Annotated in this window: 55 protein-coding genes and 1 riboswitch (1 of these 56 only partly in view); of the genes, 30 read left to right on the forward strand and 25 right to left on the reverse strand. The window is 54.2% G+C overall.

All coding sequences use genetic code 11. The features are described from left to right. The 3 genes from HALA3H3_RS23550 to HALA3H3_RS23560 form a co-directional block, all read right to left on the reverse strand. Positions 1-833, reverse strand: an 833-nt coding sequence (locus HALA3H3_RS23550) for a hypothetical protein (protein WP_238326106.1), incomplete at its 3' end; no start/stop codon positions are given. A 34-nt stretch (positions 834-867) separates the two neighbouring features. Then, positions 868-2,574 carry a 2-isopropylmalate synthase gene (gene leuA, locus HALA3H3_RS23555; protein WP_022523994.1) on the reverse strand — a complete coding sequence of 569 codons (1,707 nt, stop codon included), beginning with the start codon at positions 2,572-2,574 and terminating at the stop codon, positions 868-870. Positions 2,575-2,590: 16 nt separating this feature from the next. After that, a complete protein-coding gene (locus HALA3H3_RS23560) occupies positions 2,591-3,481 on the reverse strand; it encodes an ion transporter (protein ID WP_022523995.1) in 891 nt (296 codons plus the stop codon). Positions 3,482-3,656: 175 nt separating this feature from the next. On the opposite strand from HALA3H3_RS23560, the gene HALA3H3_RS23565 reads away from it, so the two are divergent. From HALA3H3_RS23565 to HALA3H3_RS23590, 6 genes are all read left to right on the forward strand, one after another. Continuing rightward, positions 3,657-6,497 (forward strand): monovalent cation/H+ antiporter subunit A, encoded by a 2,841-nt coding sequence (locus tag HALA3H3_RS23565; RefSeq protein WP_022523996.1) that lies wholly within the window; start codon positions 3,657-3,659, stop codon positions 6,495-6,497. Next, a complete protein-coding gene (locus HALA3H3_RS23570) occupies positions 6,497-6,829 on the forward strand; it encodes a Na+/H+ antiporter subunit C (RefSeq protein WP_022523997.1) in 333 nt (110 codons plus the stop codon). The genes HALA3H3_RS23565 and HALA3H3_RS23570 overlap by 1 nt, the downstream gene beginning before the upstream one ends. Further along, complete coding sequence (locus HALA3H3_RS23575; RefSeq protein ID WP_022523998.1) at positions 6,826-8,337, forward strand: monovalent cation/H+ antiporter subunit D; 1,512 nt, start codon at positions 6,826-6,828, stop codon at positions 8,335-8,337. The genes HALA3H3_RS23570 and HALA3H3_RS23575 overlap by 4 nt, the downstream gene beginning before the upstream one ends. After that, entirely contained in the window at positions 8,334-8,831 is a 498-nt protein-coding gene (locus HALA3H3_RS23580) for a Na+/H+ antiporter subunit E (RefSeq protein WP_022523999.1), read from the forward strand. The genes HALA3H3_RS23575 and HALA3H3_RS23580 overlap by 4 nt, the downstream gene beginning before the upstream one ends. Next, entirely contained in the window at positions 8,825-9,094 is a 270-nt protein-coding gene (locus tag HALA3H3_RS23585; RefSeq protein ID WP_008958594.1) for a K+/H+ antiporter subunit F, read from the forward strand. Before HALA3H3_RS23580 ends, HALA3H3_RS23585 begins: the two co-directional genes overlap by 7 nt. A 67-nt stretch (positions 9,095-9,161) precedes the next feature. Then, positions 9,162-9,548 (forward strand): Na+/H+ antiporter subunit G, encoded by a 387-nt coding sequence (locus HALA3H3_RS23590; protein WP_027959043.1) that lies wholly within the window; start codon positions 9,162-9,164, stop codon positions 9,546-9,548. 169 nt (positions 9,549-9,717) lie between these two features. On the opposite strand, the gene serB is transcribed toward HALA3H3_RS23590, so the two are convergent. The 5 genes from serB to pgi form a co-directional block, all read right to left on the reverse strand. After that, positions 9,718-10,644: a phosphoserine phosphatase SerB gene (serB, locus tag HALA3H3_RS23595; RefSeq protein ID WP_022524001.1), complete on the reverse strand. Its 927-nt coding sequence runs from the start codon at positions 10,642-10,644 to the stop codon at positions 9,718-9,720. A gap of 20 nt (positions 10,645-10,664) precedes the next feature. Beyond that, complete coding sequence (gene parC, locus HALA3H3_RS23600; protein WP_238326107.1) at positions 10,665-12,920, reverse strand: DNA topoisomerase IV subunit A; 2,256 nt, start codon at positions 12,918-12,920, stop codon at positions 10,665-10,667. 74 nt (positions 12,921-12,994) lie between these two features. Next, positions 12,995-14,962 (reverse strand): methyl-accepting chemotaxis protein, encoded by a 1,968-nt coding sequence (locus tag HALA3H3_RS23605; RefSeq protein WP_022524003.1) that lies wholly within the window; start codon positions 14,960-14,962, stop codon positions 12,995-12,997. A gap of 125 nt (positions 14,963-15,087) precedes the next feature. Next, entirely contained in the window at positions 15,088-16,983 is a 1,896-nt protein-coding gene (gene parE, locus HALA3H3_RS23610) for a DNA topoisomerase IV subunit B (RefSeq protein WP_022524004.1), read from the reverse strand. Positions 16,984-17,328: 345 nt separating this feature from the next. Continuing rightward, positions 17,329-19,011, reverse strand: coding sequence for a glucose-6-phosphate isomerase (gene pgi, locus HALA3H3_RS23615; protein ID WP_009287734.1), 1,683 nt, complete (start codon positions 19,009-19,011; stop codon positions 17,329-17,331). Positions 19,012-19,170: 159 nt separating this feature from the next. Here pgi and cmoA point away from each other — a divergent pair, with 159 nt between their 5' ends. The 5 genes from cmoA (at position 19,171) to HALA3H3_RS23640 (ending at position 23,579) form a co-directional block, all read left to right on the forward strand. Further along, positions 19,171-19,914, forward strand: a complete 744-nt coding sequence (gene cmoA, locus HALA3H3_RS23620) for a carboxy-S-adenosyl-L-methionine synthase CmoA (RefSeq protein WP_022524005.1) — start codon at positions 19,171-19,173, stop codon at positions 19,912-19,914. Positions 19,915-19,916: 2 nt separating this feature from the next. Then, on the forward strand, positions 19,917-20,927 hold the full coding sequence (gene cmoB / locus HALA3H3_RS23625; RefSeq protein WP_022524006.1) for a tRNA 5-methoxyuridine(34)/uridine 5-oxyacetic acid(34) synthase CmoB: 1,011 nt from the start codon (positions 19,917-19,919) through the stop codon (positions 20,925-20,927). Positions 20,928-21,041: 114 nt separating this feature from the next. Then, a riboswitch (TPP riboswitch) is annotated at positions 21,042-21,145 on the forward strand. A 57-nt stretch (positions 21,146-21,202) separates the two neighbouring features. After that, positions 21,203-21,766 carry an NUDIX hydrolase gene (locus HALA3H3_RS23630; protein ID WP_022524007.1) on the forward strand — a complete coding sequence of 188 codons (564 nt, stop codon included), beginning with the start codon at positions 21,203-21,205 and terminating at the stop codon, positions 21,764-21,766. Positions 21,767-21,829: 63 nt separating this feature from the next. After that, positions 21,830-22,801, forward strand: a complete 972-nt coding sequence (locus HALA3H3_RS23635; RefSeq protein WP_022524008.1) for a thymidylate synthase — start codon at positions 21,830-21,832, stop codon at positions 22,799-22,801. 43 nt (positions 22,802-22,844) lie between these two features. Then, a complete protein-coding gene (locus HALA3H3_RS23640) occupies positions 22,845-23,579 on the forward strand; it encodes a class I SAM-dependent methyltransferase (RefSeq protein WP_022524009.1) in 735 nt (244 codons plus the stop codon). A 149-nt stretch (positions 23,580-23,728) separates the two neighbouring features. On the opposite strand, the gene HALA3H3_RS23645 is transcribed toward HALA3H3_RS23640, so the two are convergent. From HALA3H3_RS23645 to HALA3H3_RS23660, 4 genes are all read right to left on the reverse strand, one after another. Then, on the reverse strand, positions 23,729-24,403 hold the full coding sequence (locus tag HALA3H3_RS23645; protein ID WP_022524010.1) for a zinc metallopeptidase: 675 nt from the start codon (positions 24,401-24,403) through the stop codon (positions 23,729-23,731). 84 nt (positions 24,404-24,487) lie between these two features. Next, the gene (locus tag HALA3H3_RS23650; protein WP_238326108.1) at positions 24,488-25,516 is read right to left on the reverse strand and encodes an App1 family protein; all 1,029 of its coding nucleotides are present in this window, start codon (positions 25,514-25,516) and stop codon (positions 24,488-24,490) included. A gap of 89 nt (positions 25,517-25,605) precedes the next feature. Then, entirely contained in the window at positions 25,606-26,169 is a 564-nt protein-coding gene (locus tag HALA3H3_RS23655; protein ID WP_022524012.1) for a type 1 glutamine amidotransferase domain-containing protein, read from the reverse strand. A 109-nt stretch (positions 26,170-26,278) separates the two neighbouring features. Further along, positions 26,279-27,166 carry a helix-turn-helix transcriptional regulator gene (locus HALA3H3_RS23660; protein ID WP_022524013.1) on the reverse strand — a complete coding sequence of 296 codons (888 nt, stop codon included), beginning with the start codon at positions 27,164-27,166 and terminating at the stop codon, positions 26,279-26,281. A 171-nt stretch (positions 27,167-27,337) separates the two neighbouring features. Here HALA3H3_RS23660 and HALA3H3_RS23665 point away from each other — a divergent pair, with 171 nt between their 5' ends. The 3 genes from HALA3H3_RS23665 to HALA3H3_RS23675 all read left to right on the forward strand — a co-directional run bounded on the left by HALA3H3_RS23665 (position 27,338) and on the right by HALA3H3_RS23675 (position 29,645). Continuing rightward, positions 27,338-28,042, forward strand: a complete 705-nt coding sequence (locus tag HALA3H3_RS23665) for an ABC transporter permease (RefSeq protein ID WP_022524014.1) — start codon at positions 27,338-27,340, stop codon at positions 28,040-28,042. Further along, entirely contained in the window at positions 28,039-28,770 is a 732-nt protein-coding gene (locus tag HALA3H3_RS23670) for an ATP-binding cassette domain-containing protein (RefSeq protein WP_022524015.1), read from the forward strand. Before HALA3H3_RS23665 ends, HALA3H3_RS23670 begins: the two co-directional genes overlap by 4 nt. Positions 28,771-28,835: 65 nt before the next feature. Further along, positions 28,836-29,645 carry an ABC transporter substrate-binding protein gene (locus HALA3H3_RS23675; protein WP_022524016.1) on the forward strand — a complete coding sequence of 270 codons (810 nt, stop codon included), beginning with the start codon at positions 28,836-28,838 and terminating at the stop codon, positions 29,643-29,645. Between the two features lie 195 nt (positions 29,646-29,840). Here the strand turns inward: HALA3H3_RS23675 and cysN are convergent, their stop codons facing one another. From cysN to HALA3H3_RS23705, 6 genes are all read right to left on the reverse strand, one after another. Beyond that, positions 29,841-31,283 carry a sulfate adenylyltransferase subunit CysN gene (cysN, locus tag HALA3H3_RS23680; protein ID WP_022524017.1) on the reverse strand — a complete coding sequence of 481 codons (1,443 nt, stop codon included), beginning with the start codon at positions 31,281-31,283 and terminating at the stop codon, positions 29,841-29,843. 14 nt (positions 31,284-31,297) lie between these two features. Further along, complete coding sequence (gene cysD, locus HALA3H3_RS23685) at positions 31,298-32,296, reverse strand: sulfate adenylyltransferase subunit CysD (protein ID WP_009287723.1); 999 nt, start codon at positions 32,294-32,296, stop codon at positions 31,298-31,300. A 187-nt stretch (positions 32,297-32,483) separates the two neighbouring features. Beyond that, a complete protein-coding gene (locus tag HALA3H3_RS23690) occupies positions 32,484-33,248 on the reverse strand; it encodes a phosphodiesterase (RefSeq protein WP_022524018.1) in 765 nt (254 codons plus the stop codon). Further along, positions 33,248-33,694, reverse strand: a complete 447-nt coding sequence (locus tag HALA3H3_RS23695; RefSeq protein ID WP_022524019.1) for a DUF1249 domain-containing protein — start codon at positions 33,692-33,694, stop codon at positions 33,248-33,250. The genes HALA3H3_RS23690 and HALA3H3_RS23695 overlap by 1 nt, the downstream gene beginning before the upstream one ends. A 2-nt stretch (positions 33,695-33,696) precedes the next feature. Then, positions 33,697-34,416 carry an NUDIX domain-containing protein gene (locus HALA3H3_RS23700; RefSeq protein ID WP_022524020.1) on the reverse strand — a complete coding sequence of 240 codons (720 nt, stop codon included), beginning with the start codon at positions 34,414-34,416 and terminating at the stop codon, positions 33,697-33,699. 72 nt (positions 34,417-34,488) lie between these two features. Continuing rightward, entirely contained in the window at positions 34,489-35,148 is a 660-nt protein-coding gene (locus HALA3H3_RS23705) for a tetratricopeptide repeat protein (protein ID WP_022524021.1), read from the reverse strand. A gap of 173 nt (positions 35,149-35,321) precedes the next feature. Between HALA3H3_RS23705 and greB the strand changes: the two genes are divergently transcribed. Continuing rightward, positions 35,322-35,852 (forward strand): transcription elongation factor GreB, encoded by a 531-nt coding sequence (gene greB, locus HALA3H3_RS23710; RefSeq protein WP_009287719.1) that lies wholly within the window; start codon positions 35,322-35,324, stop codon positions 35,850-35,852. Positions 35,853-35,880: 28 nt separating this feature from the next. Here the strand turns inward: greB and HALA3H3_RS23715 are convergent, their stop codons facing one another. The 4 genes from HALA3H3_RS23715 to HALA3H3_RS23730 form a co-directional block, all read right to left on the reverse strand. Further along, positions 35,881-36,609 carry an SIMPL domain-containing protein gene (locus HALA3H3_RS23715; protein WP_022524022.1) on the reverse strand — a complete coding sequence of 243 codons (729 nt, stop codon included), beginning with the start codon at positions 36,607-36,609 and terminating at the stop codon, positions 35,881-35,883. Positions 36,610-36,739: 130 nt separating this feature from the next. Then, positions 36,740-37,762 (reverse strand): zinc-binding alcohol dehydrogenase family protein, encoded by a 1,023-nt coding sequence (locus HALA3H3_RS23720; protein ID WP_022524023.1) that lies wholly within the window; start codon positions 37,760-37,762, stop codon positions 36,740-36,742. Between the two features lie 23 nt (positions 37,763-37,785). Beyond that, positions 37,786-38,628: a fumarylacetoacetate hydrolase family protein gene (locus HALA3H3_RS23725; RefSeq protein WP_022524024.1), complete on the reverse strand. Its 843-nt coding sequence runs from the start codon at positions 38,626-38,628 to the stop codon at positions 37,786-37,788. A 22-nt stretch (positions 38,629-38,650) separates the two neighbouring features. Continuing rightward, on the reverse strand, positions 38,651-39,391 hold the full coding sequence (locus HALA3H3_RS23730; protein ID WP_022524025.1) for an SDR family oxidoreductase: 741 nt from the start codon (positions 39,389-39,391) through the stop codon (positions 38,651-38,653). Positions 39,392-39,639: 248 nt separating this feature from the next. Here HALA3H3_RS23730 and HALA3H3_RS23735 point away from each other — a divergent pair, with 248 nt between their 5' ends. Further along, positions 39,640-40,395 carry a FadR/GntR family transcriptional regulator gene (locus HALA3H3_RS23735; RefSeq protein ID WP_022524026.1) on the forward strand — a complete coding sequence of 252 codons (756 nt, stop codon included), beginning with the start codon at positions 39,640-39,642 and terminating at the stop codon, positions 40,393-40,395. Positions 40,396-40,418: 23 nt separating this feature from the next. Here the strand turns inward: HALA3H3_RS23735 and HALA3H3_RS23740 are convergent, their stop codons facing one another. Then, a complete protein-coding gene (locus HALA3H3_RS23740) occupies positions 40,419-41,423 on the reverse strand; it encodes a methyltransferase (protein WP_022524027.1) in 1,005 nt (334 codons plus the stop codon). Continuing rightward, complete coding sequence (locus HALA3H3_RS23745; RefSeq protein WP_022524028.1) at positions 41,420-42,259, reverse strand: methyltransferase domain-containing protein; 840 nt, start codon at positions 42,257-42,259, stop codon at positions 41,420-41,422. Before HALA3H3_RS23745 ends, HALA3H3_RS23740 begins: the two co-directional genes overlap by 4 nt. Positions 42,260-42,538: 279 nt before the next feature. On the opposite strand from HALA3H3_RS23745, the gene HALA3H3_RS23750 reads away from it, so the two are divergent. The 12 genes from HALA3H3_RS23750 to HALA3H3_RS23800 all read left to right on the forward strand — a co-directional run bounded on the left by HALA3H3_RS23750 (position 42,539) and on the right by HALA3H3_RS23800 (position 53,797). Then, entirely contained in the window at positions 42,539-43,918 is a 1,380-nt protein-coding gene (locus HALA3H3_RS23750) for a PilZ domain-containing protein (RefSeq protein WP_022524029.1), read from the forward strand. After that, entirely contained in the window at positions 43,812-44,279 is a 468-nt protein-coding gene (locus tag HALA3H3_RS27550) for an HD domain-containing phosphohydrolase (RefSeq protein ID WP_022524030.1), read from the forward strand. The genes HALA3H3_RS23750 and HALA3H3_RS27550 overlap by 107 nt, the downstream gene beginning before the upstream one ends. Before the next feature lie 134 nt (positions 44,280-44,413). After that, a complete protein-coding gene (locus HALA3H3_RS23755; RefSeq protein WP_022524031.1) occupies positions 44,414-45,430 on the forward strand; it encodes a LacI family DNA-binding transcriptional regulator in 1,017 nt (338 codons plus the stop codon). An 86-nt stretch (positions 45,431-45,516) separates the two neighbouring features. After that, a complete protein-coding gene (locus tag HALA3H3_RS23760; protein WP_022524032.1) occupies positions 45,517-46,500 on the forward strand; it encodes a sugar kinase in 984 nt (327 codons plus the stop codon). Positions 46,501-46,578: 78 nt separating this feature from the next. Next, the gene (locus HALA3H3_RS23765; protein ID WP_022524033.1) at positions 46,579-47,553 is read left to right on the forward strand and encodes a 2-hydroxyacid dehydrogenase; all 975 of its coding nucleotides are present in this window, start codon (positions 46,579-46,581) and stop codon (positions 47,551-47,553) included. Further along, positions 47,550-48,215, forward strand: a complete 666-nt coding sequence (locus HALA3H3_RS23770; protein WP_022524034.1) for an HAD family hydrolase — start codon at positions 47,550-47,552, stop codon at positions 48,213-48,215. Before HALA3H3_RS23765 ends, HALA3H3_RS23770 begins: the two co-directional genes overlap by 4 nt. A 273-nt stretch (positions 48,216-48,488) precedes the next feature. Beyond that, positions 48,489-49,487, forward strand: coding sequence for a TRAP transporter substrate-binding protein (locus HALA3H3_RS23775; RefSeq protein ID WP_022524035.1), 999 nt, complete (start codon positions 48,489-48,491; stop codon positions 49,485-49,487). After that, positions 49,487-50,029, forward strand: coding sequence for a TRAP transporter small permease (locus tag HALA3H3_RS23780; protein WP_022524036.1), 543 nt, complete (start codon positions 49,487-49,489; stop codon positions 50,027-50,029). Before HALA3H3_RS23775 ends, HALA3H3_RS23780 begins: the two co-directional genes overlap by 1 nt. Further along, complete coding sequence (locus tag HALA3H3_RS23785; protein ID WP_022524037.1) at positions 50,026-51,300, forward strand: TRAP transporter large permease; 1,275 nt, start codon at positions 50,026-50,028, stop codon at positions 51,298-51,300. The genes HALA3H3_RS23780 and HALA3H3_RS23785 overlap by 4 nt, the downstream gene beginning before the upstream one ends. A 33-nt stretch (positions 51,301-51,333) precedes the next feature. Further along, the gene (gene kduI / locus HALA3H3_RS23790; RefSeq protein WP_022524038.1) at positions 51,334-52,164 is read left to right on the forward strand and encodes a 5-dehydro-4-deoxy-D-glucuronate isomerase; all 831 of its coding nucleotides are present in this window, start codon (positions 51,334-51,336) and stop codon (positions 52,162-52,164) included. Positions 52,165-52,188: 24 nt separating this feature from the next. Then, positions 52,189-52,941 carry a 2-dehydro-3-deoxy-D-gluconate 5-dehydrogenase KduD gene (gene kduD, locus HALA3H3_RS23795; protein WP_022524039.1) on the forward strand — a complete coding sequence of 251 codons (753 nt, stop codon included), beginning with the start codon at positions 52,189-52,191 and terminating at the stop codon, positions 52,939-52,941. 61 nt (positions 52,942-53,002) lie between these two features. Continuing rightward, positions 53,003-53,797 carry an IclR family transcriptional regulator gene (locus tag HALA3H3_RS23800; protein ID WP_022524040.1) on the forward strand — a complete coding sequence of 265 codons (795 nt, stop codon included), beginning with the start codon at positions 53,003-53,005 and terminating at the stop codon, positions 53,795-53,797. 38 nt (positions 53,798-53,835) lie between these two features. Here the strand turns inward: HALA3H3_RS23800 and HALA3H3_RS23805 are convergent, their stop codons facing one another. Continuing rightward, entirely contained in the window at positions 53,836-55,044 is a 1,209-nt protein-coding gene (locus HALA3H3_RS23805) for an amino acid deaminase (RefSeq protein WP_022524041.1), read from the reverse strand. Positions 55,045-55,157: 113 nt separating this feature from the next. Between HALA3H3_RS23805 and HALA3H3_RS23810 the strand changes: the two genes are divergently transcribed. Next, positions 55,158-56,021, forward strand: coding sequence for a MurR/RpiR family transcriptional regulator (locus HALA3H3_RS23810; protein WP_009287708.1), 864 nt, complete (start codon positions 55,158-55,160; stop codon positions 56,019-56,021). Position 56,022: 1 nt separating this feature from the next. Then, positions 56,023-57,007, forward strand: partial view of an N-acyl-D-amino-acid deacylase family protein gene (locus HALA3H3_RS23815; protein WP_022524042.1) — the 5' portion only. Its footprint extends 503 nt past the window's final position; 985 of the gene's 1,488 nt are visible here — the first part of the coding sequence; it begins with the start codon at positions 56,023-56,025; its stop codon lies off the right edge, out of view.

Raw genomic sequence — 57,007 nt, forward strand, 5'->3', positions numbered from 1 at the left:
GCCATACGTGGCAACGCCGCAAAACGCCCGCCACCACTCATTAACGCGCCTTGGCGCAAACCAGCACGAGTCCCCTGGGCTTCCACACTGCCCACCCGGGCAGCACGAGCGGCCTTGCCTGCCCGCAGCACCTTCACGGTGCTGGCCATCACGAGTAGATCGACACCGGCCCAGCCTAGATCGGCGGCGCCAATGTCGTCACCCCGCCGCCACTGGCTTTCCAAATCGCGTAGCCCGCTGGTGAAGAAATCGCCTAGGCCCGCAACCAGACGCTCACCCTGTAGCCACTCCACGTCGCTTTGTTCACTAACCACAAACTGGTTGAGCAGCGCGTGGCCATTGGCATCCAGCAGCGCAATACCCATCTGCCCGCGGCGGTAAGGGGTGAACGCTGAATCCGCTTCTCCCTCCTCATCGCTCCACCAGCGGCTGAATTGCTGATAACGCTCACCGACCCAGTACTGCGCCTTTAGCGTGGTCACATCGTGGCTGCGAAAGTAGCTAATGGGAAGTACGGCATCAGCCCCATAGCGCACCAGTACTCGCTGAAAATTGGGCAGTAAGCCGTACTCCACTAATACATCGCGGGCCATATCACCGTGGCGCAAAATCGCCAAAGAGGCGCTCATCCACAGCGCCTGATCGTCAGCATAACTGAGAAACAGCGCATTGAGCTCCGCTGTTTCCTGCTGAAGCGCCGCCTCTAGCGAGGGCAATGCCCGCTGAGCTTCCAATCTTACCAGTTTGGACTCAAACGGCTCATGAGAGGCCAATGTTGATGCTAGCCCGGCGATCACTATCGCGGTTACTACCATTATCTGCCAGGGCCGCATTGCAATTCACCTCGCTCAACTGGTAACTGCAGTATTACCCCAACGTCTCTGCCGTTACGTTGGCCGCCGCAGGCTGGGTCGAATAGTGGCGATTGATCGCACTCAATACCCCCTTCATCGACGCGCTGGTAATGCTTTCATCGTTACCTACACCGAATACCGCTTTGCCGTCGATACGCACTTCCACATAGGCGATCGCTTCAGCGTCGGCGCCCTGGCCACGGGAGTGCTCGTGGTAGTCAATAATCTCTACATCGTGCCCTGCGGCTGCCAGTGCTTTAACAAAGGCCGCTAACGGGCCGTTGCCCTCGCCCTTTAACGTTTGCCGTGTGCCGCTCTCCTCAATCACGGCGTCCAGCGTGACTTTGGGGCTGTCGGGTTCAGACGACAAACGGTGGTTAACTAATGCAAAGGGCACTCGCTGCTCTAAATACTCATCCGAGAACGCCTGATAGATCATCTGCGAGGTGATCTCACGCCCGGTGCGCTCTGCCACTTCCTGAACGACCTGACTAAACTCGATGGAAAGCCGGCGCGGTAGCTCAATACCGTGTTCCTGCTCAAGCAGGTAGGAAACACCGCCTTTACCCGATTGGCTGTTAACCCGAATCACCGCTTCGTAGCTACGGCCCACGTCCAGCGGATCGATAGGCAAATAAGGCACATCCCAAACGGCATCAGGGTTGGCGCGACGATCCGCCATGCCTTTTTTGATCGCATCCTGGTGAGAGCCGGAGAAGGCGGTAAACACCAAATCGCCCACGTAGGGGTGGCGTGGATGCACCGGCAGTTGGTTGCAGTACTCCACTTCGCGCATGATGGGCGTGATATTGGAAAAATCGAGCTGGGGGTTAACGCCCTGGGTATACATATTCATCGCCAGAGTGACGATATCAACGTTGCCGGTGCGCTCGCCGTTCCCAAACAGCGTGCCCTCAACGCGATCAGCCCCGGCCATCAACGTCAGCTCTGCCGCCGCTACGCCGGTACCGCGGTCGTTATGGGGGTGAACGCTGACAATCAAGTGGTCGCGGTTTTTGACGTGGCGACAGAACCACTCGATCTGGTCGGCGTAGTTGTTGGGCGTGGCGACTTCTACCGTGGCAGGCAGGTTCACGATCATGGGCTTATCGGCGCGGGTGCCGTAAGCGTCCATGACCGCTTCGACGATCTCAACGGCAAAGTCCATCTCGGTGGTAGTGAAGAGTTCCGGCGAGTACTGGAACGTCCAGTTGGTTTCTGGTGCGGCGTCCATCTGCGCGCGAATCTGCTGGGTTGCTTCGACGGCGATTTGCACGCATTCAGCTTTATCGACATTGAACACTACCCGGCGAAACATGGGATCGGTAGCGTTATAGACGTGGACGATAGCGTTTTTGGCGCCTTGTAGCGCTTCAATGGTGCGTTCAATTAAGTGCGGACGTGCCTGGGTTAGCACTTGAATGGTCACATCCTCAGGAATTTTATCCTGCTCAATCAGCGAACGAACGAAATCGAAGTCGGTTTGGGAGGCTGACGGAAAGCCCACTTCTATCTGTTTAAAACCGACACTTAGCAGCATGTCGAATAAGCGCTGTTTGCGCTCCTGATCCATAGGGTCGATCAGCGACTGGTTACCGTCGCGCAGGTCAACGCTACACCAGACAGGCGCTGTTTCAATACGCTTGCTCGGCCACTGGCGGTCGGGCAGATCAACGGCCACAAAGGGGCGATACTTTTTGGCAGGATCAGTCAACATCATGGCGGCTCTCCTAAAATCAGTCAGTTGTGGGCTTATCGCTGTGCTTACCGCCCGCGTCATTCTGGTGTGTTGGGGCTGTCGAGTATGCTTGAGAGAGCGCTGACTCCATACGGTCAAGCTGCGCTTTCAGCCCGCGAACATCATTGCGCAGCGACTGCAGCTCGGCTTCTTCACCTTCGCCGTTGTCCAGCGCCATTTGCGCGCTCTCTTTCTGCATCACGTCCAGCACAATACCAATCATCATATTGAGAAAGATAAAGGCGTTCAAAAAGATAAAGGTGAGAAAATATATCCAAGCGTAGGGGTAGACCTCCATGGCCGGATACAGCACAGCGGTGGCCCAGCTCTCAAAGGTCGCCACCTGAAATAGAGTTAGCATGGCCAGGGAAATATTGCCCCACAGCCCCTCGTCTACATTGTGAAACAGAAAGCTCCCAATGGCAGCGTATATATAGAAGATGATAAACATCAGCAGTACCACATAGCCCATCCGTGGCACCGACTTCACCAGGGCGCTAAGTAGCATCTGAAGTTCAGGAATCATCGACACCAGGCGCAGTACCCGGAAAATGCGCAACAGCCTGGCCAGTAGCACCATTTCCGAGTCATCCATGGGGATGAGACTGGCAGTCACAATCAGGAAGTCAAAAACGTTCCAGCCCTTTTTGAAGAAGTCGAGCAGGCTGCGCTCCGCGGCCATTCTGATTAAAATCTCAATCAGGAAAAATATCGTTACCGCGATATCGAGATAGAGCAGCCACTGCTCAACCTGAGTGGTTTCGTCGTAGGTTTTTGCCCCTATCACCAGGGCAGAAATGACGATAATGGCGATCACCATCGCTTCAAAAAACTTGTTTGACCGTAGCTTTTCAAAACGGGCCTGCCAGGTAGTAAAGGACTCACTCATGTAACAAAAAATCTCTCAACGGTTAATCCGCACACTTTATACTAAAATTACACACCTGCTACACAAGTGATATCCTGTTGTTTCACTTGATGTATCCTACGCCACCAGAACGCCTCTTTAGACGCCCTGTTGGTACTCTTTTGACTTTTTTTACTTTAGCCGCTGGATGATCCCCATGACACTGCTTTGGATAGCCTTATTGCCTCTGCTAGGCGTACTGGTGCCGGCACTCACCGCACGGCGCGGGCGCGGTTTCTGTTCCCTTGCAACGGCGGTACTGCCCGCTACCGCCCTAGTAATGACGCTACTCAACGTGCCAGCTCTTTTAGATGGCGAGCAGCTACGTTTTTCGGTCACCTGGATGCCGGAACTGGCACTGAACCTGGCGTTCCGCCTGGATGGGCTATCGCTGCTGTTCAACCTATTGATACTCGGCATCGGTCTGCTGATTATTCTTTATGCTCACTACTATTTAGCCAAAGACGAACCCTATGGCCGATTCTACGCCTTCCTGATGCTTTTTATGGCGTCAATGGTAGGTATTTCAATGTCGGACAACCTGATTCTGCTATGGCTATTCTGGGAGTTAACCAGCCTCTCTTCGTTTTTGCTGATCGGTTACTGGTCACACCAATCGGATGCCCGTAAAGGCGCACGCATGGCGCTCACTGTTACCGGCGCAGGCGGCCTTGCGCTATTGGCGGGCTTACTGCTGTTGGGCGATATGGCGGGCAGCTTCAATATGGGCGATGTACTGGCTAGCAGCGAAGTGATTCTGGCGGATTCCCGCTACCCGCTTATGCTGGGTTTGGTACTACTGGGGGCGTTTACCAAATCAGCGCAGTTCCCGTTCCATTTTTGGTTGCCCCACGCCATGGCGGCACCCACGCCAGTATCAGCCTATCTGCACTCGGCCACCATGGTTAAAGCGGGCATTTTCCTGATGGCACGACTGCACCCCGCCATCGCGGGTAGCGAGCTGTGGAGCGTGGTGGTCTCCCTGGTCGGTATCATCACCATGCTATATGGCGCTTGGTTTGCACTGATGAAGACCGACCTAAAGGGTATTCTGGCGTTCTCCACTGTTAGCCATTTAGGCTTGATTACCGTGCTGTTGGGTATCGGCAGCCCCATGGCGATTTTAGCTGCCCTGTTTCACATTCTGAATCACGCCACCTTTAAAGCCGCACTGTTTATGAGTGCCGGTATTATCGATCACGAGACCGGCACCCGGGAGCTGAAACAGTTGGGCGGGCTGAAAAAAGCCATGCCAGTGACGGCACTCTTGACCACGCTAGCGGCTGCCTCAATGGCGGGCGTACCGCTATTTAATGGTTTCTTATCCAAAGAGATGTTCTTCACCGAAGCGCTAGCGACGCCCGTGTTAGGCGGCCTTAGTTGGCTATTGCCCGCGCTGGCAACACTGGGCGGTATCCTCTCTGTGGCTTACTCGCTGCGTTTGGTGCACGCCGTTTTCTTCAAACCGGCCCGTGAAGCACCATCGAAATCGCCCCACGAGCCGCCGCACCTTATGCGTTTGCCGGTAGAAATATTGGTAGCCCTGTGCGTGGTAGTGGGCCTGTTCCCGGCTTTTATGGCAACGGGATTATTAGAGCTCGCCAGCCAAGCGGTGATTGGTAGCCCACTGGATTTCCACCTGGCTATTTGGCACGGCGTGAATCTACCGCTCATCATGAGTTTGCTCGCCTTCGTGGTGGGTATTGCACTCTATTGGCGCTATGGCGAGGTGCGTCGATTTACCCAGCAGTTTGCCGGGGTCGATGCCCGGCGGGTGTTTGAGCGCATGCTTGTCTCCATGGGCTATCGCGCCGAGCAGCTTATTGCCAAGCTTGAAGGCAATTCGCTACAGCGTTATGTGGGCTGGCTCTGGCTAGGCGCATTAGTCATGGGTGGGATCGGCCTGGTTCAGATCACTGACTTAACGGGTGCTGCTGGCAATCAAGAGCTGGATGGTATCCTCATACTCGGGGCGGGGATGCTGATGTTTGGCGGCGTGGCCACCGCTGCCACTCACCGCTACCGGCTGATCTCTCTGCTGATGCTATCGGTCGTCGGGCTCTTTGTGGCGCTCACCTTTGCTCGTTTCTCAGCACCCGATTTAGCGCTGACACAGCTTTCGGTGGAAGTGGTGACCATGATCCTGTTGATGCTGGCGCTATTTTTCTTGCCCCAAAAGACCCCGCGCGAATCCAGCCCACTGCGCAATGTTCGCGATATGTTGCTGGCAGGCACGCTAGGCTTGGTGATTGCCAGCCTTAACTACGCGGTCATGACCCGCGAGACGCTGTCGATTTCCAGTTTCTTTGTGGAAAACAGCAAGCCCGGTGGTGGCGGCTACAATGTGGTCAACGTGATTCTGGTCGACTTCCGGGGATTCGACACCTTGGGTGAAATCACCGTACTCGCCATCGCAGGCCTGGCGATCTTTAAGCTGCTGAACCGCTTACGCCTGTTTATGCCGCACAGTGACGGCGAAGGCCGGGTATGGTCACCTGACCGCTACCCTGCGGTACTCACGTCAATTTCAATGACGCTGCTGCCACTGGCACTGTTGGTATCTGCATTTATCTTCCTGCGCGGCCATAACCAGCCAGGGGGTGGCTTTATCGCGGGGTTGATTACTGCGGTAGCCTTGATCCTGCTGTACATGGCCCGGGGTGTGGCGTGGGCGCAAGAACGTTTGGACTTCCCTTTCCAACCGGTAGCCGTCATTGGGGTGGCGATAGCCACTCTAACCGGGCTGGGTAGCTGGCTATTTGGTCACCCGTTCTTAACATCCGCATTTGGCTATTTCAGCCTACCACTCATCGGTACCTTTGAACTGGCCACTGCGCTGCTCTTTGATCTGGGTGTCTACTTAGCCGTGGTGGGCGCTACGCTGATGATTCTTGCCAACCTTGGTAAGGTCACCACCGCTCACCGCCCGGTGACCGAAGCAAGCGAACAGGATGCTGATGCCAGCACCGCCGCCACCTCTGCCAAGGAGCCTCGTTAATGGAACTGCTTTATGCGATGACCACCGGTGTATTGACTGCTTCTGGCCTCTATCTAACGTTACGCGGCCGTACTTTCCCGGTCGTGGTGGGCCTTACGCTGCTCTCTTACGCAGTGAATTTGTTCCTGTTTTCGATGGGGGGATTAACCACTGATGGCGCTGCCATTGTCTCTGAGGGTGCAGGTTTCGCCGACCCGTTGCCCCAGGCACTAGTGCTCACGGCCATAGTGATTGGCTTTGCGATGACGGCGTTTGTGGTGATCCTGGCCATGCGGGCGCGGAGTGAAGTGGGGAACGACCACGTCGACGGTAAAAAGGAAGACCGAGAATGATGCAGCATCTAATTGTTTTCCCTGTCGTTCTGCCGCTAGTCGCGGGCATATTGCTGCTCTATCAGCGCCAAGGATTAGTGCGTTACAAGCGCACGGTGAGTGTTGTGGCCACGGTGCTACTGCTGCTGGTTGCGATAGGCCTATTACGCCAAGCCGCCAGTGGGGAGATCACCTACTACGCGCTGGGTGACTGGCAAGCCCCGTTCGGCATCGTATTGGTACTCGATCGCCTATCGGCGTTAATGCTACTGCTGACTGCCGTATTGGCCGTTGGCGCAGTGGTGTTTGCCTGCGCTGGTGACGATGAAAAAGGCAGCAACTTCCACGGCCTTTTTCAGTGGCAACTGCTGGGCATTAACGGTGCTTTTTTAACCGGTGATTTGTTTAACCTGTTTGTCTTTTTTGAAGTTCTGCTGCTGGCGTCCTACGCCCTGCTGCTTCACGGCGGCGGTAAAGCGCGCATTCAAGCCAGCGTCCACTACGTGGTGCTCAACCTAGCGGGATCTTCGCTGTTTCTGATTGCAGTGGGGATTCTGTATGGCGCAACAGGCACGCTCAATACGGCCGATATGGCGATCCGGGTAGCCGAACTACCCGAAGAGCGTGACGGCTTAGTGAGCGCTGGGGCACTGATGCTGCTGGTCGTGTTTGGGTTAAAAGCCGCCATTCTGCCGCTCTACTTCTGGCTACCCAAAGCTTACGCCTCGGCCCCCGCGCCAGTGGCGGCGCTGTTTGCCATCATGACCAAAGTGGGTATTTACGCCATTCTGCGCGTCTACTCGCTCATTTTTGGCGATAGCGCTGGCGGTTTGGAGGCGCTGGAACAGCCCTGGGTGTGGTGGCTATCGCTCGCTACCCTGGCTGCCGCAGGCGTTGGGGTAATGGCCGCAAGGGACTTACGACTGCTGGTTGCTTATTTAGTGCTGGTGTCAGTGGGCACGCTGCTGGCGGGTATCGGCATGCGCTCGCCACAGGCGGTCTCTGCACTACTCTACTATTTGATCCACACTACGTTGATCACCGGGGGTCTGTTCCTGCTAGCGGAAATGATTGGCCTCCAGCGTGGCAAAGCGGGTACTCGCATAGTCAAGGGCCGCCCTATGGTGCAGGGCGCAGCACTCGCCATGTTGTTTTTTGTCGGCGCTATCGCCGTCGCAGGCATCCCGCCGTTCTCCGGCGCTTTCGGCAAAGCATTGATGCTCAATGCTGCCGAAGGCACCCAGCGACTATGGCTATGGCCGCTGCTGCTGCTAACCAGTTTAGCCTCGCTGATAGCCCTCTCCCGGGCTGGCTCTACGCTGTTTTGGCGTAGCCACCGGGGCACGATCAGCGGTACGCCGCTTTCCCATTGCCAGTGGTTTGGGGTTATTTGGCTGCTGAGTGCAGCCCCTCTGTTAGTCGCCCTGGCCGGGCCAGTGAGCAGCTACACTCAAGCCACGGCTGAGCAATTAGCCAACCCCCAGGTGCTGATTCGCACGCTACTACCTGATGCTGGAGATGCCCAATGATTGCTCCGCGCCCCTGGCTACCCACGCCTGTTTTATCGCTACTACTGCTAGTCGTTTGGCTGCTGCTGGTACGCAGCTACGCCTTTGGTCAATTCGTACTCGGTGGCTCGTTAGCCATTTTGATCCCTCTGCTGACCCACCGCTTTTGGGATGCACGCCCCCGGATCTCTAAGCCTCTCGCCTTACTGCGCTTTGTACTTCGAGTACTAGGCGATATCGTAGTGGCCAATTTCGAAGTCGCGTATTTGATTGCCAACCCCTGGCGAAGGATGAAACCTCATTTTATTGAATATCCATTAATGCTAGAGGATCGATTTACTATCACGCTGCTGGCTAGCACCATTAGCCTGACTCCCGGTACTGTCTCCGCCAATCTGCGCCTGGATGGCAAGTCACTGCTGATTCACGCCTTAGATGTAGACAATGAGGAGGCGCTGATTAACCAGATTCGTGAGCGCTACGAACGTCCGCTCAAGGAGATTTACGAATGCTGAGCATTGCGCTTTATATCACCTTAGCCCTGGTGGTGATGGCACTGTTGATGAATCTCTACCGGCTTACCATCGGCCCCAGCCTGCCCGACCGGGTACTCGCCCTGGACACTATGTACGTCAACTCGATTGCACTGATCGTGCTGCTGGGACTATGGCTGAACAGCAAAACCTATTTCGAGTCGGCGCTGCTAATCGCGATGTTAGGTTTCATCAGTACCGTTGCGGTGTGCAAATATATTCTGCGCGGAGATATTATCGAATGAGTACCGTGATCGTCGCCTCCATAAAGAGGCAGCCGCTATGCCAGAAAGGCTCATGCCAGGGGGCGTTATGTCAGGAGTAATAGAGGCGGTTATTTCGCTGCTGCTGGTTGCTGGCGGCATCTTTGTGTTTATTGGTTCGCTAGGGATGGCCCACTTGCGTGACTTTTATATGCGCCTGCATGGCCCGACCAAGGCCACCACTCTGGGTATCGGCTGTATGCTGATCGCTTCGATGATGTATTTCTGGAGCGTGGATGGCAAACCCGATATTCAGGAAATGTTGATTACGCTCTTCCTGTTCATTACCGCCCCCGTTAGCGCCCACTTGCTGGCCAAGTCCGGCTTGCACCTGCGTTTAAAGCACGCTGATAAAACCCAGGGTAAACCGGTAGAGCTGCGTCCAGAAGAAGTCGGCGATAAACCGGTACCCCACCCGGATAAAGGCCATGGCTGAAAGCTAAGCAACCTCGCTTTTGTCATTGCGAGCGAAGCGCGGCAATCCTGAATCTGTCATTGCGAGCGAAGCGCGGCAATCTTGGGTTGAACTACGCCTGCGCAGGTTGAGATTGCCGCGTCGCAGGCTCCTCGCAATGACACTTTGCGCGACTGTGCCAAAGCAGAATTTACGGGGTTAAATCCTGCTGGTGATAGCCCAGTAGATAGAGCAAGCCATCAAGGCCCGAGGTTGAAATCGCCTGGCGCGCCTGGGCACGCACCAGGGGCTTGGCCCGAAACGCAATCCCCATGCCCGCTTTGGCAAGCATTTTCAGATCATTGGCGCCATCCCCTACCGCAATCGTTTGACCCAGGGTAAAACCTTCACGCTGAGCAATGGACTCTAATAGTTCGGCTTTGCGCTCGGCATCGACGATCGGTTCACTTACTTCGCCGGTTACCTTGCCATTTTCGATGATCAGTTCATTGGCATGGATCTCGTCAAAGCCCAGCTTCTCCTGTAAGTGGCGAGCAAAGTAGGTGAAGCCGCCGGAGAGGATGGCGGTGCGAAAACCTAAGTGCTTCAGGTTAACCATTAAGCGCTCTACGCCTTCCATTAGCGGCAATTCCTCAGCGATCTCCGCCAACACGGACTCATCCAAACCTTCAAGTTTACTCATCCGCTCACGAAAGCTCGCTTTGAAATCCAACTCGCCGCGCATGGCACGCTCGGTGACTTCTGCGACTTCATCACCCACACCATGGCGGCGGGCCAGTTCGTCAATCACTTCAGCTTTGATCAACGTGGAGTCCATATCGAAACACACCAAACGGGGCTGAACGTGATCGCGAGTATTCGCTTGGACAACAATATCGACACTCAGGGTTTCGCTCAGTACCAATGCCGCATTGCGGACAGCTTCAATATCCACCTCACCTACCAGACGGTACTCAATACAGTCGATGCACTTATTCTGCTGTAACGAGGCGTCGGCAAGGCGCTGGGTGCTCTTTTCTTGTAGGCCAAACTGCACGATCAGTGCATCTACCTGGGATTGAATATCTGCGGTTAAACGTGCCGCTAAAACGGTTAGGATCAAGTCACCGCCTGCCATCACTTAGCTCCTGCCATTATTTACTCTCCTGCCTCTAAACGGTCGACTTTCTGGAAGCCACGGGGCAACTTGCTACCGCGGCGGCCACGCTCGCCACGATAATAAGCTAAATCGTCGGCTTTTAGGGTTAGCTTGCGCTTACCAGCATGAATCATTAACGCCTCACTGGCAGCGAGCACCACAATGCCGGTAACAAACTCCTCCCGGCGGGCGGAGCGTGGGCCAGGGATATCGAGCATCTTATTGCCTTTGCCTTTGGACATTTCTGGTAGTTGATCCAAGGGAAACAGCAACAGCCGACCTTCGTTTGAAACCGAGGCAACCCACAGCTCATCGCCCTCTGGCACTTCGACCGGCGCCATCACATTGCAGCCTTTGGGCAGGCTGAGCACCGCTTTACCGGCTTTGTTTTTACCGGTGAGCGTATCGAGCCGTGCCACAAAGCCATAACCGCCGTCAGTGGCGAGCACGAAGCGCCGCTCCGGCGGTGCGAACATCAGTCCCGCCATTTTCGCCCCAGCGGCAACGTTCGCGCGACCGGTGACCGGCTCCCCCTGCCCCCGCGCACTGGGAAGATTGTGAGCAGACAGCGTATAGGCACGCCCGGTGTCGTCCAGCAGCACCAGCGGCTGATTGGTTTTACCTTTCGCCGCCAGTTGGAAGCTATCCCCGGCTTTATAGGAGAGCCCCTCGGGGTCGATATCGTGCCCCTTGGCCGCACGAATCCAGCCTTTATCGGAGAGCACCACGGTAATCGGGTCAGCGCCCAGCAGCTCCACTTCAGACAGCGCCTTGGACTCTTCGCGCTCGACCAGCGGTGAGCGACGCTCATCGCCATGCTCTTTACCTGCTGCGCGGATCTCTTTTTCAATCAGCGTAGTGAGCTTGGCTTCGCTGCCCAGCAGCCCCTCTAGATATTTGCGCTCTTTTTCCAGCTCATCCTGCTCGCCGCGAATTTTCATTTCTTCGAGCTTGGCAAGGTGACGCAGGCGTAACTCTAAAATGGCTTCGGCTTGGCGCTCAGAGAGACTAAACGTTGCTATCAGCGAGGCTTTAGGGTCGTCCTCCTCGCGAATAATGCGGATCACTTCGTCCAGATCAAGGTAGGCAATTAGCAAGCCTTCCAGGATATGCAGCCGGTCTTCGACTTTGCCTAAGCGGTGCTCTAAACGACGACGCACCGTGCTGCGCCGGAACTGCAGCCACTCACCCAGCATTTCGGGCAGCGGCATCACCCGTGGGCGGCCGTCCAGGCCGATCACGTTCATGTTCACCCGCACGTTCTTTTCCAGGTCGGTGGTGGCGAATAGGTGCGCCATCAACGACTCTACGTCAATGCGGTTGGAGCGTGGTTCGATGACCAGGCGAGTCGGCTCTTCGTGGGTCGACTCATCGCGCAGGTCAGCCACCATGGGCAGCTTTTTGGCCTGCATTTGCGCGGCAATCTGCTCCAATACTTTGGCACCGCTGACCTGATAAGGTACGGCGGTGATAACAATATTGGCTTCTTCGCGGATGTAGCGGGCACGCAGCTTGACCGAGCCACGCCCGGATTCGTAGAGCTTCCGAAGATCCGCGGGCGGGGTAATAATTTCTGCATCGGTGGGGAAATCGGGCGCGGGCACGAATTCCATTAAATCAGCGGTGGTCGCCTTGGGGTTGCGCAACAGATGACAGGTGGCTTCGACCACTTCCGAGACATTATGGGGAGGAATATCGGTGGCCATGCCAACCGCAATCCCTGTGCCACCATTGAGCAGCACATGGGGTAACTTGGCCGGCAGTACCAGCGGCTCTTGCATGGTGCCGTCAAAGTTGGGCGCCCAATCGACGGTGCCTTGGCCTAGCTCGCCCAGCAGCACTTCGGCGAACTTGGAAAGCTTGGCTTCGGTGTAGCGCATGGCGGCGAAGGATTTGGGGTCATCGGGGCTACCCCAGTTGCCTTGGCCGTCTACCAGCGGGTAGCGGTAGCTAAATGGTTGCGCCATCAACACCATGGCTTCGTAGCAGGCGCTATCCCCATGGGGGTGGAATTTACCCAGCACGTCACCGACGGTACGCGCCGACTTTTTGTACTTGGCGTTGGCGTGCAGCGCCAGCTCACGCATGGCGTAAATTATCCGCCGCTGCACGGGTTTCATGCCGTCGCCAATATTGGGCAAGGCGCGGTCGAGAATGACGTACATCGAGTAGTCGAGGTACGCTTTTTCGGTGTAGTCGCGCAGGGAGAGACGCTCGACGTCTCCTTCCGCTACTTGAATATCCATGTCGATCATATCCTACCTTGACAACAAAACCGCCCCTGTTGGGGCGGCTGATAAGCGGACACGCGGCCACTTAACATGGCTCGCTATGTTAATTGATACCTTTCGTTTGATGCATTGGATAGCGCTGCCGTAGATGACGCTTCTTGAGAACTACCGTGAAACTCGTCTAACAGCCCTTTTAAGCGCTGAGCCTGTAATGACAGCTCATTGGCAGCACTCGCCGCTTCGCTAACCAACCCGGCATTTTGCTGCGTCACCGTATCCATTTGCGTGACCGCCCGGTTGATCTCATCAATACCGTTGGTCTGCTCGCCAGACGCCTGGCTGATTTCGCTAATACGTGCAGTAACCTCTTCAATCGCCACCACGATATCTTTCATGGCGGATTCAGCTGCTTGAGCATAGCCACTACCGGTGGCAATCTGCTCTGAGGTGGTTTTAATCAGCCCATTAATGTTTCTGGCAGAAGCAGCGCTACGCGACGCCAGCTCACGTACTTCGCTGGCCACTACGGCAAAGCCACGCCCATGTTCACCGGCTCGCGCCGCCTCTACAGAGGCATTTAACGCTAAAATATTGGTTTGGAAGGCAATGTTTTCAATCACATCGACTATCGAAGAGACCTCAGTAGAGCTTGCGTTGATAGCCTCCATGGATTGCGCCAGCCGTGATACCTGCTCTCCACCTTGTTTCACTTTTTCTGCTGACTCTTTCACTCGCTGATCCGCCTCTTGAGCGTTGTCAGCATTGCGCTTCACCGTAGCGGCCATCTCTTCCATCGTAGAAGAAGTCTCTTGCAGAGAAGCCGCTTGCTGCTCAGTGCGGCTAGAAAGCTCGGTATTGCCCGCGGCAATTTCCGTCGATTCACTGGCAATGGCATCCGCTACGCCACGCACATCACCAAACAGGCGCTGCAACTTCTCCGCGTAGCGATTCACAGCACCGCGTAGCTCGCCGATTTCATCATCGCGATAAATGGTCAGTTCACGACTAGAACCGCCCTGGCCCAGTTGATCAATCTGCCCAGTAGTGCTGCGAATCTGACGTAACAAGATACGCCCACCCCACCAGCCTAGCGCGAGCAGCAGCGCCAACAGCGGTAAAATAAACATCAATAAATCACGCGTTAAGGTGCGCGCCAAGGCTGTTACCTGTTCGCTAGGCGTTACCAAGCCGAGTGTCCAGCCAGTGTCTGGCATATCAAACAAACGCACTGCCGCAGGCTCGTCCAATACGCCCGCACTTTCTACATTGGCCTCATCACGGCCAGCCTCAACGGCCTCTACAACGGGCTGAAGCCAAGGCATATCCCCCACTAAATCGCCCAGGCCGCGCATTTCATCCGACGCCTGCTCAACGCCCGGTAGGTCAATCACGTTGTGATCTTTATCCAGTACAAAGGCATAGCCGCCCGTTCCACCACCATTTTCGGCGAGAAACTCAGCAACACCGTTTAACTGCATATCAATGGTGGCCACACCGGCAAAGTCATTATCAAGGTAATAAGGCACACTACAGGTCACCATCGCGACGCCGGTCGCTGGATCGCGATAAGCAGCAGACCACACACACTGCCCAGGAGTCGCATCACGGGCACTGCTGTACCATGCCTCATCATGATAGGCGGCAATATCGCTTGCGTTATAGTCATCCAAAAATTCCAGCTCGCCCTGGGCGTTGCGTGCCCAGAAAAAGCTAAAGCGCTCGACACCTGAGGAAAATGCGCCAGGCTCCGGCCAAATACCGCCGCCCGCCACCGTAGCATTGCCGTTGTCATCAACGACATTTGGCAAGGCCTCAAGGTAAATGGCTTCTTCACGCGGCAGCGATTCGGCCAAAGCCGCCAAGCTCGATGTATTGCCTTCGACCCGGGCTAATTGACCATTGAGCGCATTTACAATCGAGCCCCCCGTACGCTCTATCAATGACTGGCTCGCATCGATAACCAGCGGCTGACCTCGCCACGCCATTACGCCGTAAATACTGGCCGCCATCAGAAGCATAAGTACGACTGCAGACAGCGTTAACTGTCGAGATATCGTGTTAAACAAAAGCCTTCCCCTTATATATGAATGTACGTTTATTACGTCTTTTTAGTATGTAAGCTCTACATTCAACTATCGGCTAAAGTACGCGTTACTGTAACAACGGCTTGTTAACGCTTGTCTGCTTTTACCTACACTTCGATATCGGCAAGATTGCCGTAATCTTCCAGCCATTTTTTGCGATCACCGGCACGCTTCTTGGCCAGCAGCATATCCATCATTTCCATGGTGCCATCGCCGACGGTCAACGTCAGCTGTACCAGTCGCCGAGTCTCCGTCGACATGGTGGTTTCACGCAGTTGCAGCGGGCTCATCTCACCCAGGCCCTTGAAACGCTGCACATTAGGCGTGCCGCGCTTACTGGCCAGTTGCTTGAGAATGGCGGCTTTTTCGCTCTCATCCAGGGCGTAGTGCACTTCTTTGCCCAGATCAATCCGGTAGAGGGGCGGCATCGCCACATACACATGGCCTGCGTCTACCAGGCTCGGAAAATGGCGTACAAACAGCGCGCACAGTAGCGTGGCAATGTGCAAGCCATCGGAGTCGGCATCGGCGAGAATACAGATCTTGTGATAGCGCAGCTTTTCCAGATCAGCGCTGCCGGGGTCAGCGCCAATGGCGACGGCGATATCGTGCACCTCCTGGGAACCGTAGATATCGTGGGTTTCCACTTCCCAGGTATTCAGGATCTTACCGCGCAGGGGCAGTATCGCCTGGGTCTCGCGGTTACGCGCCTGCTTGGCACTGCCGCCAGCGGAGTCCCCTTCGACCAAAAACAGCTCGCTCTGGGCAGGGTCTTGGCCGGAGCAGTCCGCTAGCTTACCGGGCAAGGCCGGGCCGGACGTGACCTTTTTACGGGCGACTTTTTTGGCTTTTTTCTGGCGATTTTGCGCCGCGCTGATGACCAGCTCGGCAATCGCTTCGGCTTGATCCACATGGTGGTTCAGCCATAGCGAGAAAGCATCTTTAACCACGCCGGAAACAAAACCGGCAATCGTGCGCGATGACAGCCGCTCTTTGGTTTGCCCGGCAAACTGCGGGTCGAGCATCTTCACTGAGAGCACAAAGGAGGTGCGCTCCCAAAGGTCATCAGCGGTGAGTTTGATGCCGCGGGGCAACAAGTTGCGGTATTCGCAGAATTCCCGCAGCGCGTCCAGCAGCCCGGAACGAAAGCCGTTTACATGGGTACCGCCCTGAGGGGTGGGAATAAGGTTAACGTAGCTCTCCAGCAGCGCTTCGCCGCCTTCTGGTAGCCATTGAATCGCCCAATCGACACCGTGCTCGTCGTCATTGAAGTGGCCTACAAAAGGCTCCTTGGGCAGTACTTCATAACCATCGGTGGCTTCAACTAAGTAGTCGCGCAAACCATCGGCGAACTCCCACTCTGTGGAAGTGCCGTCAGGTTCTACCAGCGTGACTTTCAAGCCGGGACACAGCACCGCTTTGGCACGCAGCAGGTGTTTCAACCGGGTTAGCGCTAACTTGGGGCTATCGAAGTAGCTCTCATCCGGCCAGAAACGCACCAAAGTGCCACTTGCCCGCTTGGGGGCTTTACCAATTTCATGCAGCTCTTCGACTTTCTCACCGAACTCGAAGGCCATGGCATGGCGTGCCCCATCCCGGGTAACTTCGACATCCAACCGGCGCGATAGCGCATTAACCACCGAGACACCTACCCCGTGTAGGCCGCCGGAGAAGCGGTAGCTAGTGGAGGAGAATTTGCCACCCGAGTGCAATTTGGTAAATATCAGTTCAACGCCCGAAACACCGTGTTCAGGGTGTAGGTCGATGGGCATACCACGGCCATTATCCTGCACCTCAATCCCGCCGTCGCTATGCAGCACGACGTTAATCATGGTGGCGTGGCCCGCTAGCGCTTCATCGACGCTGTTATCAATCACTTCTTGAGCAAGGTGGTTGGGGCGTGTGGTGTCGGTATACATACCGGGACGCTTACGTACCGGCTCGAGGCCCGACAGGACTTCGATGGAACTCGCGCCGTACTGAGAGGCATCAAACTGGGTCATGTAACGTCGGTTCCCTGAAAAATCGTACTGGCAGCCATATCAAATGCTGAAAAGTGTCATTGCCGACTTGCAAAGAGGCACAGGATAGCGGAAAAGCAAAAAGCTGTATATCTAGCCATGCTTATCAATGGCAAAGCGGAAAGGGCTTCCCCGTCGATAAGTCTACGAGGGGGCGCTGTAACCCCATCCCTGGGCGCTATATTTGCCATCTGCCCGCCATGGACGGCGGAAATGCCGGAATTGTATGGAACATATTCCGGCCATGGCAAATGACCCCCTCTACGACTTATCCACGGCGCCCTTTCTGTATGTGCTCACAATATACTAGCGACAAAATTGCACCGCTCACTCCTGCTCAGCCGCCCAAAATGCTTCAATCAATCCCTTACTGGAAGCATCCATCCGCGATAGATCTCCCTCATGGTCGATAATTTTTTGGGTATCCGTGGCAATCTGTTTGCCTAGCTCAACGCCCCACTGATCGAACGGGTTGATATCCCAAATCACCGCCTGAACAAAGACTTTGTGCTCGTAAAGGGCGATAAGCGAACCCAGGGTCGCTGGGGTGAGCTGGTCAAGCAGCACCGTCGTCGAGGGCTGGTTACCCCGATAACGCTTGTGCTCTGGCCGTGGGCCGTCGTCTTCCAAAGCGTCATCACCAAGCATTAATACGCGGGACTGCGCAAAACAGTTGGCCAGTGCCAGGCGATGCTGGGTTTTAAGGTGGCGGCGGGTATCTGGATCTTCCACCTCATCGTAGCGCTTGAGCGGCGCGATAAAATCACACACCACCGGTTGAGTGCCCTGATGCAATAGCTGATAAAACGCATGCTGGGCGTTGGGGCCAAGCTGCCCCCAGAGCACAGGGCAGGTGGAGTAGTTAATCGGCTGGCCTTGACGGGTAACCGACTTGCCGTTGGACTCCATCTCAAGCTGTTCAAGATAGGCGGCGAAATACTCCAGGCGCCCATCGTAGGGCAGAATGGAGTGCGCGCGGATATCCAGGAAATTGACATTCCAGATGCCCGCTAACGCCAGCAGCACGGGCAGGTTCTCCGCCATTTCTGCCTCAGCAAAATGGCGGTCCATGGCGTGCGCACCGGCTAAAAACTCGCGGAAATTCGCCATCCCTACCACCAGCGCAATGGGTAAGCCAATGGTGCCCCATAGCGAGTAGCGCCCGCCTACCCACTCCCAGAAGGTCAACTGGTGATCGTCAGCAATGCCCCACTCGGTCATTTTCTCAGGGCTCGCCGACACACCAATAAAGTGCTGACGCACCACCAACTCAGCGCTAATCGGCGTCGCACCATGCTGGGTCAAGCGGCTAAGTAACCACTCCCGTGCGGTGTTAGCGTTGGAAAGTGTATCAATGGTGGTGAACGACTTGGATGACAACACAAAGATAGTGGTTTCAGGATTCAACCGGCTCAGATAGTCCGCTAACTGGGAGCCATCCATGGTGGAGGCAAAATGCACCTCAACCGGATGAATATCTTTGGGTCGGAAATCTGCCAAGGCATGGGTGACCATTAGTGGACCTAGATCTGAACCGCCTACGCCCAGGTTAACCACATGCCGAATCGGCTTGCCGGTGGCACCACGCCACTGCCCTGCGTGCAGCCGGCTGACCAAGCGCTCCATTTGGGCAAGGCTTTCATGCACGGCAGCGACGATATCTTCCCCCTCAACCTCAAGCGTCGCATCGGCGGGTAAACGCAGCGCCGTATGTAACGCCGGGCGGTTTTCGCTGACGTTCACTCGCTTACCGCTCAACAGCGCTTCAATAGCAGAGGGTACGCCCGCTTCACTAGCCAGCGTAAACAGATGTTCGAGGGTATCATCATCCCAGCGCTGCTTGGAAAGATCTAGCGTCAAGCCCGCCACCTGGCGAGTAAAGCTTTCCCAGCGGGAAGGCTCGGTGCCAAACAGCGTTTTCAAGTGGACATGCTGCAGCGTTTCAGCGTGATGCTTTAACGTCTGCCATGCCGGTAACGTATCGGGTGTAGCGCTTGATGCTGAGGCCATTTAGCTTCTCCAGTGGCGTCGATCCATGCAGCGGGGTTCATTAAACAGGTTAATAACCTTAAACAGGGCTGTTCTATGTGAGTCTATGCTAGACAGGCCTGTTCTAGTCAATTAAGGGCGCGTAAACTAGCACGCCTTTTCCATGATCCCGGCTTGCCCATGAGTGATGCATCTTACCGTGACGCTATCTTTTCGACACCCCTTGACCGAGTCGCGCGGTTCTCTTTCGACGAAAAGGTGGTCGCCTGCTTTCCTGACATGATCCGCCGATCGGTACCCGGCTACGGGCAAATTCTTGGCATGTTGAGCTTAATTGCCCAGCGCCACCTGCGCCATGGCGCCCATGTCTATGATCTAGGCTGTTCGCTGGGCGCTTCCGGCCTTGCGCTGGCAGGGGCGCTGGCGCCTGACGCCTTTCGCTATACGGGCGTTGACCTATCGCCCGCCATGGTCGCCCAGGCTCGGCAAACCTTTGCTGACGAGTGCCCAGCGTACGCTATGCAGGTCGAAGAAGCCGACATTCGTACCCTAGAGTATGCGTCTTCGGGCATGATCATTCTCAATTTTACCCTACAGTTTCTACCCGCCGCCGACCGCGATGCACTACTGGCGCGGCTTTATGCAGCGCTGGAACCCGGCGGCGTGCTGATCCTCTCGGAGAAAACCGTCGACGCCGACGAGCGCGACAACGCCTGGCGGGTAGAACGCTACCACGATTTCAAGCGCGCCAATGGGTACAGTGATCTGGAAATCAGCCAGAAGCGCACCGCTCTTGAGAACGTACTGGTGCCGGATACCCTCGATGCACTTCATGGTCGTTTGAAACAAGCAGGTTTTCCACGTTCGATGACCTGGTTCCAGTACCTTAACTTTGCCTCGCTGATTGCGTTTAAGGAGGGTTAAAGGTGGCGCCACTACCCGACGATCATCGCGCAATTTATCAGGCGTTTTTAGATCAAGCCACGCTGGATGCCTCGCTAACGCCCTGGCTAGCGAAGCTACCCGAGCAGTTAGCTCACGGGCTTGACCGTAACCGCCACGGCGATTTATCCGCCTGGGAAAAAGCCGTGGCCAAGCTTCCGGCGCTGCCCGCTGAGCGGCGCGTGGATTTAAACAGCGACACCGTCAGCGTTGATCTCGATCTTAGCGATAGCCAGCAGCGCCAGTGTTTTAACCTGCTAAGAAAACTCGCCCCCTGGCGAAAGGGCCCTTTTCAACTGGGTGGCATTCATATTGATACCGAGTGGCGCTCGGACTGGAAGTGGCAGAGAGTAGCTCCCCACTTGGCGCCGCTAAAATACCGTAAGGTACTCGACGTGGGGGGTGGCAGCGGTTACCACGCCTGGCGGATGGCTGGGGCAGGGGCTGCTTTCGTATTAGTAATTGACCCTTCGCCGCGCTTCTACTGGCAATTTCAGGCGGTACGCCACTTCGTCGGCGATACCGATGACGGAAGAACGCAGTTCTTGCCCGTGGGTATAGAAGATGTGCCGGAGAACCTGGGCTTTTTCGATACGGTATTTTCCATGGGCGTGCTCTACCATCGCCCTGCCCCGTTGGAACATCTTCAGCAGCTAAAAGCCGCGTTAGTTCCGGGCGGCGAGCTGGTGCTAGAAACCCTGGTAGTCGAAGGCGACGAGCAGACCGTATTTGTGCCCGGCGAGCGATACGCCGCGATGCCCAACGTCTACTTCCTGCCCTCTTCTCAAGCGCTCTGCCATTGGCTGGAGCGCTGCGGCTTTACCAACGTGCGCGTGGTTGACGAAGCCGTTACCACGTTAGACGAGCAGCGATCGACGGAGTGGATGACCTACCAATCGTTGGCCGATTTTCTCGACCCCAACGACCGCACCCGCACCATTGAAGGCTACCCCGCACCACGGCGGGCGGTGATTTTGGCGAATAAGCCGGGCTGATTAGCCGTTAGCCAAGTGTGCGAAGAGGGTGTCAAAACCGTCCCGGCGTCCGCCAAGCCGCCGCATTGAATTGCCCCCCAAATATTGACTTATACTAAAACTCATAGTAACAGTAACTTTTCCGAGGGGTGCCTGTTATTCAGGCTGAGATGGAGTTATCCAAACCCTTTGAACCTGATCCGGCTGATACCGGCGTAGGAACGGACATAAACCATATATGAACCTGTTTTGACACCTACGCCTGTATTATCCGAATCTCAATGCAGGAGTGTATCGTGTCGCAAGGTAACTCAACGCCCGCTAACGCATCTACGCTCAGTAGTACCTCCCCTTTTAACACGTCTGATAAAAACCGCCTGAACTCCGTACTTGCCAAGCCACGCTTGGCAGCAATCGCCGTAACTCTGCGTAATAATGAAGTTCTCCTCGTCCAACGCAGTAAAGAACCTCAACGGGGCACTTGGGGCTTCCCCGGAGGATCAGTGGAACCGGGAGAAAGCCTACATTGTGCAGCAAAGCGCGAATTAATGGAGGAAACCGGTATCACAGCATTGGTAGGACCGTTAATTGATGTAGTAGAAGTAATCGGATATGACCCAGAGGGAAGTCACCACCACTTCGCCTTGGTTGCCCTTTTATGTCACTACGTTGATGGCGAGCTACGGCCTGGTGATGATGCTGCGGACTGCCGCTGGGCGAAAGTTATAAACGGAAAACTCAACTTCAATGAAGCCTTAGCTGATCACGTCGCAGATACTGTCGTGAAAGCCTTTAATTTGCACAGTTTGATCGTCAAAGAAAAATCAAACGCGATTCACAGCTCCAATTCAGCTTTTTAAACTACTCGCCATCATTCGTATCAGCAAAATACGCCTCTTTGTCCACCGAAAGAGATGAATATAATGATGCACAAACATTATACGAATTTCACCAGCCTCTACAGAGATACACTGCATAAAATCTGCTTTGAATATGAATATGTTAACTCACCTAGAGGAAATAAAGAGCGAGAACTCATTGGCTTCAATATCCGACTCGACAATCCTCCTGATCGTTTTTGTCTAAGCAAAATACGCAAACAAAATATTGTTTTTAATTATGCAGAAGCGTTATGGTATTTATCAGGTAAAAACGACTTAGCATTTATTTCCTGGTACGCCCCTTCAATGCAACGCTACAGCCCAGATGGTATAAGCTTACCTGGTACTGGTTACGGAGCTCGTCTTAAAAACTTTGGTGCAGACACGCTCGATCAAATCGAACGAGTGATTGATATCCTTAAAAATGACGATCCCGACAGTAAGCGCGCTGTCCTTCAAATATTTAGTGCGGAAGAAGATCTTTATCGACGCAATATCGACGTTTCATGTACCTTGGGTCTTCAGTTGCTACTCCGCGAAGAAAAGTTGAACATGGTCAGCTATATGCGTGCAAATGATGCCTACGTTGGCATGCTGAACGATATTTTCTCTTTTACTTTCTTGCAAGAGTATATTGCTGCCCGCATAGGCTGCAAAATCGGTCACTACACACATCAAGTTGGTTCTATTCACGTCTATGAAAGCACACATGAGCGTGCGCTTGAACTTTTGAATAGTAATGAAACTATACCCCAGCCAGGCACAGTACCTTTAATGCCAATTGGCACCTCCCCGACGACCATACGCAAACTATTGGAATATGAGTCAGAGATCCGTAGCGGCTTGTTGACGTTTAATGATATGGCTAATCTTAACCTAACGACGTATTGGCGAGATGTGCTGATGTTGTTCTGGATCTATCGCCAAATCAAGATAGGGAATGCGCTGCCTCAAAAGGCGTTAGAGATAATTAACCCCTACTATCAACCGTTTCTTATTAATCGCTGGGGATAGTACAAGCATTCATACATGAGCAAATATTAGGGGATTTATTTTTATGAATACTAATTGGACTGAACAAAATATCGCCGAGCTTTTTGACGCTTATGATGATTGGGTGGAGAATGCTTTTGGCTATCAACCACTCATCGCGGAGTTAACCTGCTCTTATGGCAAGGGAATTAGTGTATTGGACTACGGCTGTGGCAGCGGCAAAGTGTCCAGAAGATTAAGAGACGACGGATTCGACTATGTCACCGGTGTTGACATCTCTCCAACAATGATTGAAAAAGCAATATCCGCAGGCACTAACCGTCTTCGCTTTGAGCAAATCCATGGTCCAAATTTGCCATTTCCTGATAACAGTTTTGAAGCTGTCATTAGTTGTTTTCTGTTTATTAACATTCCCGAAAGACGTGAACTAGTACGCATCACTACGGAAGTAATGCGCATACTTAAACCTGGCGGCTCCTATTACATCCTCGACACTCATCCTCAAACCACCGGAGTCGATTATCCGACCTACCGCAATGGAGAGCATGGTATTTCCTATCAAGACGGAGATAATCGCCCAGTCTACCTCACGATACCGGGAAGGCAGCAACCATTAGAGATTGTCGACAAACAATGGGGTTTATCCACATATCGAAATACATTCGCCGCAGCGGGGCTTTCACTAACCACAGAGCGTAATCTACCATTTGACAATTCGCAGTTGCCAGTTCATACGAGTGAATTCCGCACTCTACAGGACACAAAACCCTATATTCTACTGCGCGCCACAAAGCAATAAAGACAGACAATAGGTATTAACTAAGTGCCTATGCAAAAGTAAATCAGGTATAAATATCTAGTAAGCTACTGATTTTTTTATAACCTTTAATGCACGAAAAATTATGCATAGACACTTAGTGGCACTGAAAACACAGCTTCAATACACGCTCACCGCCGCAAAATCACCAGCCAGCGTCCCAGGTTCATAACACTGGCCAGCGAGGCGGCCACGTAGGTAAACGCGCAGGCGGTGAGTACGTGCCGGGCACCGGGCATATCGTAAGGCGGGACGTACTCTTTCAAGAGCGGCAGCGCGCGGTTAAAGCTGGCATCAAACTCAACCGGCAGAGTCACCAAATGTACCAACGCTGCGGTGCCAAAGCTGATCACCGCCATGGCAATTACAATGGCCAAACCACCCGGCAGACGCGTCAATAAAAACAGAAAAGGTGCAGCCATCATCAGTACAGCGCCGAGTTTCTCAGCTTTTTGGGCAACGCCGACTAAGCGGCTACGCGCCAGTAGCGGCGCGTAACCCTGGTGATGCTGAATGGCGTGCCCTACTTCATGGGCAGCCACCGTGACGGCCGTTAGCGAACGCCCATCGTAGTTATCCGGTGAAAGACGTACGCAGCGGGTTTCTGGGTCATAATGGTCACCATACTCAGTGCGCTCAACGCTTGCGCCCTCAATCCCCAGTCGGCGCAGCAAATGATCGGCAAGCTCTGCACCCGTGCCCGGGTAATCGTCACGGCCGCGGGTATGGCGTTTAAGCACCCACTTGGCCCAAACATTGGGGAGCACAAATACTGCCAGCGCAAAAATGATCAGCACAACAACCATGGCAGCCCCTATCTACAAATAACCGTCGTTAAACACACTTCTTCGTAGCGTACTTTTACCATGGGGACTGACTTGGCAACAGCGTTATGCGGGATCGTTGCGGTGCTCCTCAACTTCGCGCTGTACTGCCGCTAAGCCGTGGGCAGAGATATCGCCCTGGGCGTGGGCGTGTTCGGCAATCAGCACGCTATCTGCGGCGAGCACTAAATCACACTGGATGCCGGCCAACTCATCCCGCAACCGCTGGATCGCCTGCTCGCGCCTGGGGTTTTTATCCACTTGACGAATATAAATCGCTTTAATCCGATCTGGGTAGGCTTTCACTATCTCGGTATACACTTCTGGATCGTGTTGACCGCTATCGCCAATGAGAATACACGGCATATCATTATAAAGCGTCAACATACGGTCGATCAGTTCGCGCTTATGCTCTTCTGCACGGCGCGGCCAAGGCTTGCGCAAAGAGATGCCCCATTCGCGTAAAAAGATAATCGGCCCAACGGGGATGCGGTTGATCTGAAAAAAGGTTTCGAGCATTTCGTATATCGCCCAAGGGCCACGGGATACATACAAAATGGGCCGCTCAGCGCGTTCACTAACGCCACGATGTAAAGCTTGATAAAGCGGCGCAACACCGGGGAAAGCGGTGCGGCGATGAGGTTTTTTAACAAATAAGCGATAAAGCATTTTGAGCTTTTCCGCCACCCCGGTAAACATAACGGTGTCATCAATATCACTGATGATCAGCAAATCCGCCTCTGACGGAGGTACATAAACTTCTACGTGAGTACGTACCGGCGTCTGCCCCGAGCAATGCACTAAAATATCGGCGCGGTGCCAGGAGACATCAATGGGCAGGGTGTGACTAATCGGTAAGTGGACGTCGAAATAGCCATCTCGATCCGTGCCGACGCAGAGCTTATTTTCGCCGATATGAATTTCTACCTGCGCATCGGCCAGCCCCCGGCGTAAAACGCGCCGTGCCACGTCCGCAGTATCGCGTAGCATGCCATGGCGAGGAATGGCTCGACCTAGTGCGGCTTGGCGAAACACCCGGCCCATGACAAAAACTTCACGTTGGGAACCATAGCCGCGGTAAGGATGAACCACCATTCCGCCGCGGCTACTGTCTCCTTTGATAGGTTTGGCAATAACGTGGACAAGCCTTTTGATAAAGCTTGTCCACTGACGCAATACGCTCATCAAGCGTGTTGACCGGAGTGACGCCCTTCCTGCAGCTCTTCGAGTAACTTGGCGTTAAAGGCATCCAAGTCCTTCGGCGTACGGCTGGTCACAAGACCGCTGTCCACAACAACTGGCTCATCGACCCACTCAACGCCGGCATTGCGTAAATCTTGCGCGACGCTGTGTACCGAGGTCATGCGGCGGCCTTCAACCACGCCCGCATTAATTAAAATCCACGGCGCATGGCAAATAGCAGCAACAGGCTTACCTGCCTGGAAAAACCCTTTTACAAAACTCAAGGCATCGTCGTTAATGCGCAGTTCATCGGGGTTGAATAAACCACCCGGCAGTACCAAGGCGTGGTAGTCAGACTCACTGGCATCAGCAAGGGCTTTATCGGCTTCATAGGTGTCGCCCCAGTCGGTTTCCGCCCAAGCGCGGACTCCTTTACCGTCGGGGGTGACCACATGAACCTCAACACCCTCTTTCTGTAAGGCGGCGCGCGGTACGCTCAGCTCAGACTCTTCAAAACCAGCTGCGGCTAAAATAGCAACACGCTTACCGTTTAGTGCTTGTTTCATCATGCTCTCCTTTTCGTGATGATTTGCGTTAGTAACGCCCCACTAGTGTGGCGTATATTGAATCAGGGTCAAGCTCTCCTGCTGACACCGCAGATTAGCGAATAGCGCGCTAGGCGTTATGCACAATCCTTCCTAGCTCAGCAACATCATAACCCCCTAACTGTGTTGCCCTCTCGGCAAAACGCGCTTGATGAGCAAACGCCAATAGTCGCTGTATTGAAGGCTCGAAATAGCTGCGCCGCTGCATAATCAAATCAAACGGCTCATCGCAAAGTGTAACGAAGCCGAGATGCTGGCGATGGGCGGCGGCTTCAACCCCCAGCCCAACATCCGCCTCGCCCTGACCAATGCTAAGCGCCAAATCATCTTCACTTAAGGAGGCATGGCGCGCCCAGTTGATCGCCGAGCTTTCAATGCCTGCTTGTTGTAGCAAACAGTGCAGCAACCGTGCTGCTCCAGCGTCGGGCTGGCGATGCGCCACGCGGATCCCGGGCCGTTTTAAATCATTTAGCCCAGAGATGCTCATCGGGTTGCCAGCGGGTAAAAGCAGCCCTTGGCGGCGCTTTGCCCAGTGCACTATCAACAGATCACGCATGCCGCTTAAGCCGAGCGCGCTGGGTTCGTTATAGCGCTGAGTAGAAGCATCCAGCAGATGAATACCCGCCAGCATCGCCTTGCCGTCAAGCAACCGCCGCACGCCGTCGCCACTGCCTTGGCAGAGCATCGCCAAATCAGAGCCGCTTTCCCGAATAGCCCACTCCAACAGCGGATCCTGGCTACCGGCCGCTACTAGCGGCACTGATAAACGCTGCGCCTGATCGCCTTCTAAATGGTTCAGCACCCATAAATCGATCTGTTGGCGGGGAAACAGCAACTTTCCCGTTACCCGACTACAGGGGATCTGGCCTTGGCGCACCAAGTCATACACCTTGCGCTCTTTTAAGCGCAAATAGTCAGCGACTTCTGCGGTGGTCAGGTAAGTATGTGGTTCAGACATCGCAAGGTAGCCTCGCTGGGTAAAATGCAAACCTCTTTTGTATTTTAACTGCATATGACTGCATAAATTTCAGGACGCAGTGCATTAAGTCATTTTTCGATACATCATGCCAATTCTCGGATAACAGTTTTCCTACAACAGCTCTTCATACAAAAGTGAAACCGACGCTCAATGCTCACCAGTGATAATGCTTTTAGTACGGCTCTCACCCTGATCCTGAGTATGGATAGCGCGCTAATCTCCATCGTGATGCTCTCGCTGCAGGTATCGCTGATGGCGGTATTGATTGCCAGCCTGATAGCCCTGCCCTTAGGCGCTGCTCTGGCGCTATGGCGCTTTCCTGGACGTAACGTCGTGATTGTCGCCCTCAATGCCCTGATGGGCTTACCGCCAGTCGTGGCAGGGCTTTGTGTCTACCTACTGCTTTCGCGGGCAGGCCCACTGGGAGAATGGGGGCTGCTGTTTACGCCAACAGCGATGGTGATAGCCCAAGTGATTCTGGTAATGCCGATTATCGCTGCTCTTACCCGCCAGCAGGTTGAAGCGCTTCACGGAGAGTATGACGAGCAGTTGAACTCACTGGGGCTAACGCGCCTACGCATGATCCCCACCCTGCTATGGGACGCACGCTTTGGGCTGTTAACGGTGATCCTGGCAGGCTTTGGCCGCGCCAGCGCCGAAGTGGGCGCAGTGATGATTGTGGGCGGGAACATCGACGGCGTCACCCGCGTGATGACCACCAGCATTGTGTTGGAAACCAGCAAGGGCAACCTGCCTATGGCCCTTGGCTTAGGGATCATTCTGCTCGCCCTGGTCACCATGATTAACGCGATTGCCCACATAATCGGCGAAACGGCGAAAAGGCGGCTGGGATGAACGCACATCATACGCCCCCCGTCGCCACCCTTGAGCTCGACAGCGTGAGCTTTATCCATCGCGGCCATACCCTGCTTAGTCCCACATCGATGCGCCTTGCAGGCTGCCAGCGAACGCTAATAATGGGGCCGAACGGTGCGGGCAAAAGCCTATTAATGCGTCTAGCTCACGGCCTACTAACGCCCTCCAGCGGTTCGGTTCGCTGGCAAGGGGTTCAGCCCGCGCAAGCCATGGTTTTCCAACGCCCTGTGCTGTTACGCCGCTCAGCGCTGGATAACCTGACCTATGTGCTAGCCATCAATAAAGTGGCGCGACCAGAACTGAAAGCGTTACCTCGAAAAACCCAGGCGATGAGTGCCCTTGAGAAGTTTGGCTTAGCACACCTAGCCAAACGGCCTGCGCGGGTGCTTTCCGGCGGCGAGCAGCAGCGTTTAGCGTTGGCACGGGCCTGGCTGCTCAATCCCCAAGTTCTGTTTTTAGACGAACCCACCTCGGCGCTCGACCCCGCCGCCATCAAGGCCGTTGAAGATGCCGTACTGGAGTTTCATCACAGCGGTACTCGTATCGTTATGACCACTCACGACTTGCACCAAGCACGCCGCTTAGCCAATGACGTGGTGTTTTTGCATAACGGTGAATTGCTTGAACACACCCCTGCCTGCGACTTTTTTACCGCCCCCACCTCACCTGAGGCGGGGGCGTTTATTCGCGGCGAGTTGGTCTGGTAGCTCCAATATGAGTGAGCCCTAGGATTGAAGTAAAACGATTTATGAAAAGCGATCAAGGAGCAAAAATGAACAAAACTACCGCACTTATCACCGCTGGCGCCCTAGGGCTGACCTTCAGCGCTACGCTGATGGCGGCCGATGACTACATTACCCTGGCCTCCACGACCTCTACCGAAAACTCTGGCCTGTTTGACGCCATCATCCCTGCATTCAGCGAAGAGACCGGGATTGATGTGCACGTGGTCGCCGTGGGCACCGGCCAGGCATTTGAAATTGGCCGCCGTGGCGATGCGGATAGCTTGTTGGTTCACGACACCGCAGGTGAAGAAAAGTTTGTGGCCGATGGCTACGCCACAGAACGTCTGAATGTAATGTATAACGATTTTGTGATCGTTGGCCCGAGCGATGACCCTGCAGGCATTAGTGATAGCGACACCGTTATCGATGCCATGCAGCGCATTGCCGAGAGCGAGTCCCCCTTCGCCTCACGCGGGGACGATAGCGGCACGAACCGCGCGGAATTGCGCTTATGGGAAGATGCTGGGGTCACGCCACAGGGCGAGTGGTACCGCGAGCTGGGCAGCGGCATGGGCCCTACGTTGAATACCGCCGCAGGCATGGACGCCTATACGTTTACCGATCGCGCCACCTGGGTCGCCTTTGACAACCCACAAGACCTTACCTTGCTGTTTGAAGGCGATGAAGCGCTATTCAATCAGTATGGCAGCCTATTGCTCTCGGCAGAGCGACACCCGCATTTGAAGCACGACCTCGCCGCCCAGTGGCACGAGTGGCTGGTTTCTGAACAGGGCCAGCAAGCGATTGCGGATTTTGAGGTAGATGGTCAGCAGCTGTTTTTCCCTAATGCTGAGTAAATCTAATCACCTACCGCCATTGCGAGTAGCTTGCGACGAAGCAATCTCATACCGGCGATGGCACTAACTTTGAGATTGCCGCGCTGCGCTCGCAATGACAAAAGCAAGATTGCCGCGTCGCTTCGCTCCTCGCAATGACATAAGGAGAACTCCTCGCACGGATGTGAGGAGGCTCATGACCGGAGCTTATGCCGGTTAGCGGCTGAATAAACCGCTGATATCTTTCGCTTCCCAGTGAGGGAAATGCTTACGCACTAGGGCATTCAAGTCACGCTCAAAGTCGGCCCAATCGGTGGCGTTTGAAGCATTGCCTGGGGCGCTGGCGGTACCGCGGATCATACCGGCGCCTACGGTCACGTTGGTCAGCCGATCAATGATGATAAAGCTACCGGTACCGGGGCTGGTGCGGTAATCATCCACGGGGATAGCAGCTGTCAGTTCCACGTCGCAGCGGGCAATAGCATTTAGCCCCAGCGAGTGAGTGGCATGCTTCTCCAGAGTATTGACGTCGATTTGGTAATCAATCGCACTGACCTGGCCGGAGAGGTCGCGGGTCGCCAGTTTGAAATCGTAGAGCTTACCTGGCGTTAACGCCTCTTCCTGCATCCAAACAATATCGGCTTTAAAGGTGTTGGAGAGCGGCAGTTCGCTATCCGCTGCCACCAGCCAGTCGCCACGGGAGATATCGATTTCATCTTCCAGAGTCACCGTGATCGCCTGACCTGGATAAGCGGCCGCAAGGTCACCATCAAAAGTGACAATCCGTGCAACCCGCGACGTTTTACCCGATGGAAGTGCCTTAACGGCTTGACCAGGACGTAATACACCCGCGGCTAAGGTGCCGCAGTAACCGCGAAAATCAAGGTTCGGGCGGTTAACGTACTGAACCGGTAAACGCAGATCGCTGAGGTTCTGGTCGCGGGTAATCTCGACACTCTCTAATAGCTCGATCAGTGTTTCCCCCTGGTAAGCATCGCTAAAATACCAGGGCGTTTGTTCGCTGCGATTGACCACGTTGTCGCCATTCAGGGCCGACATCGGTACAAAGCGAATGTCAGGTGCTTGCAGATTGGTGGCAAAGGCTCGGTACTCATCGACTATCTCGTTAAAGCGCTGCTCGGAGAAGTCCACTAGATCCATCTTATTGACCGCAATCACCAGGTGCTGAATACCTAGCAGGTCGGCAATAAAGCTATGGCGGCGAGTCTGGGTCTGCACACCGTAGCGGGCATCGATCAGGATAATCGCCAGGCTGGCGGTTGATGCCCCCGTGGCCATATTGCGGGTGTACTGCTCATGCCCAGGCGTATCGGCGATAATAAACTTGCGCTTATCGGTAGAGAAAAAGCGGTACGCCACATCAATGGTAATGCCCTGCTCCCGCTCTGACTGCAGGCCATCCACCAACAGCGCCAGATCAACAGTGTCACCGGTCGTACCACTGGTTTTAGAAGCCTGGGTAATCGCCGCCAGTTGGTCTTCAAAAATCATTTTCGAGTCGTGAAGTAGACGGCCAATCAGCGTCGATTTGCCGTCGTCGACGCTGCCGCAGGTAATAAAACGCAGCAGGTCTTTGTTCTCGTGCTCGTGCAGGTACTCTTCGATATTATCGGCGATTAAATTTGACTGATGAGACATTAGACTTTCCTCATTTAAAAATAGCCCTCGCGCTTTTTCTTCTCCATCGAACCCACCTGATCGCGATCGATGGCGCGGCCACTGCGTTCACTGGTTCGGGTCAGCAGCATCTCTTGAATAATTTCCGGAAGCGTCGCGGCTTCGGATTCCACCGCGCCGGTTAGCGGGTAGCAGCCAAGCGTTCGAAACCGTACCGACTTCATTTCCGGCACTTCGCCAGGTGCTAACGGCATACGGTCGTCATCGACCATAACTTGCATACCGTCGCGCTCGACTATGGGCCGCTTGGCCGAGTAGTAGAGCGGCACGATGGGAATCGACTCTAAGTAGATGTACTGCCAGATATCCAGCTCGGTCCAGTTAGAGAGTGGGAACACGCGGATCGATTCACCTTTATTGACCTTAGCGTTATATACGTTCCAAAGCTCAGGGCGCTGGTTCTTGGGATCCCAACGGTGATACTTATCGCGGAACGAGTAGACGCGCTCTTTGGCACGCGAGGCTTCTTCATCACGACGCGCGCCACCAAAGGCCGCATCAAACCCATACTTATCCAGTGCCTGCTTGAGCGCCTGGGTTTTCATGATATCGGTGTATTTGGCGCTGCCGTGGTCGAACGGGTTGATATTGGCTGCCCGCCCCTCTTCGTTGGTGTGCACGATCAGTTCCATACCCGCCTCTTCAGCCATGCGGTTACGGAACTCGATCATTTCGCGAAACTTCCACGTGGTGTCCACGTGCATCAGCGGGAATGGCGGTGTACCGGGGTAAAAAGCTTTGCGCGCCAAGTGCAGCATTACCGACGAATCTTTACCGATGGAGTACATCATCACCGGGTTGGCGAACTCAGCGGCAACTTCACGGATGATATGGATAGACTCGGCTTCTAATTGCTTGAGGTGGGTCAAGCGCGCGGCATCAGGGGCATTAAAAGCCTCCCCCTGCGTCGCTGAAGATGAAGAACGCGTCTCTGAAGACCGCTCTTTTGACGACAATGTAGACAATTGGGTCATGGCCCCTTACCTCACAAGAACAAGCTCGTCACACAAGCTAAAATCAGCGTACGTTATAGATAAATGTACGTTCGAATGTGAGTAGGGTAACGCCGAGCCGGTAATAACCCAAAAGAATTAATAACTATCTTTTTATTCCTAAAAAACCTATCCAGAAATGGGAGAGAAATAAGAGAGCAATTAACGTCTAATCAATGCGCTCTATCCAGCTCTGCCACTCGCTTCCCTGGACATCGCTATACGCCAAATCGATAACCCGATAGCCAGGGCGGGAAGCTTCATCAATGGCAAACTGCTCGGCACCGGGCAGAAACTGATCGGCCATCGCCGGGCAGCCATAAACATCAATAGTGGCCTCACCTATGCCTCTACCTGTGCCTAAAATATGATGCTCGGCGTAGGCTTGGTGCGCGTGACCAAACAGGATGATCTTGACGTGCGGGTGTTTACTTAGCAGTTGCCAAAATGCGTCGCGATCTTGTAGGCCAATGGCATCCATCCACACCGCGCCGACGTCCACCGGCGGGTGGTGCATGGCTATCAGCGTGGGCCGGTCATCGTTCTCTAACTGTTCAGCGAGCTTAGCTAGCCGCTCGCTTCCCAGTTCACCGTGGGGTTTGCCCTCCACCTGGGTATTGAGCAACAGGATGCGCCACGAATCCAAGTCCACTTGTTCAACCATCGGCCGCTCGGCCGCCATGAACTCGGGCTGATCGTGATTACCCGGCAGCCAGTACCAGGGGCAAGGCAACTGCTCCAGCGCCTGCATCGCCAAGGCGTAGGAAGCGGCCGATTCATCCTGGCTAATATCACCAGTAAACAGCACGATATCGGGCTTTTCGGCGACAACGGCATTCAACACCTGCTGAAACTGCCGCCAGGGTATGCCCGCCCGGGAACGCGCTTCGATATCCGCATAGAGATGGGCGTCGGTAATTTGCACCACACGCATTAGGGCATCTCCGGCACGTCGACCGTGTGACCGTGAGCAAGGCCATGAGCCAGCCACTCGCCCAAGAAGCGGTTGAGTTGAAGCTTCTCATCCGGCTGATGCATCCGGGCATTGGGGTAGCGGTAGCGGCCACTAAAGTGGCGCTCGCGCTGAAAGTCGGTCACTTCCGCCATGCGTACATCGTGATAAAGATGTACGCGCATACGCGGCCCTTCCAAAACGGTATCTAGTGGGCCGGTCTGAGAAACATTCACCATGGTGGTGTAAGGCGCCTGCTCTTGAATATACAGATGCAGATCACCGAAATGCTGTTTATCACCGCGCAAGGCAATATCGCGGCGCTGGCCGGCCTCCATATCGCCCACCAGGCGCACCAAACGTAAATAGTTGGCGCTGCACTCCCCTTGGAGCGATTTTAAATCGGTGACATAGGCCGTTCTCGCCATGTTCACTCCTCGTCGGTTTCGCTTTGCGTCAAAGCGCGCTGCGAGGCAGCACGCAGTGAGGCTCGCTGACTATTCAGCCAATGTAGACCAATTAAACACATGGCGTTGTCGAGTCGCCCCTTCTCTAAGAGCTCCCAAGCGTTAGCGAAAGGCATGACGTGAACACGAATATCCTCATGCTCTTCATCTAGGCCATGAATCCCACCTAATCCTTGGGTATCTACCAAACCACAAAATAGTGTCACTTGCTCGCTGCAGGCGCCAGGGCTGGGATAATACGTGTGAAGTTTGGTCAGTTGGGCCACTTTACAACCGGCCTCCTCCCACGCCTCGCGACGCGCCACATCTTCCAGCGATTCGTCTTTTTCGACCAAACCGGCCACGAGCTCGAGCTTCCAGGGAGAAGCGGAATCATCAATGGCGCCGGCACGAAACTGCTCAATGAGCACCAATGAGTCGCGCTCGGGGTCGTAGAGCAGCACACCCACTGCATCAAAGCGATTATGCACTTCACGACGCATAGGTTCGCTCCAACCACCTTCAAACAGCCGGTGACGAAGCTCTAAGGCTTCCAGGCGGAAAAACCCCTGGTGTAGCGTCTCCCGCTTAAGCAGCTCAACATCATTGCGCTTTAAGTCTGGAACGCTAAGAGCCGTGTTTTTAAAAGGAGGGCGCTGAAACTTAGGATTCTGAACAGCATCGTGCTTGGAGTTGGACGCCATGAGGCACTCCCGGTGGTGATAATCGATCTATTATCAATGCTTGCCACCGGGAATGCCAATTCAGCGGGGGATTTACAGCTGCTTAAGCAGCGCTTCGGCATCACGGCGTAGCGCTTCATCGGAGACTTGCCGGTTGTCTCGAGCGGTGCCGTTAACCGCTCGCTGGGCGTGCTCGCGAGCGGCCTGCTCATTGCCCTCTTCTTTCAAAAAGGCAGCGTAGTAGTAGTTCACATCGATGCCGTCTGGGCGGATCTCCAAGGCACGCTGGAACATGCGTTCAGCGGTATCACTATTGCCAAAACCGAGTGGCCGCCCTGGAGCGCGATCGTAAAGCGCACCTAGCGTGACGTAGGCGGAACCATTCAACCCCTGAGGATCGATTTCAATTGCCTTTTCTAACGCGTCACGCGCATCACCTGCGATTCCTAATGCGCCTAAACCACCGCGCTCACGGGCATAAGAAGCCAGAACTATTCCCTGCCAGACAAGTACGTCAGCTTCATCGCTGTACTGCTCGGCCAACTGCTCCGCTTCACCTGCCAATGCCTTTAACGTGCTCTCCCGCTCGTTGGCGGGCATCTCAGTCACGGTATGCTCCCACCTGTTTTTAAGCGAAAACAGCTCGCCTTCAAAGGCAGAGGCGGTTAGCGGAGACAGCATCAGCGCGCTGCCAATGGCGGCGGCGATTATTGAACGTGACAAAGAGTTGCGTAAAAAAGAGTGAGTTCGCATACATGCTCCTAACATTATTGTTGTCCTGGTTAGACCTACTAATAGCGGGCCTCTCGCTCAATATAGCAAAAAATGTAACAAACGTTTGAATGATTTTCCAGTAGCATGTTGCTTGGTATGCTTCGCGCAATTAACGTAAGGTAGATAGCTCGAAACACAATGGGGAATAGGTAATGAAAGGCCGCAACATGACCCGCTGGCGCGATCCAGCCAAAGATCCGCGTCAAGCCCCTAAGAGCAATCTGATTACCCCAGAAGGGGCGGCTCGCTTGCGCGCTATCTTGGATCACCTATCGCGGGTTAAACGCCCGGATATTTCAGCAAAAGTCGGCGAAGCAGCCGCCCAGGGCGACCGCAGTGAAAACGCCGATTACACCTATAACAAGAAAGAGCTGAACCGCGTTATCGCCCGGATTACTTACCTGACGAAACGCTTGGACGAACTGCAAATCGTAGACCGCCTGCCTGCCGATACCAGCAAGGTGTTTTTCGGCGCTTATGTAAGCCTGGAGGATGAAAGTGGCGGTGAGGTGCATCTCAGGATCGTTGGCCACGATGAAATCGACACCAAAAAGCGCTGGATCAGTATCGATGCACCTATGGCTAAAGCACTGCTCGGTAAACAGGTGGGTGATGAAGCAAAAGTGCTCACGCCTAACGGTGATACGTTTTATACCATCACCGCCATTGATTACACTGGCTAATCCCTGCGCCATTAACGCCGCCTAGGGCCTAATCTTGTAAGGAGTAGTCCACCGTGGTGACAACGCGAACACGTTTGGTTTGCGGCGTGTAGCTGTCCAAGTCCTCGATGGAGAAGTAGCCCTGGGTCGCCTGACGAATCTGGCCCACTTGGCTACCGGAATCTTCGGCAAACTGCTGTGCGGCGTTACGCGCATCCGCAGTGGCCGCCGCAATCATTTCAGGCTTGATCGCATCAAGTCCGGTAAATAGAAACTCCGTGCGGTATTCGTAGCTGGGCGAGAGCAGTACGCCCTCTCGAACCAGTGAAGTCGCATTGGGGATTGCCTCGATCACGCCCTCAACATCGGGGGAGCGCAGTAGCAGTGTTGCTTCGGCGCGATAGCGCTCATCCGGGCGCTGACCACCGTACTGATTGCTATATTGGTCGGTAATCCGCGGCGGAGTGGAGCTAACATGCTCTGATGCAAACCCCTGGGCCTCCAGAAAATCGCGAATTGCCTGCTCGTCACTGGACAACTGCTGCTCAAGGTCACTCAAGCTATTAGCGCTGACACTGTAATTGAACGGCCACAGCACCAAATCCGCCGGCACTTCTCGCTCGGCTAAGCCGCGCACCGTGACGCTACGTGACGACTGCTGCCATACTTCTGCGGCGCCCTTGATATAACTACCGCTCCATACCAGCCCTAGCGCCAGCAGCCCGCCCAGCAGAACGGCACTTCCCAGTACCGCCGTATTTCGAATATTTCCCGCCATTGCTGCCACTCCTACTCACTACCGTTAAATTAACGACTACTTATTTGCATCATAGTCCTTAACGATAGACCTTACCGGTAAATTCGTCGGCGGCTGAATGTGGCAAGTTTGAGGAAACGATGCAGAAGTGTTAATGATCAATCGATATCATGGCCTTGATAACCTGATTAGCGGGGTCACACCACTGGGGCATCTGGGCAGGCACGTCAGCAAGGTAAGCACGGTGGGTAATCATTGCTTCAGCATTGATGTCCCCACTATCCATCAGTGACACCACACTATCGAAGTCTTCGCGAGTGGCATTACGGCTGCCGATCAAGGTCAACTCTTTCTTGTGGAAATCAGGATCACTGAAGGTAATGTCTGCTTTGACTATACTCACCAGAACATAGCAACCGCCATGCCCCACCAGATCGAACCCAGTCTCCATAGCACGAGGGCTCCCTGTGGCATCAAACACCACATCTGCTAACGCACCGCCATTTAGCTTGCTGATCTGTGCAGCCACTTCCACTTCCTGAGGGTTCGCCACCGCATCGGCACCCAGTACGTCACGGCAAAAAGCCAGACGTGATGGATTGGTATCCACCATCAAGGTACGCGCACCCTGGCTTTTAGCGACCTGGAGTACGCCCATACCAATAGGCCCCGCACCCACGATGACGGCTAATTCATCCGCTTGTAGCACGCTACGCCTTACAGCGTGAGCACCAATTGCCATGCACTCCACCAGGGCCAATTGATCGATGCTAAGGGTTTCAGATACCACTAAGTGAGTGGTAGGTACGGCCAGGTACTCCGCCATGCCACCATCTTGATGTACGCCAATAACCTGCATGTTCTGGCAGCAGTTGGTTTTATGCTGCTGGCAGGCACGGCATTCACCACAATGCAGGTAGGGTATGACATAAACCTGCTTGCCCAGTAAGTGCTGGTCATGGTCATCAGCGACTTCGACTATCTCACCGGCAAGCTCATGGCCTAACACCCTGGGATATTCAAAATAGGGTTGATTGCCACCATACGCATGAATATCCGTTCCGCAGATACCGATACGGCGTATCCATACCACGGCATGCCCAGGGGCACACTCTGGTTTAGCAGCGTGACGCAGCTCCAGATGTTGCGGCTTTGAACAGACAAGCACTTCCATAAGCGCGCTTCTCCTCGTTATGTTTAGGCCTGAACGACCCGCTGCTGCTGCTCACCTAAGCCCTCAATACCTAAACGCATTTGCTGCCCATCACGAAGGTAAACGGCAGGCTTCTGGCCCATACCCACACCGGGAGGTGTGCCGGTTGAGATAACATCGCCAGGCTGCAAACTCATGAAACGACTCAAGTAACTGATCAGAAAAGGCACTTGATACACCATGGTGCGTGTATTGCCGTCCTGGTAACGCTGGCCGTCTACCTCAAGCCACATACCTAACTGGTGTGGGTCAGCAATCTCATCACGGGTAACTAACCAGGGCCCCAAGGGGCCAAACGTATCGCAGCCTTTGCCCTTATCCCAAGTACCACTGCGCTCCAACTGAAACTCGCGTTCAGACACATCATTAACCACGCAAAACCCCGCCACATGTGACATCGCCTCGGCTTCATCAATGTAACGTCCACCCTTTCCAATAATTACCCCAAGCTCGACTTCCCAATCGGTTTTTTTGGAGCCACGGGGGATCTCCACATTGTCATTGGGACCACAGATAGCGCTTGTCCACTTATTGAAAATGACCGGCTCAGGGGGAACCTCGGCGCCGGTTTCTGCTGCGTGATCGGAGTAGTTGAGACCAATACAAATAAACTTGCCCACCTGACCAACACAAGGCCCCAGACGTACATCAGCCGCGACCTCTGGCAATATAGAGAGATCCACATCGCGAAGTTTCTGCAACCCTTCGTCGCTCAATACATCACCGGCAACATCGCTAACGAGGGCGGAAAGATCACGCACCTTACCCTGACTATCGAGAATGCCCGGCTTTTCCTGGCCCGGCGTTCCAAAGCGTAAAAGTTTCATATTGTTATTCCTTCTGAAGTAATCAGTTAGCCCAACCACCATCGATCAATTGCGTGGTGCCGGTAATAAACTGCGATTCATCACAAGCCAGGAAAGCCGCCAGCGCAGCCACTTCCTCCACTCGCCCCAGCCTACCCATTGGCTGACGGGCAATAAAAGAGGCTAGCACCTCTGCATCACTGCGCCCCTCTTTACGTGCCTGCTCAGCAATACGCTGTTTGAGAGAGGGAGACTCAACGGTGCCAGGGCAGATCGCATTGCAGCGAATTCCCTGGGTCATAAAGTCGGCGGCGACTGACTTGGTCAGTCCGATCACCGCGGCTTTAGAGGTACCGTAAGCGCAGCGATTAGCAACTCCTTTAATGCTAGATGCCAGGGAAGCCATGTTGATGATGCTGCCACTCTCTTTTGCCAACATGCCCGGTAAAAAAGCCTGCAAGGTATGAAACATTGAAGTGACATTCAGATCCATCGATCGCTGCCAAGTGGCCTCGTCGCATTCGAGTACGCTGCCACCTGCCACCATACCGGCGCAGTTAAACAGTACATCCAAGGCTGGCAGTGAAGCGGCTAAATGGTGGATCGCTTGGCTATCCGTGACGTCCAGGCGATAAGCTTCAACACCCGGTATACCTTCTAAGCTGGCAATATCGATATCTGTCGCGAATACGCGTGCGCCCTCGGCAACAAAGCGCTCGACGCTAGCACGCCCAATGCCGTTTGCAGCGGCGGTGATCAGTGCAGTTTTGTTCTTGAGTCTCATGTTATTTGCACATCCCTAACGGCTAAGGCGCGCCCCTAAAAGCTGTGGCACGACCTTGAAAAGAATGGGAACATACATTAGGCCAAATCATCCAGACACCTAATGGCCTGACCAATGAGCCGAGTATGAGCGAGAAACTTTGACCCTGACAAGCCTCAAAAGGCCAAATAGCAGCTTTTGGGAATAAACTTTAGTAGCCATCAACTTTAGTCGAAAAACACCAGTGAAACGGATAGGAAACACCACGAATGCCGATTCAAACCATCCGCTCGCAGCGCCTCTATCGCCAGATTGCTGATCAATTACAGCAGTTAATCAATGATGGTGAGTTTCCCCCAGGAACGCTGTTACCACCCGAGCGAGAGCTTGCCCAAGCTCTTGGCGTTAGTCGGGCTTCAGTGAGAGAGGCCTTGATTGCTCTCGAAGTGGTTGGGCAGGTAGCTGTTCGAGTCGGCCATGGTGTCGTGGTGCTTGAATCGCGCGCCACTCCCATGGAGTCGGTGATGCGCGCAGCCGCTCGAACCGAGCCCTGGGCAATAGACCCAGAGTTCGAGAGCGAAATTGAGCTCAATCTGGACGAAGAGATCCCGCCCTTTTCACTTCTCCAGACGCGCCGCTATCTGGAACCGGAAATTGCCGCGTTAGCAGCCATGAACGCCACTGAAGAGGATATGAAAGCGATCCGTTTGGCATTTGAGCGGAATGTGTCTGACAACGCCAATGGCGGGCGCAACTGCGCCGGAGATCGATTACTGCATATTCGTATTGCTGAGGCCTCAGGCAACGCGGCCTACGCACTTGTCATCAAGCATCTGCTTGGCCACAAGTACGGCGCCATGTTTCGTCGACTCCAGGAACTCTTTATGGAAACAGATATGCCGCAGCGCTCCCAGGATGACCATAAGCGCATCGTTGAAGCCATTGAAGAACGTGACCCGGCGGCTGCTCGTCGTGCTATGGAAGTGCATCTGGATCACGTACTTAATGTTTTCTTTGCTGAGTAAGTGCCTCATCAAATGCCGTAGACCTAGCGCTGTGACTTAATCGCACCGTAAACCTTGAAGCGGCGATTATCCGCCAGGGTCTGGAAGTCTTGAAATGCCCGCTGCAAGAGGTCTGGATAGGGCAAAAAGCCATTTGCCACCAGGATTAACCGCCCGCCCGCATTGAGATGCTCTGGCGCTGCGCTGATCAAACGCTGGCTAGGGCCATAACTGATATCACGCTCTTTATGGAAAGGCGGGTTGCTAACAATCCAGTCAAACTGCTCACCTTCAAGTGCACTGAATACATCACTGCAGAGTACCCGCCCCTCTAGCCCATTCGCCGCCAAGGTGCGCTTACACGCCTCTACCGCAAAAGCGCTGACGTCCACCGCGGTCACATGATGGCCACGCTGGGCCAACCAAGCGCTAATAATCCCATCGCCACAGCCCATATCCAGCACTTTGAGCGGTTTTTTCGGCAAGCTATTCTCAATGCTTTCCAACAGTAACAGCGTACCTTCATCGACTTTGCCGTGGCCAAATACGCCCGGATGGCTGTTCAGCGTCAGTCCTAATGTCTCGAATTGCTGCCAAGCGCTATCGCTAGTCGAATCCAATGCCACGGTTTGGGTGGCAAAGAGTGAACAGCGCCGGGCGTTGTCGCGCTTATCCCAAGGCATCCCCAGCTCTTCCAGCATTTTAGGAACGCGTTTAATGCCACCTTGATGCTCGCCGACAATTTCAATGGGTGTGCCTTCAGGTAGCTGCTCACATAACCACTTGAGCCACCAAATACCTAACTGATGCGCCTTCGGCCAAAACAGCACTACCTCTTTGCCGAATGGCTCACCCACCGCCAAGTCAAAAGGCGTTCGAGCCTGCTTGCCTTTCGCCTGCCACTCACGCAGTACGTCAAAATCGCCACTGACCACACCCGACGATTGACCAATAAGCCAGCTATCGACTGGCGGGCCAATGACCCACAGCGCTACATAGTTATCTTTTTGTCGCTCTAACAGCTGGCACGCTGGGGCTTGGGCACTCATTCAACGATCTCCGGTTTAATTAATGTATAAAGTAGGTAGCGGCCTAAGCGCCAGTGGGGGTCATGGCGACAATACTTTTTTTCCAGCGCCAGCAGCGTTTCAGTTTCTGCTGGCGTGGCGGGAGGATGGCGCAAGTAATCTTGAAAGACGCGGATACCGGCGACTGCATCTATCACTAAGCCGTTATCCGCACTCCACTGCTCTATCTCGGCATGACTAACGGGCGAAATAGGCGTCAATCGTTGGCGCTTGCCCTTCCCTGCCAAGCGGTCGCTCAACGCCTTCTCAAGGTTGCCTTTGACCGCGTTGGAAAAGCGCAGTGCATCGCGATTAAACACCATCAAGCTAAGCTGGCCACCTGGGGCCAATAAATCACTCAAGGTGGCCAGCGCCGCTTGCGGGTCGCCCAACCACTCCAACACTGCATGGCAGGTAATGAGCGGCCATGGGCCAGGCGTTTGTTCTGTTAACCGTTGCAGCGGCGCCTGCAGATAAGTAATCGCCTCTTCCGGTAACGTTTTAACGTCCCGGTGCCAGGTTTTTGCGTAGCTGAGCATATCTGCTGAGGGTTCAGTCATCGTGACATCGTGCCCCCGCTCAGCAAACCATGCCGCCTGCTGGCCCAGGCCACCGCCCACGTCCAGCACGCACTGCCCCTCTAGATTCAGCATTTCCGGTAGCAGGTAGTCGAGCATTGCGAGACGCAGCTCGCCCCGGGGCGCCTGATAGAGCGAGCGGGAGAATTTCTCGGCCAGGCCATCGAAATAGCGATCGCCAGACGGTGTTAATTCATAGCTGCTCGATTGAGAATGGAGTGATTTAGGATTTGAGGGCATGCCGCGAGCATCGCTGTAAAAGAAAGCGTGCAGTTTACCTGATTATCCCTACCCGTCCGAATGGCGGCCTGGCCTGCATCAAACATAAACAAAAATTATCAAATCATTACAAATGACTCTTAAAATCGATATAAATAGGTTTGCAAACTGGAGCGAAATAATAGCTAATCGACACAGGAAAAATGTCCTATCATGGTAGGAGTGACAAGCAATAGAAGCATATAGCAGTCACCACCAAGTCGATATTAATTATAACAAAATAAATACGGTGGGTTTTATATGATTATCAATACGGCGAACCAAAATACCACTGGGCAAATAATACGGTCTTTGCTAAAAAAAGAACATACTATTTCTATTTTTTCAAAAGAAGCGGCCTACGCCATAGAGGCGAAGGCTATTAAGATAGAATTGGACAGTGGTAAAATAACGTTAGCGATACATTACACAGGTAGCTCGCTTTCTCCTTATTTGCAAAACGACACCATTTGCTTTGACATAGAAGCTTCCCATCCTACGCCAGGTATAGAAGAAGAAATTTATAATATTGAACAAGTGCCGGCACACGTCATTAAAATAGATACCTGCACTTACCATTTAGAGTGCCAGCTTCCCGGCTCTATTTTTTCCTCCGATAATCGAAGAGCTTTGCGTGTACCCTTCATTCTGGGTATGCACGCACGTGTGCACTTGGAAGTATTTGCCCATGAGCTCAACGTGGAAGGTAAAGTGCGTAACCTTTCAGTAGGTGGCTGCATGGTGTATGTCAGACTGGAAGATAGCATGGCTCTTAGCATTAATCAGGTACTGCCGGAGGTCACTCTCGAGTTTCCAAACGGAGAAATATTCAACACTCAAGGACGTATTTGTCATATGCGACCTTTTGGGAGCCATGACTATGCGGCTATCGGTATTGAGTTTATTAATATGTCAGCCACGATGACTGAGACTCTTTTCCATTATGTATCGGAATCTGAGTTCGAAGCTGCTTTTCGCTCAGGTATACAGGATAGCTCTTCTCGAGCTAAGTCACGGCTTTTCATCGCAGATGCCAAAGAGAAGAAAATGCAGCACAAAGAAGAGCATGATCAAACCAAGAGTAGCCAACGATCTCCTCTGTTACGCGGTGTTCTTGAAGTCGCTCACCAGCTACAAGTCATGTTAATGTTTACTAAAAACAAGGATTTATTTCCAGAAGAGAGCCTCTATGAGTGTGTCGACAGCCTTCTTTATATGGTCACTCAAGACCGAAGGGGGCTTCAGTATGCACTGGCTTTTTTGCATGATGAACCCGAGTGGGTGCGCCATGCCATACAAGTGAGTAGCCAGCTAGCAATGATCCTGATCAGTCGTGACCCATACGCGTCACAGACACGGGAAACAGTGGCGGGCGCCCTACTACACACCATGGGTAAACCACTGCTGATTAGCGAACAGCTCCCCTCACTTAAAATTCGCATGTCTCCATCGCAAGCCGAGCTACTCAAAGAACATGTTGTTGCACTGAATAACAAGCTAACAGCACTGGGCTGGGTCGCCAGCCCAGCCTGCCATGACATTATCCTCAAATGCCAACGAACGGCTCGATGGCAGCGGCTATCCAGCTGGAAAGCAGGCTGCAGAGTTATCCGAGCGTGTTCGACTAATCAGTGTTATTAAAATAATCAATAAATTAACCCATGAGCGAAATGGTCAGCATCCGCGGCAACCTCTTGATGCCTACCGCTGGGTTAATAACTGCCCAACTATTTATGAAAAGTCATTACTTGTAGAGTATATCCAACACTTTGGCTTATACCCTATCGGTAGCTTAGCAAAGTTCTCAAACGGTTTCTTAGCATGGATAATGGATGTAGATGAAAAGGGAATGCCGTGTAAAGTTAACGTTATTAAAAACCTCTCCTTTAGAGACACATCTATTGACACGGTTCTTGAAAATAATGACTTTACTCAAATTGGACGTCTTGAGGGCACGGTGAACCCCACAGACTACAATATTCATATGGCCAATCACCCTTAGCGGCTCGCACGCCGTTGCTTTTGGCCTAGCAAACACCCAAAATTGAGCTACTTTCATTCCGTTAATCACAATGTAACGGAAGACACTTTAACGCAAAACGCTATTTATTTAAGCACTCTATTTTAAAGTACACTATGCCACCTACACCGCGCCGTTCCACCATTCTTGAAGTAGCCCGCCTCGCTGGTGCCTCTAAAACCAGCGTATCGCGCTATTTTGGCGAAGAGCGTGATCGGCTCTCGCCCTCACTTCAAGCGCGCATCGCCCATGCGGCAGGTACCCTTGGCTACCAGCCAAATCAAATGGCACGCGGGTTAAAAGGTGGTCGCTCTAAATTGTTAGGTATGTTGGTGGCAGATATCCGCAACCCATTTTCAGTGGCTATCACACATGGTGTAGAGCAAGCGTGCCGCCAATACGGCTACTCATTGGTAGTATGTAATACTGATAACGACCCAGAACAGGAGCGCCAGCATTTAGACCTGTTGGGTGCCTATCAGGTGGAAGGTCTCGTGGTAAATGCATCCGGCAGCCCTGAACGCCAACTACATACTTTCATCAGCCAGGGGACACCCATTGTGCTGCTAGACCGCGAAGTCGATCATGTGGAAGCGGAGGTGGTTGGACTCGATAATCATCTGGCGGTCGATATGGCGCTAGAACACTTGGCCGATCAGGGCTACCAGGCCGTGCTGTATGTCAGCGAAGCTCCCCAGCAGTCAAGCACCCGACAAAAACGCTTGGCCCGCTTTAACCACACTGCCGGGCAGTTGGGGCTTATTCATTCATCCTCCCTGCTTGCTAACTCAGATGGCACTGCAACGCTTCAAGAATTAAGCGACTTTTTAGCCGCCCACCAACAGCACGCTTGCGCTGTCTTGTGCGGCAATGGCACTGCCACCCTAACCGTGACCCGCCTGTTTCAGCAGTTGGACTTACTGCTTGGCAAGGTAGGCTTGATGGGGATTGATGAACTCGATTGGTGCGCTTTGATCTCTCCCGGCATTACCACGCTTGCCCAACCCACCGATGCAATGGGTAAAACGGCTGTTCAATGCTTGATGCATCGCATTGCGCCCCACGTATCATCAATGCCAGCGGCGCTGAGTTTTTCACCTACTCTGATCGAACGAGGTTCTACTCAACGCTAATTTTTTTAGTCGGTGCTAAAAAATTGCCACAAAAATGGTATCGTTCCCATTGGATGATAATGAACAACTCGAAGAGATTACTGACTATGCCTCACTCCTTCTCTAACCCACCAGAAATTCTCACCTTCGGCGAAGCCATGGCTATGTTTGTCGCTGATTCACCAGGCGACTTATCCAACATTGATCGTTTCCACCGCCGCTTGGCAGGCGCCGATAATAATGTCGCTATCGGCCTCTCCAGGCTGGGTTTCCACGTGGGCTGGTTAAGTCGAGTGGGAACCGATAGCTTTGGAGGGTTTATTCAGGCGGCATTAACAGCGGAAGGTATCGATGATCGCTATATTCACGCCGATGCACAGCACCCCACCGGGCTGCTCTTTAAAGAGCGTGCCCAGAACGGCGCCGACCCGCGAGTTGAATATTTTAGACGTGGCAGTGCCGCCAGCCATCTCACTATTGACGACGCCCGGAATGTCGACTTTCAGGCGCTTAACCACCTTCACGCGACGGGCATTACCCCAGCGTTATCTGAAAGCGCCTGCCAGCTTAGCCATCATTTGATGGAAGAGGCCCGCGCCCACGGCGCTAGTATTTCCTTTGACCCCAATTTACGGCCGTCACTTTGGCCCAGCGAAAACGTTATGCGGTCGACCCTTAATGAACTCGCCAGCCGCGCCGACTGGGTGTTGCCTGGGCTTTCAGAGGGCCAGCTTCTCACCGGGCAGAAGACGCCTTACGACATAGCAGGCTATTATCTGGATCAAGGTGCCTCGGCTGTGATCATCAAGCTGGGCCCCGAAGGTAGCTATTACCGTGGCAACCTGGATGGGCAAGAAGAGAGCTTTACAGTGGCCGGTTGCCACGTTGCTGAGGTGGTGGATACCGTAGGTGCAGGCGATGGCTTCGCCGTCGGTGTCATTAGCGCCCTGCTTGACGGAAGAACGGCGCGTCAAGCCGCCCAACGCGGCAACCTCATTGGCGCCCAAGCCATCCAGGTAGTGGGTGATATGGAAGGTTTGCCTAATCGCGAGCAACTATTAGCGCTTGAAGTCGACCAGCCCATTGGCTAATCGCCACACACTATTTTTTAAATAGCAGGTTTTAAATAACAGGTTTTAGATAACAGGCTTTTCACCATGGAGATAACAATGAAAAAACGTCTAGTGATTCAAGGACGACTCAGCGACGCTCAACAGACTGAACTTAGCGATTTGTTTGAAGTGGATGTGTTGCCGAAAACCAGCTCGCTTGATGCCCCTGAAAATCGCGCTCTATTAGCGGAGACACACGGCATTATCGGTTCCGGCTTAGCCATTACCCCCCAGTTGCTGGACGCAGCGCCCAACTTGAAAGTCATCGCGACCATCTCTGTTGGCTACGACAACATCCCTGTTGATGAACTTACTAAGCGCGGCATTATGCTGTGCAATACGCCTGATGTGCTTACCGAAACCACTGCCGACACCGGCTTTGCGTTGATCATGGCCGCGGCGCGCCGGGTGGTTGAACTAGCCGAGTGGGTCAAAGCGGACAAATGGCAAGCCAGCATTGGCCCGGCACTGTTTGGCAGCGATGTGCATGGCAAAACCCTAGGCATGGTGGGGTTTGGGCGCATCGGTCAAGCCGTTGCCAGGCGCGGAGCCCTGGGCTTTGGTATGCAGGTGCTCTACTCCAACGCTTCACCCAAGCCCGATTTAGAGAGTGAGCTTGGTGCGCAGCGCCGCGAACTCAACGAGCTATTGGCTGAAGCCGATTTCGTCTGTGTCACTGTGCCGCTTACCGCCGAGACCGAGCATTTGATCGGTGCCCAAGAGTTTGCGCTGATGAAGCCTTCAGGCATTTTTATCAATATCGCCCGCGGCAAAGTCGTCGATGAAAGCGCCTTAATACACGCCTTGGAAACCAGCGTTATTCAAGCAGCAGGGCTGGATGTATTTGAGCAGGAGCCACTACGCGCTGCGTCACCGCTGACGAAGATGCCCAATGTGGTCGCCCTGCCGCATATCGGCTCTGCAACCCATGAAACCCGCGACGCCATGGCCCAGCGAGCGGTGGATAATATTCGTCTAGCACTCCAGGGTGAGCGGCCAATTAGCTTAGTCAACGAGGAAACCTATCAATGAAGCCTGCCACGCCCCTATGCTTACTGTTCGATTGCGATGGCACCCTGGTGGACAGCGAAATACTGCTTGCCGAGGTAATGGGGGATATTCTTCCCGAGTTCGGCTTACCCTTTTCAGCGCGTCAGTATATGGATGAATTTCGCGGGGTGCGTTTCCAGACGATCGTCCAAACCCTGGAAAAGCGTTTTCAAACATTAGCAGAAGATGCATTTTCCCAGCTTGAGGCAGGTATGCGGGCGCGTATGGAAGCCCGTATGCGTGCCGAGCTGGTGGCGATTCCTGGTATGGTCGCCGCGCTGGAACAGTTAAGTAGCCACCCCAAGGCCGTGGTCTCTAATGGCCCCGAGCGCAAAATTCGTTGTGCGCTGGAAAGCACCGAACTAGGCCATCACTTTGCTGACAAGCTCTTTAGCGCCTATACCCTCAACGTCTGGAAACCCGACCCCGAGCTGTATCGTAAGGCCGCCGCCGCTATGGGCCATGTTCCTCAGCAGTGCGTGGTGATCGATGACGCGGCGGTGGGTGTGGAAGCAGGGCTAGCGGCGGGCATGCACGTGATTCACCTCAACCACTTCCCTAATGAAGAACTCACCCCCGAAGGGGCGATTGGTATCCACCACGCCAGCGAGCTTCCCTCCGCTATTGCGCGGCTAAACCTCTGATCGCGGTTGCTTAGTTAACTGCTTAACCGCCGCCCCTCAACTCTCCAACATCGGCTCTCGTCAGGCATGTTTCCCGTGCCTGCCGACGATACCGCCTGCGTGCTTATAACCCCCTCTCTCTGTATCGCGACCAATGTCGCATAGCCCAAGCATTGACCTATGCAGGAATGACGTTAAGCTTGGCCTTACATCAAATATAAAAACAGATTTTATATTTGAGAAAACAACCATCGCATCGCAACAAAAACATCACAATAAAACGGAGAACCTTCCATGCGCCTAACCCACTTAATGATGGCCAGCCTCGCTATTGGCTTCACCACATCGCTTCAAGCTGCCGATTTCACCTTCAAGTACGCTCATTCGCAAACCGATGAGGCGCCACGCTCTGAGTCCATGCGCTACTTCAAAGAAGCGCTTGAAGAGCGCAGTGATGGGCGTATCGCTGTCGAACTCTATTTCAATGGCACCCTGGGGAAGGAGGAGGACGTACTTCAGCAAGTCCAAATGGGGCTTATTCAGGGCTATCGCGGTGGTTTGTTTGCCCAAGCTAACCCCGCCTATCTGATCTATACCATGCCGTTCCTGTTCACCACGCCAGAACAGGCTATTGACGTGATGGAGGGCGAGCTTGGTCAGGCCATTAATGAAGGCGCACGAGAAAGCCAGCTGCATATACCGGTAACCGGCGTTGCAGGTGGCATGCGCCAGTTAACCAATAACGTTCGCGCCGTTAATCAAGTTGATGACCTCCGTGGCTTGAAGATTCGCACCCCGCCACTGGCACCCACGCTGCGGGCATTTGAAGCGTTGGGAGCATCCCCCCAGCAAGTGCCTTACACCGAGACCTATATGGCGCTGCGCACAGGGGTGGTCGATGGGCAAGAAAACCCGCCCTCCAATATCGCCGATATGAAGTTCCATGAAGCTCAGGAGTACATGTCATTACTGAACTGGCAAATCCATCCTGATCCCTTCTTTATCAGCGCCCAGTGGTACGACCAGCTACCTGAAGAGCTGCAGTTGATCGTCGACGACGTCGCTCAGGAGACGATGACCCGCTCCAACGAAATTTGGCTAGCCTCCGAAGCCAACTACCTCGAAACACTGGGCGAGCACATGAGCATTAATGACATCGCCGACGAACACCGCCAAGGCTTCGTAGATGCCGTCGTTCCTGTCTGGGAGCACTTTGTTGAGCGTGGTGACTTTAGCCAGGAGCAGTTAGAGCAAGTGCTCGCGCTGACCGATCAAGCCGAGGTATTGGAGTAATGAATCCACCTCCACTGGCGCAGCCGATGGCGGAAGATACCGCCTTGATGCGGGTAATGCGCCGCTTCGCTAGCCTGCTGGAAAATCTGATCGCCGCATTGATTGCGGCGGTTTTCCTGCTCTGCTTGGCACTGGTGATACTGCGCTACGTATTCAGCATTGGCTTTGCCGGTGCTGAAGAGGTGATGCGCTTTCTATTTGTGTATTCCACCGCACTGGGGGCATCGGTCGCCATTTTGCGCGGCGAGCATATCCGTATCAGTGTGCTTGTGGATGCACTGCCTTCGGCAATAGCCGTCTGGCTGAACCGCTTACGCCACTGTCTTGTGATGCTATTCAATGGCTATTTGGCATGGCTCAGTATCAGCTGGATTGGGCAAGTGGGTCGTTTCCGCTCCGCCGTGCTGGATGTGCCTAATTGGGTAGTGCAAATCAGTGTCCCCATTGGCGCGCTACTGGTCATTCTGTTTTCCTTGGCGGTGCTAGTGGGTGGAGAGCGCCCCTCAGCTCAACGAGAAGACGCGCAGGAGGGCCAGGCATGATTTTACTGCTTGTTAGCCTGATGGTGCTGCTGTTGATTGGGGTGCCCATCGCCTATTCCCTAGGGCTTTCGGGGCTGGTCTACTTCTTGATCATGCAGCCAAGCTTGATTGGCGTGCTTCCCCAGCGGGTACTGTCCGGTATGGATCTGTACACCATGATTGCCCTGCCGCTGTTCATTTTGATGGGGCTGGTGATGAACGCCTCAGGCATTACCGCTCGCTTGATCGACTTCTGTTTGATGTTGGTAGGCCGTTTTCCAGGTGGGCTGGGGCACGTCAATATCTCGACATCGATGATCTTTGGCGGCATATCGGGCTCTTCTGTGTCTGATACGGCATCGGTGGGTTCCGCCATGATTCCTGAGATGGCACGCAAGGGATACAGCGTAGAAACCGCCAGCGGTATTACCGTGGCATCTTCCACCATGGGCATGATCATTCCTCCCAGTGTGCCCATGGTGATCTACGCTGTTACCGCGCAGCAGTCTATCGGCACCATGTTTATGGCGAGCCTTGTGCCAGGTTTACTCATTGGCCTGCTGATGATGGGCATCATTGCGCTAATGGCCGGTCGTCAAGGCTACCCCCGTGCCCACGCAGGATTAAACCCGCAACAGCGCCGCCAGGTGATTCAGCGTGCGGTACTCGCGCTATTAATTCCTCTGTTTGTAGTGGGTGCAGTGGTCGGCGGTGTCGCTACAGCCACTGAGTCCGCCGCGTTAGGCGTGGGCTATGCGCTGTTTCTAGCATTGGTGGTATTTAAAAGCCTCAAACTGCATGAACTGCCCGCACTGTTTCGCTCTGCCGTAATGACCAGCGCAACGGTGATGGTCATTATTGCCATGAGCCAGCTGTACGTGTGGATTCTCACGATGGAGCAGATTCCCCAGCTGTTGGCAGGCTTTTTAGGCGGGCTGGATCTTACCCCGATATTGCTCCTGCTGGTGATTGCAGCTGCCGTGCTACTGATCGGCACCTTTATTGATGTGACCCCCGCGATTTTGCTGATTACCCCAGTGGTGCTGCCGGTGCTTGCCCTGGCCAATATTTCACCTGTGCAGTTTGGTGTCCTGTTGATCAGTGGCTTGGCTATTGGCTTGGTCACGCCGCCGGTGGGCATGTGCCTGAACGTCTGCTCATCCATCACAGGCCTCTCGATTGGGCGTATTTTCCGCGGCGCCCTACCGTTTCTGCTCGCAAACCTCCTGGTGATGCTGCTGGTCATTACCTTTCCGGCTATCACCCTGTGGCCGCTCACGCTGTTCTCGTGAGCCCATTTACTTTTACTATTAAAGGAAATTCGTATGGATATTCGCCAAGCGCTTCATAGCGATCATTTTAAAACCCTCGATACCCAGGGCCTGCGTGACAAAATGCTGGTCACCAAGATTATGGTGCCAGGCCAACTGTCGCTAACCTACAGCCACGTTGACCGCATTATTGTTGGTGGCGCGGTACCCACTGATTCACCGCTTACCCTGAGCGGTGGCAAAGAACTTGGCGTTGACTATTTTCTAGAGCGGCGGGAAATGGGCGTTATCAACATTGGCGCGCCCGGGCGCATTACTGTCGACGGTGAAACGGTCGAGTTAGGCACCCACCACGGCCTGTATATTCCCAAAGAGAGCCGTGAGGTCAGCTTTGAGAGCCTCGATGCGACCAAGCCTGCGCGCTTTTATATCAACTCAACGCCTGCCCATGTACGTTACCAGCTTCGCCATATCCGCCCGCAAGATGCCTCGCCCACCAGCCTTGGTGACCCTGAAACCGGCAATGTGCGTACCATCAATAAGTACCTGCATACCGATGTACTGGATACCTGCCAGCTCTCCATGGGACTTACCCAGTTAGAGCCCGGCAGTATGTGGAACACCATGCCCTGCCATACCCACGAACGGCGCATGGAAGTGTACTTCTACTTTGACTTGAGTGAAGACGATGTGGTGTTCCACCTGTGTGGCAAACCCCAAGAGACCCGGCATATCGTGGTTGCCAACGAACAAGCCGTGATTCACCCCAGCTGGTCGATTCACTGCGGCTTTGGCACTCGCCGCTACACCTTTATTTGGGGTATGTGCGGTGAAAACCTGACCTACGATGATATGGACTTTATCGCTTCTAAAGAGCTGCGCTAAACCACTACCCAGGGAGAGTGACCAATGAAGCTATTTTCGCTGAACGGCCAAGTTGCCATGGTGACTGGTTGCAACAAAGGGCTGGGCCAGGGAATTGCCATTGCACTGGCACAGGCGGGTGCCGATATCGTGGGGGTCAACCGCAGCCCTGCTGATGACACCCGCCAGCAGGTCGAGGCCCTAGGGCGCCAGTTTTACGACATTACCGCTGAGCTGGGCAGCCAAGCGCCTAGCGAGATTGTCTCACAGGCGATCGCGCAAGCGGGCAAGGTGGATATCCTGGTCAACAATGCGGGGATTATTCGTCGGGCAGCAGCCGTTGAATTTTCAGAGCAAGATTGGGATGACGTCGTTGATGTTAACTTGAAAGCCGCTTTCTTTCTCGCACAGCAGGTTGCCAAACACCTTATCGAGCGCAAAGCACCGGGCAAGATCGTCAATATCGCTTCATTACTGTCGTTTCAGGGCGGCATTCGTGTGCCCTCCTACACCGCCAGCAAAAGCGGCATTCTCGGTCTAACGCGCCTGCTCGCCAATGAGTGGGCGGGCCATGACATCAACGTTAATGGCATCGCCCCTGGCTATATGGCCACCGACAACACCCAAGCATTGCGCGACGATCCCCAGCGCCATGCTGAAATTCTTGGCCGAATCCCCGCCGGACGCTGGGGCACGCCAGAAGACTTAGCCGGCGCTGTGATATTCTTATGCTCCGATGCCGCCCGCTACGTGCATGGACATACCCTGGCGGTAGACGGCGGCTGGCTGGCACGCTAACCAAGCGTTTTGGTTAACGCCACGAGCAACGAGCGATTGGCAATCACGTAAGGGAGCTTGAATGAAGGAGAAGGCTGAAACGCAGTACCACGCCCCTGCCTTAGAGAAAGGGTTGGATATTTTGGAGCTGCTTGCCCAATCTCCCCAACCGCTAAGCACCCAAGCGATTGCCGAGCAGATCGGTCGTAAAACCAATGAGATGTACCGCATGCTGATGGTGCTGCGGGATCGTGGCTACGTCAGCATGGATGATAGCGGTAGCCGCTATCAGCTAACGCTAAAGATGTTTGAGATGGCCCACCGCTTCCCGCCCACCAAGCGGTTAGTACAGGCCGCACTACCGCGCATGGAAGAGCTATGCCATGAAATCTCCCAGTCGTGTCATCTTAGCGTTGCTCGTCCTGGCCATCTATTGGTAGTGGCCCAGTACGAAAACCCCGACAAGATGGGCTTTGGGCTGCGTCTGGGGGCCAACATCGATATATGCGGCTCCGGTTCTGGGGCCGTCATGCTGGCCTTTCTGGATGAGCCACGCCGGGAGCGCATTCTCGCCGCCAGCGATGCAACGCAACAAGAGGTTGACCGAACGCGGGCCCTATTTGATCCGATTCGCCAGCAGGGCTACCACGTGGGGCCAAGCCCTCAAGTCCAAGGGTTAACGAATATCAGCTTCCCCGTCTTTGGGGTTCATGACGTTATCGAAGCCGTTATCACCATCCCTTATCTCACTCTGATTCCAGAAGCGATGCATCGGGAAGTTCCCAGAATCGACCGCTGTCGGGAACAGCTAGGGGAACTGGCAGACGCCCTGACACTGGCTATTGGTGGGCGCCTACCAGCAGGTACAACGAGCTAAATGATGTTCTCTATAACGGCGTTCTCTATAACAACACTCTAAAAGTAGGTCGCCATACGCTCTTTAACGTTTAGTTGATCATCCACTAACAGTATCTGGCGCCATTTATCGAAGGTTAAACAGGGATGAGAGGCGCCAAAGGCGACAATATCACCGACCTCGACATCTTGAGCCCCTTCCGGAAGGCGCACAAAGGTGTGCTGATCCATAATTTTTGTCACCTCCCAGCCAGCAACTGACATTGACTGAGAGGGCTCACCGGCTTCCCGGAAACGACGCAGGGCAATAGGTAGCTGGTCATGACCGATATCACGCTTACCTAGCGCTACAATGGCAAGCCCAGGTTCGGGAAGCGACTGCACCTGGGCAAAGACTTCCAGGGCAGGCTCAAGCCCCTGCTGCAAATCCGGCCGGCGGCCTAATACCGCTGATTGCGCTTCACGATAAAGCCCATGGTCGTGGACGATGTAGCAACCTGGGCGTAGCACGGGGGTAAATCTCCCCTGAAGTGGTGCGCCCTGAAAAGCCTCCGCAATCACGTCATACCAGGCGGAACCTGACGCGGTGACAATCGGGTTCTCTTCAGCAAAGCGTCCAGCAGCTTCGAGCTCTACGGCAACATCCACCAGGTATTTAGCATAGGTACGAATACCGGATTCGGGATTATCCCCGTGAACCACACCCTCATAGCCCTCCAGGCCCACCAGAGAAAGTGCTGGTTCACTAGCAATCACCTCCGCCAGCGAAAGAATTTGCTGCTGATTGCGGCAGCCACAGCGGCCACCCTCCACGCCTATCTCAATAAGCACCGATAACGTCAAGCCCCGCTCAGCAAAAAAGCGCCCGAGCTGGCGCGCATTCTCATGGCTATCGACCACACAATAAAACGCAGCGCCCTGTTCGAGCAGACTGGCGATAATGGCCATATTTGCCTGACCCACCAGTTGGTTCGCCATCAATATTCGGGTAACGCCATTGGCGAAGGCAGCACGACACTGGGGCGCAGTGGCAAGGGTGATCCCCCACGCACCCGCCTGAAGCTGACGATGGAAAAGCGCGGGCGTCATGGTGGTTTTGCCATGGGGCGCCAAGCGAGCACCGTGAGCCTCTGCGAATCGTTGCATCCACTCTACGTTATGAGCCAGTGGGCCTTCATGCACCACGGCGGCGGGAAGGCTGACACCTGATAGCAGGTTTGATCCCAATTCCTCACCGCCTTTATCCATCGCTAACGCCATTGTCTGCATTCGCCCATATCCTCTTTTTTAATAAAGCATCGATGTTAGATACTTTCACAACTATTGACTTAAGGTTAGAAACTAACATACTTTTTAAATCAGGCAACCATTAGGAGTCCACGGTGAGCCAGGAAATCGACATTTTGTCACGTATTACCACTGACTTTGCTGCCTTGCGTGAAGCTGAAAAAAAAGTCGCCGAGCTGATATTTGCTGACATCGAGTTTGTCACCGAAGCAAGCATCGGTGACATCGCCCAGCGCGCCGGAGTAAGCGATGCCAGTGTCACCCGATTTGCACGCGCTATCGGCTGTACTAACGTGCGCGACTTAAAAACGCGCTTAACACGCGCTTTAGCAGCAGGTCGCCGTTTTATACAAGAAGCGACACCCGAAGACAGCTCAAGCGTGGTGTATGACATTGCCACGCAAACCCTCGCGCTTAACCGTGATTTGCTCGCCCAGGCCGATGTGGCAGGCGCTGTCGAACAGCTGGATAAAGCGCGCCAGATATTGGTATTTGGCGCAGGGGGCGGTTCCAGCATTCTCTGCCAAGAGTTTCAATTCCGTTTAGTCCGTCTTGGCTATGCGATCTGCGCTTACCCTCAAGCACTCTTACCCCGCATGGTAGCGTCAACCCTTGAGCCAAATGACGTAGTGGTTGTGCTATCGGTCACTGGCTATACCCCGGAGATGGTGGAGTCGGCACAAATTGCCAGGCAGTACGGCGCAAAAGTGATTGCCATCACCGCCCTGAATTCTCCTTTAGCCGATACATCCGACATTGTGCTCCCGATTACCTCTCGGGAAACCGACTTCATCTATCACCCTTCAGCTTCCCGCTACGCCATGCTGGCGGTCATCGATGTGTTAGCGCTTGAACTTGCCATGCGCCACCGTGAGCGTTCACGGACTAAATTGCGTCGTCTCAAGCTTAGCCTCGATGACCATCGCGGTGGCGACAACCGCCAGCCACTAGGAGATTAAGATGGTTTACGATCTGCTGATTCGTAACGCCAACGTACTGGATGGCTCCGGCGAAGCCCATTTTTGTGCCGATGTGGCTATTCAAGGCGAGCGTATCTGCGCCATCGGTGACATGCCCTACGCCACCGCTACCACCATTATTGACGCCCAAGAGCGCTATCTGGCCCCTGGTTTTATCGATGTCCACACTCACGACGACACCAATGTCATTCGTACCCCAGAGATGCTGCCGAAGCTGACACAAGGAATAACGACGGTGGTGGTGGGTAACTGTGGGATCAGTGCGAGCCCCGTGACACTCACTCGCGACGTACCCGACCCCATGAATTTACTGGGCAAGCTAGAGGACTTTCGCTACCCAAGCTTCAGCGCCTATGCCAATGCCGTGGACGCTGCCGCACCCAGTATTAACGTCGCCGCCTTGGTGGGGCATACGAGTCTGCGCAGCCAGGTGATGGACAGCTTCGCCCGCCCTGCCACTGCTGAAGAAATTGCACAAATGGAAGTGTTGCTAAGCCAAGCGCTGGATGAGGGAGCCCTAGGGCTTAGCTCAGGGCTTGCCTATCGCAACGCGATACACGCGCCGACCGCCGAGATGGCCCCACTGGTGGCAGCCGTTGGCCAATCAGGCGGCGTATATACCCCCCATCTTCGAGATGAGTTTGCGGGCCTGCTGGGTGCCATGGACGAAGCATTTTCCACCGCTCGCAATGGCCAGGTGCCTCTGGTGATCTCGCACCTTAAATGCGCAGGCGCGGGCAATTGGGGAGGCGCTGGTAAAGCGCTGGGTAAATTGGAGTCTGCCGCCCAGCACCAGCATGCCCACTGCGACTGCTACCCCTACACCGCAGGCTCCTCCACTCTAGATCTGGGCCAGGTCACGGATGAGATTGAGATCACCATTACCTGGTCGACACCGCACCCTGAGCAGGCGCGTCGCCCGTTAAAAGAGATCGCCGCCGAATGGGGGGTATCACTGTTAGATG

The organism is Halomonas sp. A3H3 (assembly GCF_000982975.1).
GTDB lineage: Bacteria > Pseudomonadota > Gammaproteobacteria > Pseudomonadales > Halomonadaceae > Vreelandella > Vreelandella titanicae.

Coding starts and splice junctions, on each gene's coding strand:
- leuA (WP_022523994.1), bottom strand. CDS start 2,574: ATGATGTTGACTGATCCTGCCAAAAAGTATCGCCCCTTTGTGGCCGTT.
- HALA3H3_RS23560 (WP_022523995.1), bottom strand. CDS start 3,481: ATGAGTGAGTCCTTTACTACCTGGCAGGCCCGTTTTGAAAAGCTACGG.
- HALA3H3_RS23565 (WP_022523996.1), top strand. CDS start 3,657: ATGACACTGCTTTGGATAGCCTTATTGCCTCTGCTAGGCGTACTGGTG.
- HALA3H3_RS23570 (WP_022523997.1), top strand. CDS start 6,497: ATGGAACTGCTTTATGCGATGACCACCGGTGTATTGACTGCTTCTGGC.
- HALA3H3_RS23575 (WP_022523998.1), top strand. CDS start 6,826: ATGATGCAGCATCTAATTGTTTTCCCTGTCGTTCTGCCGCTAGTCGCG.
- HALA3H3_RS23580 (WP_022523999.1), top strand. CDS start 8,334: ATGATTGCTCCGCGCCCCTGGCTACCCACGCCTGTTTTATCGCTACTA.
- HALA3H3_RS23585 (WP_008958594.1), top strand. CDS start 8,825: ATGCTGAGCATTGCGCTTTATATCACCTTAGCCCTGGTGGTGATGGCA.
- HALA3H3_RS23590 (WP_027959043.1), top strand. CDS start 9,162: ATGTCAGGAGTAATAGAGGCGGTTATTTCGCTGCTGCTGGTTGCTGGC.
- serB (WP_022524001.1), bottom strand. CDS start 10,644: ATGGCAGGCGGTGACTTGATCCTAACCGTTTTAGCGGCACGTTTAACC.
- parC (WP_238326107.1), bottom strand. CDS start 12,920: ATGATCGACATGGATATTCAAGTAGCGGAAGGAGACGTCGAGCGTCTC.
- parE (WP_022524004.1), bottom strand. CDS start 16,983: ATGACCCAGTTTGATGCCTCTCAGTACGGCGCGAGTTCCATCGAAGTC.
- pgi (WP_009287734.1), bottom strand. CDS start 19,011: ATGGCCTCAGCATCAAGCGCTACACCCGATACGTTACCGGCATGGCAG.
- cmoA (WP_022524005.1), top strand. CDS start 19,171: ATGAGTGATGCATCTTACCGTGACGCTATCTTTTCGACACCCCTTGAC.
- HALA3H3_RS23635 (WP_022524008.1), top strand. CDS start 21,830: ATGATGCACAAACATTATACGAATTTCACCAGCCTCTACAGAGATACA.
- HALA3H3_RS23640 (WP_022524009.1), top strand. CDS start 22,845: ATGAATACTAATTGGACTGAACAAAATATCGCCGAGCTTTTTGACGCT.
- HALA3H3_RS23645 (WP_022524010.1), bottom strand. CDS start 24,403: ATGGTTGTTGTGCTGATCATTTTTGCGCTGGCAGTATTTGTGCTCCCC.
- HALA3H3_RS23650 (WP_238326108.1), bottom strand. CDS start 25,516: ATGGTGGTTCATCCTTACCGCGGCTATGGTTCCCAACGTGAAGTTTTT.
- HALA3H3_RS23655 (WP_022524012.1), bottom strand. CDS start 26,169: ATGAAACAAGCACTAAACGGTAAGCGTGTTGCTATTTTAGCCGCAGCT.
- HALA3H3_RS23660 (WP_022524013.1), bottom strand. CDS start 27,166: ATGTCTGAACCACATACTTACCTGACCACCGCAGAAGTCGCTGACTAT.
- HALA3H3_RS23665 (WP_022524014.1), top strand. CDS start 27,338: ATGCTCACCAGTGATAATGCTTTTAGTACGGCTCTCACCCTGATCCTG.
- HALA3H3_RS23670 (WP_022524015.1), top strand. CDS start 28,039: ATGAACGCACATCATACGCCCCCCGTCGCCACCCTTGAGCTCGACAGC.
- HALA3H3_RS23675 (WP_022524016.1), top strand. CDS start 28,836: ATGAACAAAACTACCGCACTTATCACCGCTGGCGCCCTAGGGCTGACC.
- cysN (WP_022524017.1), bottom strand. CDS start 31,283: ATGTCTCATCAGTCAAATTTAATCGCCGATAATATCGAAGAGTACCTG.
- cysD (WP_009287723.1), bottom strand. CDS start 32,296: ATGACCCAATTGTCTACATTGTCGTCAAAAGAGCGGTCTTCAGAGACG.
- HALA3H3_RS23690 (WP_022524018.1), bottom strand. CDS start 33,248: ATGCGTGTGGTGCAAATTACCGACGCCCATCTCTATGCGGATATCGAA.
- HALA3H3_RS23695 (WP_022524019.1), bottom strand. CDS start 33,694: ATGGCGAGAACGGCCTATGTCACCGATTTAAAATCGCTCCAAGGGGAG.
- HALA3H3_RS23700 (WP_022524020.1), bottom strand. CDS start 34,416: ATGGCGTCCAACTCCAAGCACGATGCTGTTCAGAATCCTAAGTTTCAG.
- HALA3H3_RS23705 (WP_022524021.1), bottom strand. CDS start 35,148: ATGCGAACTCACTCTTTTTTACGCAACTCTTTGTCACGTTCAATAATC.
- greB (WP_009287719.1), top strand. CDS start 35,322: ATGAAAGGCCGCAACATGACCCGCTGGCGCGATCCAGCCAAAGATCCG.
- HALA3H3_RS23715 (WP_022524022.1), bottom strand. CDS start 36,609: ATGGCGGGAAATATTCGAAATACGGCGGTACTGGGAAGTGCCGTTCTG.
- HALA3H3_RS23720 (WP_022524023.1), bottom strand. CDS start 37,762: ATGGAAGTGCTTGTCTGTTCAAAGCCGCAACATCTGGAGCTGCGTCAC.
- HALA3H3_RS23725 (WP_022524024.1), bottom strand. CDS start 38,628: ATGAAACTTTTACGCTTTGGAACGCCGGGCCAGGAAAAGCCGGGCATT.
- HALA3H3_RS23730 (WP_022524025.1), bottom strand. CDS start 39,391: ATGAGACTCAAGAACAAAACTGCACTGATCACCGCCGCTGCAAACGGC.
- HALA3H3_RS23735 (WP_022524026.1), top strand. CDS start 39,640: ATGCCGATTCAAACCATCCGCTCGCAGCGCCTCTATCGCCAGATTGCT.
- HALA3H3_RS23740 (WP_022524027.1), bottom strand. CDS start 41,423: ATGAGTGCCCAAGCCCCAGCGTGCCAGCTGTTAGAGCGACAAAAAGAT.
- HALA3H3_RS23745 (WP_022524028.1), bottom strand. CDS start 42,259: ATGCCCTCAAATCCTAAATCACTCCATTCTCAATCGAGCAGCTATGAA.
- HALA3H3_RS23750 (WP_022524029.1), top strand. CDS start 42,539: ATGATTATCAATACGGCGAACCAAAATACCACTGGGCAAATAATACGG.
- HALA3H3_RS27550 (WP_022524030.1), top strand. CDS start 43,812: ATGACATTATCCTCAAATGCCAACGAACGGCTCGATGGCAGCGGCTAT.
- HALA3H3_RS23755 (WP_022524031.1), top strand. CDS start 44,414: ATGCCACCTACACCGCGCCGTTCCACCATTCTTGAAGTAGCCCGCCTC.
- HALA3H3_RS23760 (WP_022524032.1), top strand. CDS start 45,517: ATGCCTCACTCCTTCTCTAACCCACCAGAAATTCTCACCTTCGGCGAA.
- HALA3H3_RS23765 (WP_022524033.1), top strand. CDS start 46,579: ATGAAAAAACGTCTAGTGATTCAAGGACGACTCAGCGACGCTCAACAG.
- HALA3H3_RS23770 (WP_022524034.1), top strand. CDS start 47,550: ATGAAGCCTGCCACGCCCCTATGCTTACTGTTCGATTGCGATGGCACC.
- HALA3H3_RS23775 (WP_022524035.1), top strand. CDS start 48,489: ATGCGCCTAACCCACTTAATGATGGCCAGCCTCGCTATTGGCTTCACC.
- HALA3H3_RS23780 (WP_022524036.1), top strand. CDS start 49,487: ATGAATCCACCTCCACTGGCGCAGCCGATGGCGGAAGATACCGCCTTG.
- HALA3H3_RS23785 (WP_022524037.1), top strand. CDS start 50,026: ATGATTTTACTGCTTGTTAGCCTGATGGTGCTGCTGTTGATTGGGGTG.
- kduI (WP_022524038.1), top strand. CDS start 51,334: ATGGATATTCGCCAAGCGCTTCATAGCGATCATTTTAAAACCCTCGAT.
- kduD (WP_022524039.1), top strand. CDS start 52,189: ATGAAGCTATTTTCGCTGAACGGCCAAGTTGCCATGGTGACTGGTTGC.
- HALA3H3_RS23800 (WP_022524040.1), top strand. CDS start 53,003: ATGAAGGAGAAGGCTGAAACGCAGTACCACGCCCCTGCCTTAGAGAAA.
- HALA3H3_RS23805 (WP_022524041.1), bottom strand. CDS start 55,044: ATGCAGACAATGGCGTTAGCGATGGATAAAGGCGGTGAGGAATTGGGA.